Source organism: Actinomycetes bacterium, assembly GCA_024222295.1.
Classification (GTDB): domain Bacteria; phylum Actinomycetota; class Acidimicrobiia; order Acidimicrobiales; family Microtrichaceae; genus JAAEPF01.
Map to the genome: position 1 here is coordinate 230,686 of JAAEPF010000023.1, position 57,671 is coordinate 288,356.

At 67.4% G+C, this 57,671-nt stretch carries 52 protein-coding genes and 1 tRNA gene (2 of these 53 only partly in view); 32 read left to right on the forward strand and 21 right to left on the reverse strand.

What is annotated here, in order from left to right; all coding sequences use genetic code 11:
* The 3 genes from GY812_06915 to GY812_06925 form a co-directional block, all read right to left on the reverse strand.
* Positions 1-172 carry the 5' end (the start) of an acetyl-CoA C-acetyltransferase gene (locus tag GY812_06915; protein MCP4435214.1) on the reverse strand. Its footprint begins 1,010 nt before the window's first position, so only the first 172 of its 1,182 coding nucleotides appear in the window; it begins with the start codon at positions 170-172; its stop codon lies off the left edge, out of view.
* 75 nt (positions 173-247) lie between these two features.
* Positions 248-427 (reverse strand): hypothetical protein, encoded by a 180-nt coding sequence (locus GY812_06920; GenBank protein ID MCP4435215.1) that lies wholly within the window; start codon positions 425-427, stop codon positions 248-250.
* 10 nt (positions 428-437) lie between these two features.
* On the reverse strand, positions 438-1,031 hold the full coding sequence (locus GY812_06925) for a GNAT family N-acetyltransferase (protein MCP4435216.1): 594 nt from the start codon (positions 1,029-1,031) through the stop codon (positions 438-440).
* Positions 1,032-1,158: 127 nt separating this feature from the next.
* On the opposite strand from GY812_06925, the gene argF reads away from it, so the two are divergent.
* Entirely contained in the window at positions 1,159-2,163 is a 1,005-nt protein-coding gene (argF, locus tag GY812_06930; GenBank protein ID MCP4435217.1) for an ornithine carbamoyltransferase, read from the forward strand.
* Between the two features lie 24 nt (positions 2,164-2,187).
* On the opposite strand, the gene GY812_06935 is transcribed toward argF, so the two are convergent.
* Both GY812_06935 and GY812_06940 read right to left on the reverse strand, forming a co-directional pair.
* Complete coding sequence (locus GY812_06935; protein MCP4435218.1) at positions 2,188-3,291, reverse strand: DUF3048 domain-containing protein; 1,104 nt, start codon at positions 3,289-3,291, stop codon at positions 2,188-2,190.
* Positions 3,288-5,381, reverse strand: coding sequence for a glycosyltransferase (locus GY812_06940; protein ID MCP4435219.1), 2,094 nt, complete (start codon positions 5,379-5,381; stop codon positions 3,288-3,290). The genes GY812_06935 and GY812_06940 overlap by 4 nt, the downstream gene beginning before the upstream one ends.
* Before the next feature lie 447 nt (positions 5,382-5,828).
* On the opposite strand from GY812_06940, the gene ccrA reads away from it, so the two are divergent.
* From ccrA to GY812_06965, 5 genes are all read left to right on the forward strand, one after another.
* A complete protein-coding gene (gene ccrA, locus GY812_06945; GenBank protein MCP4435220.1) occupies positions 5,829-7,166 on the forward strand; it encodes a crotonyl-CoA carboxylase/reductase in 1,338 nt (445 codons plus the stop codon).
* A gap of 88 nt (positions 7,167-7,254) precedes the next feature.
* Positions 7,255-7,644 carry an NYN domain-containing protein gene (locus tag GY812_06950; GenBank protein ID MCP4435221.1) on the forward strand — a complete coding sequence of 130 codons (390 nt, stop codon included), beginning with the start codon at positions 7,255-7,257 and terminating at the stop codon, positions 7,642-7,644.
* A gap of 48 nt (positions 7,645-7,692) precedes the next feature.
* Positions 7,693-8,091, forward strand: coding sequence for a methylmalonyl-CoA epimerase (mce, locus tag GY812_06955; protein MCP4435222.1), 399 nt, complete (start codon positions 7,693-7,695; stop codon positions 8,089-8,091).
* Between the two features lie 280 nt (positions 8,092-8,371).
* The gene (locus GY812_06960; GenBank protein ID MCP4435223.1) at positions 8,372-9,442 is read left to right on the forward strand and encodes an alpha/beta hydrolase fold domain-containing protein; all 1,071 of its coding nucleotides are present in this window, start codon (positions 8,372-8,374) and stop codon (positions 9,440-9,442) included.
* Positions 9,443-9,567: 125 nt separating this feature from the next.
* The gene (locus GY812_06965) at positions 9,568-11,556 is read left to right on the forward strand and encodes an acyltransferase (GenBank protein MCP4435224.1); all 1,989 of its coding nucleotides are present in this window, start codon (positions 9,568-9,570) and stop codon (positions 11,554-11,556) included.
* A 107-nt stretch (positions 11,557-11,663) separates the two neighbouring features.
* Here GY812_06965 and GY812_06970 read toward each other — a convergent pair whose 3' ends face one another.
* Positions 11,664-12,131: an SRPBCC family protein gene (locus GY812_06970; protein MCP4435225.1), complete on the reverse strand. Its 468-nt coding sequence runs from the start codon at positions 12,129-12,131 to the stop codon at positions 11,664-11,666.
* A 93-nt stretch (positions 12,132-12,224) separates the two neighbouring features.
* Between GY812_06970 and GY812_06975 the strand changes: the two genes are divergently transcribed.
* From GY812_06975 to GY812_06985, 3 genes are all read left to right on the forward strand, one after another.
* Positions 12,225-12,626, forward strand: a complete 402-nt coding sequence (locus GY812_06975; GenBank protein MCP4435226.1) for a DoxX family protein — start codon at positions 12,225-12,227, stop codon at positions 12,624-12,626.
* 70 nt (positions 12,627-12,696) lie between these two features.
* Positions 12,697-14,211, forward strand: a complete 1,515-nt coding sequence (locus GY812_06980; GenBank protein MCP4435227.1) for a cryptochrome/photolyase family protein — start codon at positions 12,697-12,699, stop codon at positions 14,209-14,211.
* A gap of 102 nt (positions 14,212-14,313) precedes the next feature.
* Complete coding sequence (locus GY812_06985) at positions 14,314-15,189, forward strand: flap endonuclease (GenBank protein MCP4435228.1); 876 nt, start codon at positions 14,314-14,316, stop codon at positions 15,187-15,189.
* 38 nt (positions 15,190-15,227) lie between these two features.
* Here GY812_06985 and GY812_06990 read toward each other — a convergent pair whose 3' ends face one another.
* The 4 genes from GY812_06990 to GY812_07005 all read right to left on the reverse strand — a co-directional run bounded on the left by GY812_06990 (position 15,228) and on the right by GY812_07005 (position 20,505).
* Positions 15,228-17,147 (reverse strand): ABC transporter permease, encoded by a 1,920-nt coding sequence (locus tag GY812_06990; GenBank protein MCP4435229.1) that lies wholly within the window; start codon positions 17,145-17,147, stop codon positions 15,228-15,230.
* A 99-nt stretch (positions 17,148-17,246) separates the two neighbouring features.
* On the reverse strand, positions 17,247-18,626 hold the full coding sequence (locus tag GY812_06995) for an ABC transporter substrate-binding protein (GenBank protein MCP4435230.1): 1,380 nt from the start codon (positions 18,624-18,626) through the stop codon (positions 17,247-17,249).
* Between the two features lie 122 nt (positions 18,627-18,748).
* Entirely contained in the window at positions 18,749-19,834 is a 1,086-nt protein-coding gene (locus GY812_07000; GenBank protein MCP4435231.1) for an ATP-dependent DNA ligase, read from the reverse strand.
* The gene (locus GY812_07005) at positions 19,834-20,505 is read right to left on the reverse strand and encodes a TIGR00730 family Rossman fold protein (GenBank protein ID MCP4435232.1); all 672 of its coding nucleotides are present in this window, start codon (positions 20,503-20,505) and stop codon (positions 19,834-19,836) included. The genes GY812_07000 and GY812_07005 overlap by 1 nt, the downstream gene beginning before the upstream one ends.
* On the opposite strand from GY812_07005, the gene GY812_07010 reads away from it, so the two are divergent.
* Genes GY812_07010 through GY812_07025 form a run of 4 tightly spaced genes read left to right on the forward strand, consistent with a single transcriptional unit; the run spans position 20,504 to position 23,990 of the window.
* A complete protein-coding gene (locus GY812_07010; protein MCP4435233.1) occupies positions 20,504-22,054 on the forward strand; it encodes an acyl-CoA carboxylase subunit beta in 1,551 nt (516 codons plus the stop codon). The two genes, GY812_07005 and GY812_07010, sit on opposite strands and share 2 nt — an antisense overlap.
* Complete coding sequence (locus GY812_07015) at positions 22,051-22,248, forward strand: hypothetical protein (GenBank protein MCP4435234.1); 198 nt, start codon at positions 22,051-22,053, stop codon at positions 22,246-22,248. Before GY812_07010 ends, GY812_07015 begins: the two co-directional genes overlap by 4 nt.
* Before the next feature lie 53 nt (positions 22,249-22,301).
* Positions 22,302-23,312 (forward strand): hypothetical protein, encoded by a 1,011-nt coding sequence (locus GY812_07020; protein ID MCP4435235.1) that lies wholly within the window; start codon positions 22,302-22,304, stop codon positions 23,310-23,312.
* A 48-nt stretch (positions 23,313-23,360) separates the two neighbouring features.
* Complete coding sequence (locus GY812_07025; GenBank protein ID MCP4435236.1) at positions 23,361-23,990, forward strand: hypothetical protein; 630 nt, start codon at positions 23,361-23,363, stop codon at positions 23,988-23,990.
* A gap of 29 nt (positions 23,991-24,019) precedes the next feature.
* Here the strand turns inward: GY812_07025 and GY812_07030 are convergent, their stop codons facing one another.
* On the reverse strand, positions 24,020-24,997 hold the full coding sequence (locus GY812_07030; GenBank protein MCP4435237.1) for a hypothetical protein: 978 nt from the start codon (positions 24,995-24,997) through the stop codon (positions 24,020-24,022).
* A 278-nt stretch (positions 24,998-25,275) separates the two neighbouring features.
* On the opposite strand from GY812_07030, the gene GY812_07035 reads away from it, so the two are divergent.
* Positions 25,276-26,427 (forward strand): CoA transferase, encoded by a 1,152-nt coding sequence (locus GY812_07035; protein MCP4435238.1) that lies wholly within the window; start codon positions 25,276-25,278, stop codon positions 26,425-26,427.
* 179 nt (positions 26,428-26,606) lie between these two features.
* Here the strand turns inward: GY812_07035 and GY812_07040 are convergent, their stop codons facing one another.
* The 3 genes from GY812_07040 to GY812_07050 all read right to left on the reverse strand — a co-directional run bounded on the left by GY812_07040 (position 26,607) and on the right by GY812_07050 (position 30,536).
* Entirely contained in the window at positions 26,607-27,410 is an 804-nt protein-coding gene (locus GY812_07040; protein ID MCP4435239.1) for a diguanylate cyclase, read from the reverse strand.
* A gap of 89 nt (positions 27,411-27,499) precedes the next feature.
* Positions 27,500-28,537: a low specificity L-threonine aldolase gene (locus GY812_07045; GenBank protein ID MCP4435240.1), complete on the reverse strand. Its 1,038-nt coding sequence runs from the start codon at positions 28,535-28,537 to the stop codon at positions 27,500-27,502.
* Positions 28,538-28,556: 19 nt separating this feature from the next.
* On the reverse strand, positions 28,557-30,536 hold the full coding sequence (locus GY812_07050) for a protein meaA (protein MCP4435241.1): 1,980 nt from the start codon (positions 30,534-30,536) through the stop codon (positions 28,557-28,559).
* Positions 30,537-30,908: 372 nt separating this feature from the next.
* Between GY812_07050 and GY812_07055 the strand changes: the two genes are divergently transcribed.
* The 4 genes from GY812_07055 to GY812_07070 all read left to right on the forward strand — a co-directional run bounded on the left by GY812_07055 (position 30,909) and on the right by GY812_07070 (position 33,417).
* Positions 30,909-31,220 (forward strand): hypothetical protein, encoded by a 312-nt coding sequence (locus GY812_07055; protein ID MCP4435242.1) that lies wholly within the window; start codon positions 30,909-30,911, stop codon positions 31,218-31,220.
* Positions 31,221-31,255: 35 nt separating this feature from the next.
* Positions 31,256-32,113: an ABC transporter ATP-binding protein gene (locus GY812_07060; protein ID MCP4435243.1), complete on the forward strand. Its 858-nt coding sequence runs from the start codon at positions 31,256-31,258 to the stop codon at positions 32,111-32,113.
* 20 nt (positions 32,114-32,133) lie between these two features.
* Positions 32,134-32,811, forward strand: coding sequence for an ABC transporter ATP-binding protein (locus GY812_07065; GenBank protein ID MCP4435244.1), 678 nt, complete (start codon positions 32,134-32,136; stop codon positions 32,809-32,811).
* Between the two features lie 108 nt (positions 32,812-32,919).
* On the forward strand, positions 32,920-33,417 hold the full coding sequence (locus GY812_07070) for a DUF1269 domain-containing protein (protein MCP4435245.1): 498 nt from the start codon (positions 32,920-32,922) through the stop codon (positions 33,415-33,417).
* A 126-nt stretch (positions 33,418-33,543) separates the two neighbouring features.
* Here the strand turns inward: GY812_07070 and GY812_07075 are convergent, their stop codons facing one another.
* On the reverse strand, positions 33,544-35,331 hold the full coding sequence (locus tag GY812_07075; protein ID MCP4435246.1) for an alpha/beta hydrolase: 1,788 nt from the start codon (positions 35,329-35,331) through the stop codon (positions 33,544-33,546).
* Positions 35,332-35,473: 142 nt separating this feature from the next.
* On the opposite strand from GY812_07075, the gene GY812_07080 reads away from it, so the two are divergent.
* The 3 genes from GY812_07080 to GY812_07090 all read left to right on the forward strand — a co-directional run bounded on the left by GY812_07080 (position 35,474) and on the right by GY812_07090 (position 38,982).
* Positions 35,474-37,012: a carbohydrate kinase gene (locus GY812_07080; protein ID MCP4435247.1), complete on the forward strand. Its 1,539-nt coding sequence runs from the start codon at positions 35,474-35,476 to the stop codon at positions 37,010-37,012.
* 21 nt (positions 37,013-37,033) lie between these two features.
* Positions 37,034-38,422 carry an aspartate aminotransferase family protein gene (locus GY812_07085; GenBank protein ID MCP4435248.1) on the forward strand — a complete coding sequence of 463 codons (1,389 nt, stop codon included), beginning with the start codon at positions 37,034-37,036 and terminating at the stop codon, positions 38,420-38,422.
* Positions 38,423-38,583: 161 nt separating this feature from the next.
* Entirely contained in the window at positions 38,584-38,982 is a 399-nt protein-coding gene (locus tag GY812_07090; GenBank protein ID MCP4435249.1) for an MmcQ/YjbR family DNA-binding protein, read from the forward strand.
* Between the two features lie 167 nt (positions 38,983-39,149).
* Here GY812_07090 and GY812_07095 read toward each other — a convergent pair whose 3' ends face one another.
* Positions 39,150-40,217, reverse strand: coding sequence for an antibiotic biosynthesis monooxygenase (locus GY812_07095; GenBank protein ID MCP4435250.1), 1,068 nt, complete (start codon positions 40,215-40,217; stop codon positions 39,150-39,152).
* A 402-nt stretch (positions 40,218-40,619) separates the two neighbouring features.
* Positions 40,620-40,898: a 2TM domain-containing protein gene (locus GY812_07100; protein MCP4435251.1), complete on the reverse strand. Its 279-nt coding sequence runs from the start codon at positions 40,896-40,898 to the stop codon at positions 40,620-40,622.
* Positions 40,899-41,313: 415 nt separating this feature from the next.
* On the opposite strand from GY812_07100, the gene GY812_07105 reads away from it, so the two are divergent.
* Positions 41,314-42,138, forward strand: a complete 825-nt coding sequence (locus GY812_07105; protein MCP4435252.1) for an SDR family oxidoreductase — start codon at positions 41,314-41,316, stop codon at positions 42,136-42,138.
* Between the two features lie 149 nt (positions 42,139-42,287).
* Here the strand turns inward: GY812_07105 and GY812_07110 are convergent.
* Positions 42,288-42,358, reverse strand: a tRNA-Gly gene (locus tag GY812_07110).
* 349 nt (positions 42,359-42,707) lie between these two features.
* Here GY812_07110 and GY812_07115 point away from each other — a divergent pair.
* Complete coding sequence (locus tag GY812_07115) at positions 42,708-43,274, forward strand: dCTP deaminase (protein ID MCP4435253.1); 567 nt, start codon at positions 42,708-42,710, stop codon at positions 43,272-43,274.
* 13 nt (positions 43,275-43,287) lie between these two features.
* Here the strand turns inward: GY812_07115 and GY812_07120 are convergent, their stop codons facing one another.
* Complete coding sequence (locus tag GY812_07120) at positions 43,288-43,740, reverse strand: hypothetical protein (protein MCP4435254.1); 453 nt, start codon at positions 43,738-43,740, stop codon at positions 43,288-43,290.
* Between the two features lie 27 nt (positions 43,741-43,767).
* Positions 43,768-46,053, reverse strand: coding sequence for a 4Fe-4S dicluster domain-containing protein (locus tag GY812_07125; GenBank protein MCP4435255.1), 2,286 nt, complete (start codon positions 46,051-46,053; stop codon positions 43,768-43,770).
* Positions 46,054-46,209: 156 nt separating this feature from the next.
* Here GY812_07125 and GY812_07130 point away from each other — a divergent pair, with 156 nt between their 5' ends.
* The gene (locus tag GY812_07130) at positions 46,210-46,953 is read left to right on the forward strand and encodes a ParA family protein (GenBank protein MCP4435256.1); all 744 of its coding nucleotides are present in this window, start codon (positions 46,210-46,212) and stop codon (positions 46,951-46,953) included.
* A gap of 1 nt (position 46,954) precedes the next feature.
* Here the strand turns inward: GY812_07130 and GY812_07135 are convergent, their stop codons facing one another.
* Positions 46,955-47,716 carry a phosphoglyceromutase gene (locus GY812_07135; protein ID MCP4435257.1) on the reverse strand — a complete coding sequence of 254 codons (762 nt, stop codon included), beginning with the start codon at positions 47,714-47,716 and terminating at the stop codon, positions 46,955-46,957.
* Between the two features lie 106 nt (positions 47,717-47,822).
* On the opposite strand from GY812_07135, the gene GY812_07140 reads away from it, so the two are divergent.
* The 8 genes from GY812_07140 to GY812_07175 form a co-directional block, all read left to right on the forward strand.
* Positions 47,823-48,821, forward strand: a complete 999-nt coding sequence (locus GY812_07140) for a glycosyltransferase (GenBank protein ID MCP4435258.1) — start codon at positions 47,823-47,825, stop codon at positions 48,819-48,821.
* 224 nt (positions 48,822-49,045) lie between these two features.
* Positions 49,046-50,920, forward strand: a complete 1,875-nt coding sequence (dnaK, locus tag GY812_07145; GenBank protein ID MCP4435259.1) for a molecular chaperone DnaK — start codon at positions 49,046-49,048, stop codon at positions 50,918-50,920.
* Positions 50,917-51,477, forward strand: coding sequence for a nucleotide exchange factor GrpE (locus tag GY812_07150; protein ID MCP4435260.1), 561 nt, complete (start codon positions 50,917-50,919; stop codon positions 51,475-51,477). The genes dnaK and GY812_07150 overlap by 4 nt, the downstream gene beginning before the upstream one ends.
* A 9-nt stretch (positions 51,478-51,486) precedes the next feature.
* Positions 51,487-52,596: a molecular chaperone DnaJ gene (gene dnaJ / locus GY812_07155; protein MCP4435261.1), complete on the forward strand. Its 1,110-nt coding sequence runs from the start codon at positions 51,487-51,489 to the stop codon at positions 52,594-52,596.
* Between the two features lie 61 nt (positions 52,597-52,657).
* Positions 52,658-53,038 carry a helix-turn-helix transcriptional regulator gene (locus GY812_07160; GenBank protein MCP4435262.1) on the forward strand — a complete coding sequence of 127 codons (381 nt, stop codon included), beginning with the start codon at positions 52,658-52,660 and terminating at the stop codon, positions 53,036-53,038.
* 21 nt (positions 53,039-53,059) lie between these two features.
* A complete protein-coding gene (locus tag GY812_07165) occupies positions 53,060-53,941 on the forward strand; it encodes a hypothetical protein (GenBank protein MCP4435263.1) in 882 nt (293 codons plus the stop codon).
* Between the two features lie 100 nt (positions 53,942-54,041).
* On the forward strand, positions 54,042-56,558 hold the full coding sequence (locus tag GY812_07170) for an AAA domain-containing protein (GenBank protein ID MCP4435264.1): 2,517 nt from the start codon (positions 54,042-54,044) through the stop codon (positions 56,556-56,558).
* 137 nt (positions 56,559-56,695) lie between these two features.
* Positions 56,696-57,671 carry the 5' portion of a hypothetical protein gene (locus GY812_07175; protein MCP4435265.1) on the forward strand. The gene runs 260 nt beyond the window's last position, so 976 of the gene's 1,236 nt are visible here — the first part of the coding sequence; the start codon lies at positions 56,696-56,698; the stop codon falls past the right edge of the window.

A 57,671-nucleotide genomic window follows, 5' to 3' on the forward strand; every position in this document is an offset into this window, starting at 1 on the left:
GCAGCACATGGCCCATGAACACGTAGTCGACGTCGTCGGCCGAGATGCCCGCGCGGTCGAGAGCACCCTTGATGGCGAAGCCGCCGAGGTCGGTGGCCGCGAAGCCGGCGAGGCTGCCGGAGAGCTTGCCGATTGGGGTACGTGCGCCCCCGATGATCACTGAGCCAGCCATTTGATTCCCCTTGTTCGATTGGGTTCAGGCGTGCCCGTGGCCCGCCTGCGGTTCGTCGACGTTACCGCGACCCCGTCAGGAGCCACCAGTGCGAGGGTCACCGGAGTCGTCGTCGTCGGCCTCGGCCAGCAGCTGGGGTTTGGGGGTGGAGGACCAGTGCTCGGTGGGGTCGGCCTTGTGCCCGAAGACGGAGCCGACACCCAGCGCCACAGCGGCGGCCAGGCGTTTGGCGAGCTCCCAGGAGCGTTCCAGCATCGGCCGAAGGCTAGGGCTCCCCAGGGGTACGAGCACTGTGCGACTGGCCGAGCATGATCCACTCGCGACGCGTCAGTCCGTGGAAGAGGTGGTGCACCAGGTGTGCGCACTCCTGCGCGTCGACGTTGGGGTGATCGAAGTCGCGTGCGGGCTGGCGGCGCAGGCCGATCTTCTCCATCACACGCTGCGAGGCGGTGTTGCCTCGGCTGGTGAAGGACACGACCTCGGGCATCGAGAACTGCTCGAAGCCGAAGCGCAGCGCCATGGTGGCCGCCTCGGGGGCATAGCCGCGACCCCATGAGCCAGCCGCCAGCCGCCAGCCGACTTCGACCGTGCCCGGCTGGAGGAAGTCGGCGGGCCACAGACCGACGAAGCCGATGAACCCCTGTCCATCTGTAACGTCCACCGCCCACAGCCCCCAACCGGCCTCGTCGAACTGCTCAGTGATGCGCTTCACGAATGCATTCGACTCGGCCCTGCTGAGCGTGCGCGGGAAGTACTTCATCACTTGGGGATCCGCGTTGAGCGCGGCGAACGGATCCAGGTCGGCGTCGCGCCAGGGGCGCAACAGCAGCCGCTCGGTGCGGAGGGTGGGTGCGGTCATCCTGTCCACCCGGCCGGTGATCGGCGGCCGGGTCCCGCGATCGTACCGCCGGTTGATTCCGCCGGCTTGTGGCAATCGCAGCGCAAATGGGAGGCGTGTGGGCCTTTCGGGGGATGATGATTGCGTGATGGGTTCCATGCTCAACCGCCACTTCCTCAAGGAGATCGACTTCGAGCCGGCAGAGCTGCGCGCGCTGCTCGACCTCGCCGGCGAGCTGAAGGCCGCCAAGGCCGCCGGCACCGAAGTGCAGCAGCTCGTGGGTCGCAACGTGGCCCTCATCTTCGAGAAGACCTCCACACGAACCAGGGCGGCATTCGAGGTGGCAGTCCACGACCAGGGCGGGCATGTCACCTACATGGACCCTTCCGGATCACAGGTCGGCCACAAGGAGTCGATAGCCGACACGGCCCGGGTGCTCGGTCGGATGTACGACGCCATCCAGTATCGCGGTGAGCGCCAGGCCGACATCGAGGAGCTGGCCCGCCACGCCGGAGTGCCGGTCTACAACGGGCTGACCGACGAGTGGCACCCCACCCAGATGCTGGCTGACTTCCTCACCATGCATGAGCACGGCGGCAAGCCTTACGACGAACTGTCGTATGCGTTCGTGGGTGACTGCCGATTCAACATGGGGCGGTCGTTGCTCGTCATGGGAGCGCTCATGGGCTCCGATGTGCGGCTGTGTGGGCCCGCTGCGCTGTCCCCACCCGATGACGTGGTCGCGATTGCCACCGAGATCGCAGGCCGCACCGGAGCGACCGTCACGGTCACCGATGACCCCGAAGCAGCAGTCGCCGGAGTCGACTTCGTGCACGCCGACGTGTGGGTCTCGATGGGGGAGGACAAGTCGGTGTGGGTCGACCGCGTCGAGACGCTGCGCCCTTACCAGGTCAATGCCGCGCTGCTCGCCAGCTCCGGCAACGCCGATGTCCGCTTCATGCACTGCCTGCCCGCCTACCACGACTCCAACACAGTCGTCGGAGCAGAGACCATGGCCGCCACCGACATGACCGGTGGCCTCGAGGTGACCGATGAAGTGTTCGAGTCGCCGGCGAGCATCGTGTTCGACCAGGCGGAGAACCGGCTGCACACGGTCAAGGCGATTCTGGTCGCCACTCTCGGCGACCGCTGACAGGCGCCTGTCGAAGGTGGACGCTCAGCGGCTCGGCTCGAGCTCCACCAGGGTGCGACCGGGAGGAATGTTCACCTCGGCTCCGTCGATCCCCGTCAGCTCGTAGGGCGACGTCGGTGCCGGCCGCGACCAGTTGAACGGCGTTGCGGTACCTCCGTGCAGCAGCAGCCCGGTTCCCTGACCGACGGACTGCACTTCGGGAGACCGGTGGTCATATGGGCTGCGGCCGTAGACGGTGCGCAGGATCAACACGTTGGTCCAACCGAGCGGCAGCCCGGCCGGGTCGGTGAGAAGCCCGCGGCGGTCGTGGCGGATCCACTCACCGCGCTCTGGGTCCCATCGCATCGTCAGCGAGGTCATGTTGCTGAACGGGATGTCGACGGCGTCGACCGGCACACCGGCTGCGGTCAGCGGTCCACGGGCGAACGGCGACTGCGCCGGCTCCTCGATCGTGGATGCTTCGCTCAGCCCGGCCAGCTGGACCTCGAGGTCGTGGGGAGCGCGTCGCTTCGAGGATCGGCTGTAGTAGCGCGCCGCCCAGCCAACCGGCGGTGCGGGGACCAGGTCGGTCGCATAGAGCGCCTGGAGTGTGAGGTCGTTGCCGCCGGAGAACCCGACCAGCGGGCGTCCCAGATTGGCGAGCAGGTTGAAGTCGCTCGTGCGGATCGACCTGACCGGCCCAGCCCGCTCGGGCACCGAGGAGTGGAACACCCCCACGAATCGGGTGAGGCCACCCTCGACGAGTTCCTCGAACACGAGATCGGCCCGCTCGACACCGTCGTAGGAGCGCACCGAGGGGTGGGCGTCGAACTTCACGGCCACTGCATGGTTGTGGATCGGGTCGACGTCGGTCGCCGTGAGTGCGGTCAGCGGCCAGGCGGGCCTTGGCGGGGTCGTCGTCGTGGTGGAGGTGGTCGATGTGCTTGAGGTGGTGCTTGTCGTGATGGCACGGCGCGCCGGCTGAGGTTCGGCGGTCGTTGTGGTCTCCAGCGCGGAAAGGGAGGTGCCGCCGCCTCCGAGCACACCACCGAGCAGCGACCAGACCAGCGCTGCGGCCAATGCCACACCACACAGCAGCCCGAGGTCCAGGAACCGGACCCGTCTCGGCTCGTTCACTCCCGGGCTCATCGCGCCGCCTTTGCAGCACCCGCGAGCCCTACCGACGGTGGGCGGGCCCTCGATTGCGGAGACCATCTGAACCGATCGCGCACCGCAAGCATCATCAGGCTCCGCACGACCACGAGGTACAGCAGCGGGCGGTACAGCAACCAGTAGAGCGGCGCCAGCAACAGGTGGCGACGGTGCAGGTCGTCTGCCGACATCGCGACGGCCAGCAACACCAACTGGCAGGCGACCGCCACCAGCACCAGCGGGTGGGCGAGGTTGCTGAACCCGAAGACGATCCCCGCCAGCAACATGATGTCGGCCGGCATGGAGAAGGCGGCAACCATCGCGAAGTGGGCCATCAGCGCTGTGGCCAGTGAGGCGCGCGGACGTGGGGTGGCCTCGGTGCGCAGGGCGAGCCCGTTGGCCACCTGAAGGACCCCACCGCTCCAGCGGATGCGCTGGTGCCAGAACTGGCGGAGGTTGGCCGGCCCGACGGTCAACGCCCGTGCCCCGGGCTCGAAACCGACCTTCCAGCCGGCCCGCTGGATCGCCACGGTGGCGTCGGTGTCCTCCGCCACGGTGCGGTCACTGAACCCGCCGATGTCGGACAGCGCAGTGCGCCGAAACACGCCGAACGCCCCGGGCACACAGACCTGTGCGCCCACCGATGACAGTGACCGTCTGAACACGCCGTTGGCGACCGCGAACTCCATGGCCTGGAAGCGCCCGATGAGGCCCCGGGGCCGCACCATCTGGATGGCTCCCGACACGGCGCCAACCGTCGGGTCCTGCATGGCTTCGGTGATCATGTCGATCGCGGCCGGCTGCGGGAGCGTGTCCGCATCGATGGTGACGATCAGGCCATGTCGCGCCTGCCGCACGCCGGTGTTGAGCGCGGCCGCCTTGCCTGCGGGAAGGGTGCTGATGACCTCGACGCCGGGTCCTCCCGCCTGGCGGGCCACCTCGGCAGTGGCATCGGTGGAGCCGTCGTCGACAACGATCACCTGCGGTTTGGTGCGTGCTGCGGCGGCGACTGCAGCGAGCGTGGAGGCAATCGTGGCCTCTTCGTTGCGGCAAGGTATGACCACCGAAACCGCATCGGGCTCGTGTGCCCATTGCGTTGGGTTCCGGCGGCGAATGAAGTGCCACACGCCGAACAGCGCAACGGCGGTCAGCGCGAGTGTGGTCACTCCCAGGATCACCGACATGTTGGACACGAGCCACTCGGTGTGCGAGCCGGCCGAAGCCAGCGTGCCGAGCACCTGCCCGGCCCGCACAGTGGCGCCCGGCGCCGGCACCGTCACCGCCGGCACGACTTCGTCGTCGATGAAGTCGGCCAGTGGCACCACCGTCCACTCGTGCTGGGCCAACCAGGGCAGGAAGATCCTCAGGGCACCGACCGACTGTTCGACGGACTCGGCCCTCGAGTCGGCGGGGGCGCTGAACTCGATGACGGCCCCGGGCCCTCCGGGCGGCTGGGCGTCGAGGATGAGGTCGGCAGTGCGAGATGCGAATGAGGGAGCGCGACTGGACCTGTCGGCCGATACCACCACCATCGAGTCACCGATGGCCTCAGCGACGGCCTGCTCCTCCTCGTCGGCGACGTCGGTGGTCAGCAATCCCAGCGGTCGCACCAGTCGGGTGCGAAATCCGGTGACGCCCGCGAGAAGCGTGTTGGCTCGGTCCACCCGCTGGCCGATGGCGGCGCTGTCTCCGCGTACCAGGTCCTCTCCCTGCAAGCCGGTGAGGCCCACGGTGTGGCCGTCGGCAACTGCCCGCTGGACAAGATCCGGGTGTTGGGAGACAGCGGTTGCCTCGAAGAAGAACGAGCCGGAGGCCCCCGACTCTGCCAGCACGTCGAGGATCCGCGGCGTCCATCCAGCAGTGGGCCCGCCTGTGAAGACGAGAGCGGCATTGCCCGGCTCGCGGACGTCGGCTGCGTCGATGTCCGCGTGTACGACCGCTGCCGTTGTGATCGGAACGCCTGATGCCTCGGAGTTGAGCGGGGCGGTGGGCTCTCGCGGCATGGCGGTGTGCGCCCACCACGACAGCGCTCCAAGTACGCCCACCACAGCGATGACCACCCCAGCCGCCGCCGCCAGGGCGCGCATCAAGAAGCGCTTGCCCCGGTCTCGGCGCCTCGTCCGAGGCGTTGATGGTTCGTTCAGTAATTCAGCGCGGCGCCGAAGCCCGTCGCGCCACGACGTCTCCACAGCCCCTTGCTCCCCAGTGCAACACGTGGGGCAAACTACCACTGGCCTGCGACTGGCGGACAGCCGGTGGGAGCAGGGGGTGCGGCCCAACTGAAGAGCCGCCGTGTTTCGCCAGCGACTGTCCGACCTCGTTCACGCGGCCGTCGGCCACGGCCGCTTCCGCCGGCTGTGGTGGGGCCCTGCCATCCACCACGGCCCCGCCACGAATCACGAGGTCGTACGCCGGCAACTCCCGGAGTTGACCCCGGTTCGGCGCCCGACGTACTGGGCATCTGCGGCGCCGTCGGCCGGATCCGGGCCTTGTCGAGTGGAGTCGCGTGGTTACCCGGCGGTAGCTTGCCGCCCATGCAGGAGATCCTCGACGCCATCAACGCCGGTGCGACCGGTGACGACATCGCCAACATCGAGCTGCCCGAGGCCTACCGGGCCGCGCACGTGCTGCGCTCCGAACAGGAGATGTGGGAGGGATACGAGTCCGCCGACAAGGACCCCCGCAAGAGCCTCCATGTGGGCGAGGTGCCGATGCCGGAGTTGGCACCCGACGAGGTCGTGATCGCCAACATGGCGAGCTCGATCAACTTCAACACCGTGTGGACCTCGATCTTCGAGCCGCTTCCAACCTTCGGTTTCCTCGATCGCCTCGGCCGCGAGTCGATCTGGGGAGCACGCCACGCCCAGGACTTCCACGTGGTCGGCTCCGATTCCGCAGGCGTGGTGCTGCGCTGCGGCTCGGCAGTGCGCAACTGGTCCCCCGGCGACCGGGTCACCGTGCACTGCAACCATGTCGACGACCAGGACCCATCGGCCCACAACGACTCGATGCTCGCCGCCAACCAGCGGATCTGGGGATTCGAGACCAACTACGGCGGCCTCGCCGACCTGTCGATCGTGAAGGCCAACCAGCTGATGCCCAAGCCCAGCCACCTGAGCTGGGAGGAGTCGGCGGTCAACGCGCTGTGCGCCTCCACCTCGTACCGCATGCTCGTGGGTGACCACGCGGCGCGCATGAAGCAGGGCGACAACGTGTTCGTGTGGGGTGCCACCGGCGGCATCGGCGCCTACGCCATCCAGCTCGTGCTCAACGGCGGCGGCAATCCGATCGGCGTCGTGTCGAGCGAGAAGCGCGCCGAGCTGCTGCGGGCGATGGGCTGTGAGAACGTGATCGACCGCCGTGCCGAGGGCTACCAGTTCTGGTCCGATGAGCACACCCAGGACGAGGGCGAATGGCGCCGCCTCGGCAAGAAGGTTCGCGAGCTCACCGGAGAGGATCCGGACATCGTGTTCGAGCACCCGGGTCGCTCCACCATGGGCGCCTCGGTGTTCATCGCGAAGAAGGGCGGCAAGATCGTCACTTGCGCGGCGACCTCCGGCTACATGATCGAGTACGACAACCGCCACCTCTGGATGAAGCTCAAGAGCATCATCAGTTCGCACTTCGCGAACTACCAGGAGGCGTGGGAGATGAACCGCCTCATCGACCAAGGCGCGATCCAGCCTGTGATGAGCGACGTGTTCGACCTCGAGCACGTGGGCGACGCCACCTTGGCGATGCACCGCAACGAGGCCGAGGGCAAGCTCGGCGTGCTCTGTCTCGCCCCCGAGGAGGGCCAGGGCATCTCCGATCCCGAAAAGCGCGAGCGCATCGGGGAGGACAAGATCACCCTGTTCCGCCGCATGGCCTGAGTACCGCCCAGCGCCGTCGGGCCGCCGCTTGTGCTCAACACCGGCGTGCCGTTGAGCCGGAAACCGCCGAGTAGGCCAAGATCGCAGCGTGCTCTGGGTGATCGACGGCAACAACGTGATGGGTGCCGGCGCGGATGGCTGGTGGAATGACCCGCCGGCGGCCGCCACCCGACTCGCCCAGCAGGTGGCCCAATGGTGCCGCGCCCACGACGACAGCGTGATCCTCACCTTCGACGGCAAGCCCGTGGACTCGGTCGAGGTACTGGCCGGTGGCAACCTCGAGGTGCGTTTCGCCCCTCGCCGCAAGCCTGACGCCGCCGACGATCTGATCGTCGAGATCGTCGAGGACGTCTACGCCTCGGAGCCCGAGATCCATGTCGTCACCAGCGACAAGGGCCTGCTCGCCCGGCTGCCACCAGGTGTGGACACCAGCGCGGCCGGCTGGTTCCGCCGAGGCCCGCTGGGCCTGGCCCGCTGAGCCCGAATTCGAGCCGAGGTCAACGGTGCGGGCAGAATCATGGCCATGATTCTCACCGAGATCGACCATGTGGCAATCGCAGTCAACGACCTCGACGCTGCGGTGGACTTCTACGCAGAGGCGTTCGGCGCCGAGGTCGCCCACCGCGAGGTCGTGGAGAGCGACGGCGTGGAAGAGGCGCTGGTGAAGGTCGCCGACAGCTACATCCAGCTGACCACCGGCACCCGCGAGGACTCGCCGATCACCAAGTTTCTGGAGCGCAAGGGCGAGGGCATGCACCACATCGGCTACCGCGTGGACGACTGCGCCGCCGCGCTCGCGGCGATGGTCGCCGCCGGCGCAACTCCCCTCGACAAGGAGCCCCGCCCCGGCAGTCGTGGCACGACCGTCGCGTTCGTGCATCCGAAGGGTGCTTTCGGCACCTTGATCGAACTCGTCCAGGAATGACAGCGCAGCGCCGGGCGGGGCGCACCGCTGACCGCTTGCGGATGTGACGCAGGTCAACTCGATTAGGCGCGTATAGATCTCAAGCAGCGATGCACTTGCGTCGTTGATCGGTACAGGCACCACAGATCGTGGAGCCGTACGGATTGGCAAGGACAGCAGCGTGCTTCGACCCCTGGCCGTGTTGGCGGCCTGCTCACTGTCATTGACTTCATGTCTGGTCGGCGATCCCGTGCCAGGGAGTTTCGGACCTCGGCTATCCGGACCACCGTCGCTCACCGACGTGGCCTATGGCCCGCACGAGGGGTGTACCGACCGGATCGTCGACGTCGAGTGCGGCGGATCGCAACTGCTGGACATCTATCCGGCTACAGCTGGGGGTAGCCGGGGAACCATCGTGTGGGTGCACGGTGGTGGCCTGTTCCACGGTGACAAGAGTGTGTTCCACAGTGCTGGTCCAGTGCTGGCGCAACTCGAGCGCGGCTGGTCGGTCGTCTCGGTGAACTACCGGCTGCTGCGCCCGAAGGATCTGCCACCGCCGGCTCCCACGACCACGACCACGACGACCACGACTGAGCCGACGACGACCACGACTGAGCCGACCACGACCACGACTGAGCCGACCACGACCACGACTGAGCCAGCCACGACCACGTCCGCGGCTGTTTCCACCACCACCGAAGCGGACTCGGACAGTGCGGCGAAGAAGTTCCGCATTCGTCGCGGTGGTCCCGATCCGGGCCAGACTCCGACGTCGGAGCTGGGTCTCGACAACATGTACCCGGCCGCCGTCGAAGACGTCACTGCAGCAATGCGCTGGGTGTCTGACAACGGCGAGTCATACGGCGTCGACACCTCCCGAATCGTGCTTGCCGGGCATTCCGCAGGTGGCATGCTCGCCGCAATGATCGGCCTCGGCTGGAACTCCGGCGAGCCGTTGCTCGAGTCGGCTGGTCGCCCGGACGCCTGGGTGACGATGGCAGCTCCAATGGACCTCGCGGCGTTGGATGTGGCCGTGATGATGAACGCCTGGCTCGGCCCGAATGCCCCCGAACTGGTCAGCCGTCTTGCACCGCTCGGGCTGATCGACCCCTCCGATCCACCCGGCTACCTGGCGCACGGCGACATGGACAACGTGGTGTTCCCGTACCACGCGGTCGCGACCGAGTTCGTGTTCGGTGCTGTCGGACTGGCGACCAAGGTCAGGGTCGATGTGGTCGACCGCGACGCGTTCGGCCAGCCCCTGTCTGCCACGGCGCGATGGCACCTGCCGGGCGACGGGGTGGGGTCCGGGGCGTTCGACCTCTTCATGGATGAGGTACCGGCCTTCATGGATGAGGTACCGGCCGCCTGACCGGGCGGGGTGATACCGCCCTGGGGCTTTCTCACGTTGCCTTCTGGCGCCCGACGCGCTGTCATTGATGTATGGGGGCCTTGGCCACAACGGCTGCTGCACGGGTCAAGCGTCGACCCAGGAGAGTGGACTCGCTCGATGGCATGCGGGCGCTCGCCGTCGCAGCAGTCGTCGTCTACCACATCGACTCGAGCCTGCTTCCGGGCGGGTTCCTTGGTGTGGACGTCTTCTTCGTCCTTTCCGGCTACCTGATCACCACCCTCCTGGTCGCCGAACACCGCCGTAGCGGGGCCATCGCCCTGCGGAGTTTCTGGAAGCGCCGCGCACGTCGGCTCTGGGCCGCGGCGTGGGTGGTTCTCGGTCTGATCGCACTGGCCGGCCTCTGGAACCTCTGGGGCGCCGACCGCCAGGCAGAGCTGCCCGGCGAGATCTTCGCCGCGGTTGCACACATCGAGAACTACTGGCTTCTCGCCCAAGGGGGCTACCTCGAGCAGTTCGTAGCACCGTCGCCCGTGAGGCACTTCTGGTCGCTGGCGGTGGAGGAGCAGTTCTACCTCGTATGGCCGCTCGTGATGATCGGTGGCTTGCGGGCGGTCAGCCGCCACGGTCGCCAGGCCATGTGGAGCCTGTTGGTCGTGCTGGGTGCTGCAAGCATCACGGTCGGGTTGCTGGTGAGCCCGGAGCGGGCATATCTCGGCACCGTCCCGAGGTCGATCGCGCTGATCGTCGGCGCGCTACTCGCCTGGTGGTGGTCCTCCACTCCGCTGGCCGCGCCGCAGAACCGGGCGCTGCGACGCACTGTGGCCGTGTGGGCAGCCGCGGGCACCGCGGTGTTGCTCGTCGGCCTCTTCGTGCTGCATCCGCACGACGCCGTGATGGCGAGGGGCGGATTCCTGACCGTCGCGGTTGCAGCCGCGGGCATCACGGGGCTCGCGGTGATCCCGGGCAGGGTTTCGGCCCTGCTCTCGGTGGCTCCGCTGGTGTGGCTCGGCCGCCGTTCCTACGGCGTCTACCTGCTGCACTGGCCCCTCATCGTTGCGATGGGTCCCGGTCGTGCCACCTGGGTGGTGGCTCTCCTGGTCATTCCCACGACGTTGCTTGGCGCCGCAGCGCTTCACGCCCTCGTGGAGCAGCCGCTGATCCTGCGCCGTTGGCGACCGGTCGCCCAGCTGTCCGGCACCTGCGTGCTTGCCGTGCTGATCATCGGTTCGCTCTGGGCGGCGGCCCCGCGCCAGACCCCCACCCAGGAGGTTGCCGAGGGGCTGGGCGAGCTCGCCGACCCGGTTCCGGCGGCTGCGATCTCGAACAAGGCAACGCCTGAGGACCCACCGGCGGACCCCACGCCCGAGCAGCCGCCGGGCACGACCACCACGACAACGATCTGCATTCCGACCGCCGTGCTTGGTGCGGTGACACCGGAGGCGGCGGCCACACACGGCTTCGACCCGAACACCGTCAACGACATCGCCGACCCAACAGCCGACGGGTGCGATGACCAGATCGATGTGTTGGTGGTGGGGGACTCCACCGGCCGCGGATTCTCAAACGGTCTCGCCGCCCTGGGCGACCCCGGCCTGCGCATCTGGGACCGCACCAACCTCGGCTGCTCGCTCGGCGACGAGGACTGCCCGGACTGGCGCAACGAGTGGAACGCCAACGTGCAGATGCTGCGGCCGGACGTGGTTGTCGCCTACTTCAATCCCGTGATGGACCTGAAGGGCGTGGACGACGAGGCGTTCCTGTCACCAGAAGGTGAGGCACAGCGCGAGGCGGTGCTGAACGAGGCGGCGGACGTGCTGACCGCCACCGGCGCGGCGGTCGTCTTCATCGCGCCGCCCACGCCACGCCCACCCAACGGCCTGTTCTTCTGCGACGGCCGCAAGCGCGGCACACAGTGCGACCCCACCGTTGTTGCGGCGTGGGCCGATTCGGTCCGCAAGGTGGCCGAGCCGCGCAACGCCACGGTTATGAACGTGCCCGGATTCCTCGCGGACATCGGCGACGACTCCACCACCCGCCCCGATGGGATGCACTTCTCGGCCCCGGCGCTGCGCGAACTGGGAGCGTGGACCCGACCCGCGCTGTCGCTGGCGATCCTCAACCAGCGCCCGTAGCGGCCCGCTCGTACGTGAGGTTCCCGCCGTGGGGTGTGCCGCTGCAGTCGCCCTGCGCCAACCGCTTGTCGACGACGAGCGAACTGCCAAGTGTCGGACCGGCCGCGCTACTCAGCGGCCTCTGCAGCAGCAGCGAGCGACTCCAGCGTCGCTCGCATGGTGTCGCGATTGTGCGATGCGCGGTCCCTGACTCCGGTACCGATGACCCCCGCGGCGGCGAACCAGCGCGACCGACGGTCGGTCCATGTCTCGGTCACACGGCACCGGTGATCGATCGGCTCGATCTCGAAGCGCCAGTTTGCGGCCCGGATGCCCATGAAGGTCACGTCGAACGCAAAGACCCTGGGGGCGTCCATCTCCGTGATCGTTGCCGTGGTGCTCCACCGGTGGATGCCGTTGCGGTTGGTGCCCGAGAATCTGGCCCCCACCGCGGGTCCCCCTGCTCCGTCCTTCCAGCGTCCACCGGTGGCCTCTGGTGACCACTCACCCATGCGCGGGAGATCGCTGACCAGGGCGAAAATGGTGGCAGGCTGTGCCGCCATCTCAGCGGAAACACTCACTGTCACGAACGTCATGATAGGCCGCAACCTGGCGTCGAACTGGCTTGTTGCCGGGCCGGATTCCGGAGCCGTGCATCTGCCCCCGCTCTGCGAGCGAATACCTGAGACATGAAGACATTCGGACGCATTGCTCAAGTGCTGGCTGCCCTCGGCATCCTCAACGTGTGGATCGTCAGGTTCAACCGCGAGACCGAGTTCCGGGGCGGTTCTGCGAAGAACCTTCCCGAGGAGTTCGAGGTCTACGGCCTGCCGAAGTGGATGGTCTACGCCACCGGAGTAACCAAGATCTCGCTCGCGCTCACATTGCTGGCGGGGCTGCGGGTCCGGGGTGTCACGAGACCGGCCGCCACCATGCTGGCCCTGCTCATGTCAGGTGCGATGTCGATGCACGCAGTAGCGGGCGACACCCCCAAGAAGTACGTACCCGCTGCCACGATCTTCACCCTCTCGACCGTTGCAGCTATCGCAGCTTCCGACGAGGGTTCCGACGACGCCGAGCAGTGCGGCTGACCGCTCCCCCCGTGTCCAGCTCACCGGCAACTGCTGCCAGCGACCCTTCCCCTGTGCGTCAGACCTGACCGTGGCCCGACGCGACCTACCCACTGTTTGGGTGCTTGGCGACCAACTCGATCGCCGCCGCGGAGCTCTAGGCGGGTTCGGCGCCGGCGAGTGTCGGGTGCTGCTCGTAGAAAGCCGGGCCCAGCTGGGCCGGAGGAGGTGGCATCGCCAGCGGCTCCACGTCGTCCTGTCCGCAATGGCCCATTTCGCTGCAGAGCTCCGACGCGAGGGATTCGAGGTCGATGAGCGCAATGCCGAGACACTTGCAGCGGGCCTGCAGGCCCATGTGGAGCAGTTCTGTCCGGAACGGGTTGTCGCCTCCGAGCCGATGAGCTGGGCGACCGTTGACTTGTTCGACCGGCTTGGTGTCGAGATCGTGGCGAGCGGAAGGTTCCTGTGCAGCCACCAGGAGTTCGCTGCGTGGGCGGAAGGCCGAAAGCAGCTCCGGATGGAGGACTTCTACCGTTGGCAGCGCTCGAGGCTCGATGTCTTGGTCGACCACACGCCCGAAGGGCTCGCGCCGGTCGGCGGCAAGTGGAACCACGACGCCGACAACAGGGAGCGGCCGCCCACCGACGGACGTGGGTGGCCGATGGCCAAGACCTTCGAGCTCGACGAGATAGATCGGGAGGTACTTGCCCGAATGCCCGACAACACCTTCGGGTCCGATCCATCAGGCCTGTGGCCGGTAACGCGCGAGCAGGCGCTCGTGCGCCTGGCCAACTTCGTTGATGCCGGCCTTGCGGGGTTCGGCCCGCATGAGGACGCCATGCTGGCCGGCGAATGGAAGCTGGCTCATTCGACCCTGTCCTCCTCAATGAACCTTGGGCTTCTCCACCCCTCCGAGGTGGTGGCCGTCGTCCTCGCAGCCCACGAGGACGGTGATCTGCCGATCAACTCGGTCGAGGGTTTCGTGCGACAGGTCATCGGATGGAGAGAGTTCGTCTGGGGTATCTACTGGCTCTGGATGCCGGGCTACGGAGACAGCAACGAACTCCGGGCTGATCGGCCCTTACCCGCCGCGTTCACCGGCGATTCGGGCACGGAGATGCGGTGCGTGAACGAAGTGCTCGGTCATGTCGAACAACGGGCATACGCACACCACATCGAGCGCCTGATGGTGCTGGGAAACCTTGCGCTAACCGCTGGGGTCGACCCCCGGGCGATGACCGAATGGATGACAGGGGCTTTCATCGACGGGGCTGAGTGGGTGATGCTCCCCAACGTGATCGGAATGGCGCTGTTCGCCGATGGCGGAAGGATGGCCACGAAGCCCTACGCGTCCGGTGGGGCGTATATCCAACGGATGAGCGACTTCTGCCGCGATTGCCGATTCGACCCCCGCAAGCGTACGGGTCCCGATGCTTGTCCGTACACCTCGCTCTATTGGGACTTCCTCGCCCGAAATCGCAAGGAGTTGGCCGGCAACCACCGGATGAGTCGTCAGCTGGCAGCGATGGGGAAGCTCTCGGACCTCGAGGCCGTGCGCGACCGCGCGGCCGAAGTGGTCATCCGGCTCGGAGCCGGAACGCTGTAGCGGAGGCTTGGCACCGGAACCTCAGAGCGCCACTGGTACTACTGGTCGACATCGGCTCGGTGGGTCGAGGCTGCCAGGGCTTGTTCGTGGCAGGATCCTGCAATGGAGGTACACCTCGTCGACGGCACCTATGAGCTGTTCCGGAACTTCTATTCACCGCGCGGCGGTCACACCAACGCCGCCGGTGAAGAGGTCGGTGCGGTGCGAGGCGTGTTGCGGGGCACCGTGGCCATGCTCGATGACGGAATCACCCACATCGGAGTGGCCACCGACCATGTGATCGAGTCGTTTCGCAACGACCTGTGGGAGGGCTACAAGGACGGCTCTGGCATCGATCCGGACCTGTGGGCCCAGTTCCCGTGGCTCGAGGACTCCCTCGAGGCGTTGGGTGTGACGGTGTGGCCGATGGTTGACGTGGAGGCCGACGATGCGCTCGCCGCTGCCGCGAAGGTGGCGGACGAGGACGAGCGGGTCCAACGAGTCGTGATCGCCACGCCCGACAAGGACCTGGCCCAGTGCGTCGTCGGTGACCGTGTCGTGCAGTACGACCGCCGCGCCCAGCAGTACCGCGACGCCGAGGCGGTGGTCGAGAAGTACGGCGTGCCGCCCGAGTCGATTCCCGACTGGCTCGGCCTCGTGGGTGACTCGGCCGACGGCTTCCCCGGCCTGCCCGGGTGGGGGGCCAAGAGCGCCGCGAAAGTGCTCACGCGCTACGGCCACATAGACCAGATCCCACACGCCCCGGGCCAGTGGGACGTTCCCGGGGTGCGTGGCGCCGCGAAGCTCGCAGCCACGCTGGCCGACGAATACGAGAACGCGCTCCTGTTCCGTCGCCTCGCTGTACTCGAGACCGACGTCGATGTAGGCACCGTCGACGAGTGGGAATGGACCGGCCCCACCGACGATCTCGCCCAGTGGTGCGACCGTCTCGACGCCCCTGATGTGCTGCGCAAGGTCGAGCGCCTCGGAGCCGGTTGACGGCCGGTCTGACTCACGCCGCTGCGGCGGCCTCGTGGTCAGGAACTGGCGGCCAGGGTGTCGACGTCGCTCTGCTTGCCCGGCGGTTCTGCCGGCCGCCGCAGCCGCCTGTAGATCGCACGGATGAAGCCCGTGACCCCGTCGGGATAGAGCACGGCCATGACTATGAGCAACAGGCCGGAGATGGCGAACTGGTACTCCGATGGGTTGCCGACGTCCTGGCCCATGGCGATCGCGAGCAGGCCCACTGGAGCGAACAACCCGGCGGTGAGCGACCCCGACATGGCGGCGATGCCGGCCAGGTAGGTGAGCGCCACCAGTGACAGCGAACTGAACACGCCGAAACTCTCGGCGGACAGCGTGAGCCGCTGGTAGGCGAGGAGGCAGCCCCCGAGGCCGGCGAGCATTGCCGAGAGTGCGAACCCCGACAGCTTGGCGCCGCGCACGTTGACTCCGGCGGCGGCCGCGGCCTGTTCGTTGGCCCGCACCGCCAGCCACGAAAGTCCCGTGGATCCGCGTCGCAGGTTGGCTATCGCTATGGCGCAGACCGCGAGCACGCCCACACACAGCAGGCCGAACGCGACCCGCGGGTAGGCGTCGCCTGCCGCCTTGATCGTGAAGTCGATCGGGCCCACCTTGGGCTCGGGGATCTCCGTGCGGCCGATGTCGCCGACGAACCAGTCCCACTTGAATAGGAGCTCCTGGATCGCCACCGCAGCGCCGAGGGTCACGATCGCGAGGTTGAGGCCGCGCACCTTCACCGCCGGCAGTCCGACAAGCACACCGAGCAGGCCGGTCACCACCACAGCGGCCAGCGGTGCGAGCGGGAACGGGAGCCCGCCGCTCTCGAAACGCACCATTGCGAACGCCGCGAACCCGGCGAACGCATATGGCGCGAAGGAGATCTGGCCCACGAAGCCGGTGACCACCACGACCGACAGGGCCAGCAGCGCGAAGATGCTGGATGTGATGAGTGCGAACCGCCAGCTCGATGATCCGAACTCGAGCAGGAGCACCGCACCGACCACGAGCACACCGGCGATGAGCAGCGGGCGCTTCGGTTCGGGCGCGTCGGGGTAGCGGCCTTCGCGCAGCGCTCCGCGTGTGGGCAGGCTCTCACCCCGCACGGCCATGACCACGAGGATGATCAGGAACGGCAGGCCCTGCTGCAGCCCGACGTCGGGCAGCCAGTCCACGTCACTCTGGAGGTTGAGCAACCACGACTGCGCCATACCGATGCCGACTGCTGCCGCGGCGGTGATCGGATACGACTTGAACCCGGCGATCAGCGCTGCGGCAAGCGCGGGCACGATCAGCAGGCCGTTGTTGAGCGGGTCGAGAGCCACGATCTGGGCCGAGAAGATCATCGCCAGGCCGGCCAGTGACGTGGCGACCATCCAGTTGATCGCAGCGATGCGCTCGGGATTGAGTCCGGCCAGCAGCGCACCCTTTTCGTTTTCGGACGCCGCAGTAGTGATCAACCCGAAGCGCGTGTAGCGACTGATCGCCCACAGCACGAGCGCGAGCACCACCACCATCGCGCCGAGGAGCAGGCGGTCCTGGCCGACGAGCTTGCCGAACACGAGCACGCCCGAGCGCGGCAGGACGGGTCGCACCAGGGGCAGCTGCTGCCACTCGAGGCCGATCACGGCCCAGAAGTACAGGAACAGGCCCACCGACGCGACCACTCTCGCCAGGCCAGGAGCGTGTCGGAGCGGCCTGAAGACCAACGTGTGGATCAGCAGCCCGATCAGCGCTCCGTAGACCACGAACACGATCAGTGCAGCGGCGACCGTGGGCCGCGGGAACAGCGGTATTCGGTGAGGGATGGCGAACAGGGGCAGCACCAGGTCGCCGGACTCGCGGAACTCGAAGAACGCAAAGGCGATGAACGTGCCGGTTGCGGCGTGCGCGAAGTTGACGACCCCGGAGGACCGGTAGGTCATCACCACGCCCAACGCGAGCGCGGCAACGACCGCGCCCCCGCCGAGGCCGAGGATCAGGTATGCGATCTGGGTGGTGATGTCGACAGTCCCTCGAGGTTCGATCGCGCCGGATCAGGCGTTGATCGTGTCCTCGAGTATCGTCGGCACGTCGATCCACCCGTCGGACGCTTCGACCAGCACGTTGGATGAGGTGAGCTCGGCGAGCACCTGCTGTGGTGCGCACATGGCCGGGAAGCCCGGGATCTGCTCCACCGAGCACGTGTACGGATGGCCGTCGAAGCTCGGCACGTCGGTCGACTCGCGGAACGCTTCCATGATCTCATCCGGTGCGGCGTCCGGGCCCAGATCGCTGAGTACCGCCCACAGGTTCATCGCACCACGGAACGCCACCGTCGCCGCCGACTCGGCTGTGGTGTCGGGGGCGTACTGGCCCATGACCTGGCTGTAGAGCTCGGTGTCCACGACCGGGGAGTCGGCCTGGTTGAGGCGGTTCTCGATGTTGAACCGGGTGCCGGCCACGTTCTCCGAGCCGACCTGGTCGATGACCCGTTGGTCGGCGCAACTGCCGACCATGTACACCTGGGCCTCGGTGCCGAGGTCGCTGAGAGCCTGCATGATCGGGGCACACGAGAGGTCTGCGGCCGACACGAGGATGGCATCGGGGTTGGCGTCAACCGCCTTTTGCACCGGAGCGGTGTAGTCCTGGCTGACGAGCGGATACTCGACCTCGGTGACCTCGGCTCCAAGGGCCTCGGACACGCCGACGCCATAGTCGACCGCAGCGGACTTGACCGACGGGAAGTCGCCGTAGATGACTGCGACCTTCTCTGCACCATCGACGGTCACGGCCTGGTGGGCCATCGCGGTGAATGCGCCGGGGCTACCACCCGAGAACTGGAACGAGATCGGGCTGCTCATCTCCTCTGCGTTGACGGGGATGCCACCGATCCAGGGGATGTCGTTCTCGGCGAGCACGGACAGTGCGGCGCCGGTGGAGAGGCCGATACCGCCGAGCACGGCGACCACGCCTGCTTCGACCATCTTGCGTGCACAGCCCGCAGCTTCCTCGGGTGACATCGCATTGCCGAGCGGACAAGCCACGACCTCGACGGGGTGGCCGTCGATTCCGCCGAGCTCCTTGTTGACGAACTCGACCCAGCCGTCGACCGCTCCGTGCAGTTCGGGCATGGCGGCCACCGGTGCTGAATCGACGTTGATGAAGCCGACCTTCACCGGCTCGAGCGACTCGTCTGCAGCAGCAGCGGTGGGGACCGGGCCATCGAACCACTCGGCGCCCTCGAACTTGGAGATCACGGTGACGCCGTCGCCCTCGCCGGGCACGAACTCTCCTTCGACCGGCGTCGAGGACGTGGTGGAGGTGTCCGAACTGGTCTCCGCTTCACTGCATGCTGCCGCCAGCAAGGAGGCTGCGGCGAAGATCGCCACGGCAGTGAGCAGTGTCTTCCCGCGCCCGTTGCGGTGTTGCAGCATCGATTCCCCCTGTGATGAACCGTTGGCACCGATTGACGGCGCCGGGACGCCATCTTTGCACTTAACGCCGTAAAGGGGCCAGTGGAGCGCGTGGGCGAGGTCGAGGATCCTCAGGTGCGGGCTCACCCGGTGCCGAACAGCTCGAGGAACTCCGCTGGAACGGGTGAATCGAGCTGGTCCATCGTGCACGTCGCCGGCTCGCGGTCCGGGCGCCAGGCCACGAAGCGGGCGGGGTGGCGGAATCTGCCGTTGGACATGTTCTCGCAGGTCACCTCGACCACGCGCTCCGGCCTGAGCGGGATCCATGGCGCGCTGTTCTTCCCACCGGACCACCTGTTGGGGGCACCGGGCACCCGCGTGCCGGCCTGCGCCGCTTCGGCTGCACCTTCGGGCGGTCCCCACGGATGGTTGATCGTCGCGCCTTCGGTCAGCGGCGCCAGTTCCCCTTCGAGCGCCTTGCGCCGCGCCGCGGAGAACGCACTGCACACGCCCACATGGTGCAGCCGCTGTGTGCCGTCGGGGCCCGGCCCGAACAGGCCCAGCTTGATTGACCCCACGCCACCGTTGCGGTGCTCTGCGTACCCGGCGACGACACACTCGACGCTGCGGTGGTGTTTCACCTTCACCTGAGCGCGTTTGTCCTCCTGGTACGTGCCGTCCAGGCGTTTGGCCATTACGCCGTCGAAGCCGCCGCCGTCGAAACGCTCGAACCAGTCCCGTGCGAGGTCCGCGTCCCGCGTGGCGGGGGTCAGGTGCAGCGGGGCGGCGACGTGTTCCAACAGCGACTCGAGGGTCGTTCTGCGGTTATCCAGCGGCAATGGCCGCAGGTCGAGGTCATCGAGGGCCAGGATGTCGAACACCACCAGCTCGGCGGGGGTCTCCGCTGCGAGGCGCTGCACGCGCGACTCCGCTGGGTGGATCCGCTGGCTGAGCAGGTCGAAGTCGAGGCTTGTCGCTGCGGGCACCACGAGCTCGGCATCGAGCACACAGCGATCGGGCACCTGTTCGCGCAGGGGATCCAACAGCTCGGGGAAGTAGCGCGTGAACGACTTCGTGTTGCGCGATGTGAGCTCGACTTCCTCACCGTCGCGGAACACGAGGCATCGGAACCCGTCCCACTTGGGCTCGTAGAGGAAGTCGCCCCCGGGCACCTCGGTGGCAGCCTTGGCCAGCATCGGCTTCACCGGAGGCATCACGGGCAGTTCCATCAGCGCGCCGATCGGTCCGCATCGGAGCGCACTGCCGCCAGCAACTGCCCGACCACCGTGGCGTCCTCGCCGACGACCAGGAGTTCGCGCACAACCGGGCGGCACAGGCCCTGCTCAACGGCCTGGTCGAGGAACCGGAGCAGGGGGTCGTAGTAGCTGGACACGTTCACCAGTGCCATCGGCTTCGGGTGCAGGCCCAGGTAGCCCCAGGTGAGGACCTCGAAGAACTCCTCCATGGTGCCGATCCCGCCCGGAAGCGTGCAGAACGCGTCGGCCTCCGCGTACATCTGCTGCTTGCGCGCCGGCATGTCGGCCACGACCCGCAACTCTGTCGAGTCGAAGTGGGCGATCTCCTTGTCGCGGAGCTGTTCGGTGATCACGCCGATCACATGGCTGCCGCCTTCGAGGGCGGCGTCGGCCACCAGGCCCATCAAACCGATGCTTCCGCCGCCGAACACGAGGTCTGCCCCGCCGTCGGCGATGGCAGCACCGACCTGCGTGGCAACGCTGGCGTAAGCGGGATCCTCGCCCCGGTGAGAGGCGCAGTACACGGCGATGCGCGGGCGCCCGCCCGCCTGAGTGTCGGTCACCTGCGCAGGGTAGGTGAGGCTGCGGGCGAACCCCAGTGCCTTTGGGCAGGAGGGGGGACCACAGGTAGTTTCGGTGCCCATGGAACACCCCATCCGCGAACGCGTGGAAGACCTCGCGAACCGCGTCGAGCAAGCCATGACCCCTGGATCGGAGCGTTCGATCCAGCGCCAGCACGAGCGCGGCAAGATGCTCGCCCGCGAGCGGATCGAGTACCTGCTCGACGACGGGTCGTTCCACGAACTCGACATGCTGGCCCGCACCCGCTCGGGCGACGCACTTCCCGAACAGCCCTACGGCGACGGTGTGATCACGGGCTGGGGCACCATCGATGGCCGCAAGGTGTTCGTGTTCTCCCAGGACTTCACCGTGTTCGGCGGGGCCCTCGGTGAGGTGTTCGCGGAGAAGATCCACAAGCTGATGGACCTCGGCCTCAAGGTCGGAGCCCCGGTCATCGGTCTCAACGACGGCGCCGGTGCCCGCATCCAGGAAGGCGTGGTCTCGCTCGCGTCCTACGGAGGCATCTTCTACCGCAACGTGAAGGCGTCGGGTGTCACGCCGCAGATCTCGGTGATCATGGGCCCATGCGCCGGCGGCGCCGTGTACAGCCCGGTGATGACCGACTTCATCTTCATGGTCGATGAGACCTCCTACATGTTCATCACCGGCCCGGACGTGGTGAAGCAGGTGACCGGTGAAGAGGTCAGCCAGCAGGACCTGGGTGGCGCGCGCGTCCACACCGGCACCTCCGGTGTGGCCCAGTTCATCAGCTCCAACGACGAGAGCTGCCTCGACGACGTCAAGTACCTGCTTTCGTTCCTGCCGTCGAACAACCTCGAGGAAGCGCCCATCGAGCCCACTGCGGACCCGATCGACCGCCGGTGCGAGGAGATCTACGACCTGATCCCCGATTCGCCCAACCAGCCCTACGACATGCGCGAGATCATCAAGGCTGTTGCCGATGACGGCGACTTCTTCGAGTACGCCCCCAACTGGGCCGGTTCGATCACGTGTGGCTTCATCCGCCTCAATGGCCAGAGCATCGGCGTGGTCGGCAACCAGCCCGCCATGTACGCCGGAGTGCTTGACATCGAGTCGTCCGCCAAGGGCGCCCGCTTCGTTCGTACGTGCGACTCATTCAACATCCCACTGGTCACCTTCGTGGACGTGCCGGGGTTCCTGCCCGGCGTCGACCAGGAACACGGCGGCATCATCCGCCACGGCGCCAAGCTGCTCTACGCCTACTGCGAGGCCACGGTGCCCCGCATCTCGGTGATCACGCGCAAGGCATACGGCGGCGCCTACGTGGTCATGGACTCCAAGTCGATCGGCTCCGACCTCGCCTACGCGTTCCCTTCCGCCGAGTTGGCCGTGATGGGCGCCCAGGGCGCAGTCGAGATCGTGCACCGACGCGCGCTCCAGGATGCCGAGGACCCCGAGGCGCTGCGCGCCGAGTTCGTCGAGGAGTACGAAGAGGAGCACCTCAACCCGTGGGAGGCCACCAACCGTGGCTACATCGATGCGGTGATCGACCCCGCCGAGCTGCGCCACAAGCTGGTGGCCGGCATGGATCTGTTGCGCACGAAGCGCGAGGAACTCCCCAACCGCAAGCACGGGAACATCCCGCTGTGAGCGACAGCTCCGACCGGCCGGCCATGGGTGTTTCGCCGGAGCCGACCGCCGAGGAGGCCGCGGCCATCACCGCCGCCGTCACGGTGGCGATGTCAGGTGGAGCAGCGGAGTCCGAAGAGCCACGCGTTCCGCGTTGGAGGTTCTCCGGTCGCTGGTGGTCCGCTCCGGTCGCCAGCCGCAGGGCCCGTCCCTGAGTACCCGGGCTGTCGGGGGTCGGCCGCTCCGCGCGCACCCATAGGCTGAGGTTGTGACACAGCGGGGCGAACTCCTCACCTTTGCCGACGACGAGGTCATCGTCTGGCGCGGAGCCGATCAAACCCGCGCGGTCGACCTGCCGCCCGACAGCGAGGTGGTCGTCGACGGTGTCGAGGCCGTCACGCTTCCCCGCCGCGGGGAACTGTTGTCCCGCATCGCCACCGTGAACGACGTCCACTTCGGCGAGACCGTTGCGGGCCACATCGATGGGGCGGACGAGTTCGAGACGTTCGGCGTGCCCGAAGGTGCGGAGCCCTACCCCGAGGTGATGAGCCGGGGTGCCGTGCACGACATCTCGCAGTGGGACCCCGACCTCGTGGTTGCCAAGGGCGACCTCACGTCCAACGGCACCATGGAGGAGTACGAGCGCTTCAGCGAGGTGTGGGACGGTGCGTTCGGTGACCGGCTCATGACCGTGCGCGGAAACCATGAGAGCTACAACCACCTCGCCGTGGACGACACGCCCTGTCGTGAGCGCAAGCTTCCCGGAGTGACGGTTGCCCTGCTCGACACTTCCCGCAACGGACACGCCAACGGGACGCTCACAACGCACCAACTCGAGTGGCTTGATGAACTCGGGTCGCGCACGGACCGCCCGGTGCTCGTGTTCGGCCACCATCCGGTGTGGGACGCCGCCCACGACGAGCGCAGCGAGCACACCTTCGGGCTGTTGCCGGACGCCACCGAAGGGCTCATGGAGGTGTGCGCCCGGCGCCCGCAGCTGCGCGGGTACTTCGCGGGACACACCCACCGCAACAAGGTGGTGCGGGTGCCGGAACTGCCTGAAGTCCCCTTCGCCGAAGTGGCCTGCGTGAAGGACTACCCGGGGTCATGGGCCGAGTACAGGGTGTTTGAGGGAGGCATCCTGCAGGTGCACAGACGCATCTCGACGCCAGATGCCTTGGCGTGGACCGAGACGACCCGGCAGATGTACGCGGGCACCTACCCCTCCTATGCGCGGGGAAGGCGCGCGGACCGGTGCTTCGAGGTGTGTCGCATCTGACTGCCGCGGCAGTCCTCGCGTGCAGCGCGCCTGCGTAGGATCGCCGGCATGGAACAGTCATCGATGCGGGTCCGCGAGGCATTCGGAGAGGCGGCTGGGTTCCTGGTGTCTGCTGTCGACAGCGTGCCGCCGGACCGATGGGCCGGCCCCGGGGTGGGCGAATGGACCATCGCCGAGCTGGCGGTGCACGCCTCCCGCGCCGCCTCAACCCTCGTCACCTATGTCGACGGCGAAACGGACCTGTCCATCGAGTCAGCCGCTGACTACTACGCGGCAGCGCTCAAGATGCCCGATATCAGCAGCCGGGTAGCGGCGAGGGCACGGGAGCAGGCCGCTGCGATCGACGTCTCGATCCCCGACTACGTGAAGGCTGCCGTGGCCGAGGCCGAACTGGTTCTGTGCCGCACCCCTGCCAACGCCATCGTCGCCACACCTGTCGGCGGCATGCGCCTGATCGACTACCTGCCGACCCGGATCGTCGAGATGGTCGTGCACGGGATCGACCTCTCCGACGCAGTTGATGTGGAGCCCGGGGTGCCCGCCACGGCCATGGCCGTGACGCTCGAGACACTTGCCGACCTCGCGGTTGTTCGCCCCGAGGGGATCGACCCCGCTTCGATAGTCCGGGCCCTCACGGGTAGGGGCCGACTTCCGGAGTCCGCCAACCTGCTCGGCTGATCCGCCATTTGGCCGCGGTCGGGCTGGTGTCAGTCCTCGCGCTCCAGCAGTGCAAGTGGCTGACCTTCCTCCGCTCCGGGCGACAGCAGCGGCGACCACGAGTCGTCTGCGTAGAGCGTTTCGAGGAGGAAGGCGGTGACCAGGCGGTTCGTGATCCGCTGCGCCTCGTCGATCACGATCAGTTCGGGCGCACACCCCTCGAGGGCGTATTCCTGCAGAGCCTCGACCAGCGCTGCCGGAAGGTCGGGTTGGGACTCCGCGATGCCGAGGTAGTCACAGACGTCGGTGAAGCTCTGGTGTCCGGCGCCGTCTATGTCCGCCCTCACCAGCGGTCGCCCCGACACGAGCTCGGCTGGCCGCAGCGTGTCCTCTTCGATCGGAGTCGTTTCGTCGAGGGTGCCTGAGATGAGCAGCGTGGGTACGCCGACCGCCTCGAGAGTGGTGTCGTCGACGCCGCTGGACGCCGGTGCCAGGCCCACGATCGCGTCCAGGGAGTCGTCGCCCTCGGCCTGCCGGGATGCCAGCGCCAGCGCGGTGTAGCCACCGAAGCTGTGGCCGATCACCGCCACCTCCTCGCCGTCGACCACCGGGCTCACCTCCTCGAGGCCGGGCTGGCCGCTGGTGGCGGCATCGATCACCGCCTGCACATCGACCGGTCGGTCCTCGGCGACCTGGTCCGTCTCGTCGCGGCTGCCGAGAAACGTGTCGAGCGCCGTGTTGCCCACGTGGTCAGGTGCCATCACCACGAAGCCGTGCGAAGCCATGTGCTCGGCGAGAAACGACGACACGTAGCGCAGGCCGCCGTTGCCGTGGGAGTAGATCACCAGTGGGAATGGGCCGGGTGCCGGCGATGCTCCGGTCACGGCCCCGGCGGGCACCTCGATCCCCGGGAAGTCATACGTGGCTGGCTCGGCTGTGGCAGCAACGGCCGTGTCTACCGGGTACCAGACCTGCACGGGGAGCTGGCGGTCGCGGGCGCCCGTCGTCTCGACGGTCGTGGTGCCCACAGCCCATGGCCCCGGCTCCTCGACCTCGGCCGCGAGCGCAGCAAGGTCGGCTTTCGACTCCTCGCCGGACTCCTTGCCCGACTCCTCCGTGCCACCCTCTTAGGTGGCGCTCCCTTCCGCTCCGTCTGCACCATCGGTGTCAGCGTTGTCAGTGCATCCGCAGAGGCCGACGGCCATGGTTGCGGTGATCACCAGGGACATGCGCACGCGCCTCATCGGGCCGAGGCTATGGCAGATCGCAATGTGGCCGCCTTTCGTCGGTCGGTGCACCATGGGGCATGGCGACAGACACACAGCCCACCGCCGGACCGCTGGCGGACCTGCGGGTGATCGACCTCGCGACCGTCTTCGCCGGCCCGGGCGCAGCCCGCTACATGGCTGACTTCGGCGCCGACGTGATCAAGGTCGAGCGCCCCGGTGACGGTGATACCGCCCGGTCGATCGGTTGGCGTCACGTCGATGGCGAAACTCTCTGGTGGAAACTGGTGGGACGCAACAAGCGCACGATCGCGCTCGACCTGAAGGATCGGGCCGACCTGGCCCTCATGCAGGACCTGTGTGCCGAGGCGGATGTGCTCGTGGAGAACTTCCGCCCCGGCACTCTCGAACGGCTGGGCCTCGTGCCCGAGGAGCTCTGGAAACGGAATCCCCGACTGGTGATTACCCGCGTCACGGGGTTCGGCCAGGACGGGCCCTATTCACACAAGCCGGGATTCGCAACCCAGGCCGAGGCGCTGTCGGGATACGCAGCGATCTCCGGCGAGCCCGACGGCCGGCCGCTCCTTCCGCCGGTCGCGCTGACCGACGAGGTGGCCGCCCTTGCCGCCGCGTTCGCCACGATGGTTGCTGTCCACTCGGGTGTGGGCCAGGAGGTCGACGTGAGCCTCATCGAGTCGATGCTGCAGATGATGGGCCCGCTCGTGGCGCTCTACGGACTCACCGGCGAGACCCAGCCGAGGCTGGGTGCAGGCATTCCGTACACAGTGCCGCGCAATACCTACCGCACCTCCGACGGGCACTGGGTGGCCATCTCCACGAGCGCCGCCAGTGTGGCTGCGCGGCTGCTGGAACTGGTGGGTCTCGGCGATGACCCCGAGCTGGCCACCTTCGAGGGCCGCGCAGCCCAGCGGAAGCGCATCGATGCCGCCGTTTCGCAATGGATGGCAGCGCGGACTCGTGACGAGGCGCTGGCCGAACTCGACGAGGCACACGCCGCGGCGGCGCCGGTACACGACATGGCGGCGATCTATGCCGACGAGCACTTCGCCGCCAGGGGAGCCATCGCCGAGGTCGACGGCGTACCCATGCAGCAGCTGATCGCCAGGTTGTCGGCCACACCTGGCTCGGTTCGCTGGGCAGGACGCCCCGTCGACGCGGACGGCGAGTCGATCCGAGCCACCCACTGGACCCCCACCGCACACGATCACTGAGCCCCGTCCCCCGCGGGCTGTGCACGGTCACTCAGCCTCGCCCGGGGCGTGTGCAGGAACACTCAGCCTTGAATCCCGAGTAGCTCAGCGTCGTATCGACGCTGAGCTACTCAGGAAAGGAACTCGAGTGGCTCAGCACGCGGTGATGGCGGGTCGCTCCGCCGGGTGGTCGCCGACGCCTATTCGGCGACGGCGACCTCGATGCGGTCCTGGTTCCAAGCCTTGGCGGACTCGAGCGCCTGGTTGGCTGCGTCGAGTAGCTCGGGGCCATCGAACGCGTGGGCGGGGTAGCAGGCCACTCCCGCCCAGAGCGTGTGATGACCTGATGCACTCACGAGGTTGCGGCGGATCCGCTCGACGGTCCACACCGCACCGTTTTCGGGTGTGTCCTCGAGGATCACCGCAAACGTGCCATCGCGGAGACGGCAGGCGATGTCGGAGTCGCGCAGGGTGTCGTTGACCGCCTCGGCGACCGTGGCCGGCTCCGCCTGCAATGGCCCGTCGTCGGGCATCCCCTCTGAAACCTCGAGCACTGCGACCGCGACCGGTCGCAGGTGCCGGCGGGCCGATGCGAGCCTCGAGTCGAGTGCGACCTTCAGGTAGTCCTCGCTGAACAGGTCGGTCTCGGGGTCGTTCAACGCTGCGCCGTTGAGGCTCGGCCGCGTGTCGGATCCGTCTGCCGCTGCAGGGTCTAGGAAGGTCATGGGATCGGCCTCGTCGGTGGGACCCGCCGGGGCAGGGTGGCCGCCCCCGCTGCTGCCTGTGGAGAGGTCGACCTCGTCCAACTCGTGAACCGCAGTTGATGCGGGCTGCATGACGCCGTTGGTGCCGGTCTCGGTGGGAAGCAGGGCCATCAGACCCGCCACGAATCCCACCGCACCTGCGGCCATTCCCATGGAAGCGGTATCGCCGATCACCGCCCAGAGCCCGAGCGCCAGGCTCAGGGCGCCGACTATCACCGCCAAGGTCTTCGTGTTCAGCACGCAACTCCCATCGGCAGAAATGGCCCTCGTCTGAGTGGATTCATGACACAAGGCCGATCCGTATCACCGGCCGGTCCACCAAACCACGCTCACAGCGGGCGCGCAACCGCCGCCACGAACCTGTCGACTTCGTCGGCTGTGGTCGACCAGCTGGTGACCAGCCGGGCCTCCTTGCGATCGTCGCCGGGCGGTGATGACTCGATGTAGTACCCGGCCCCGGCCTCTCGGGCCGCGACATCGGTCTCGTGGTCGATCAGCGCGAACACGATGTTGGCCTCGACCGGGTACACGATCTCGACGCCGGCTCCGGTCAGGCCGTGTGCGAGCCTCGATGCGCACTGGTTGGCGTGGTCCGCGTGTGAAAGCCACGCCCCGTCGTGGAGCCAGGCATTGAACTGTGCAGAAGCGAAGCGCTGCTTGGAAAGCAGGTGGCCGGTGCGTTTGCGTAGGCGCTCGATGTCGTCACGCAGCTCGTCGGAGAACACCACGACGGCCTCGGCTCCCAGTGCACCGCCCTTGGTGGCGCCGAAGGACATGATGTCGACGCCTGCGCGCCACGTGAGTTCGGAGGGGCTCGCACCGGCTGCCGCGACCGCGTTGGCGAACCGTGCGCCGTCGAGGTGCACCTTCAGCCCATGGGCGTGTGCTGTGTCGCAGAGCGCGCCCACCTCGGCCGGGGAGTAGCGGGTGCCGGCTTCGGTGGCCTGGGTGATGGACAGCCCGCTCACCGCCGCGGTGTGCACGCCGCTGTCGCGACGGTGCTCGATGTGGTGCTCGATAGTGGCTGGTTCGAGCTTGCCGTGGTGGCCGGGAAGGGGGGTCACGGTCAGGCCCGAGCCGATCACGGTCGGTGCCGAGCACTCGTCGACCGCGATGTGCGCGAGTTCGTGGCACAGCACGGTGCCCCACACAGGGTTCGTCGCCGCGAGCGCCAGCGAGTTGGCGGCCGTTCCGGTGGGCACCGGGTAGACGGCGACGGGCCGCTCGAACACCTCGGCCATCGACTCCTCGAGGCGAGCCGAGGCTTCGTCCATGCCGTAGGCGGCGTCGAACCGCTCGGCCTCGACCGAGATGGCAGCGAGAACTTCGGGGCAGACGCCCGAGTTGTTGTCAGAGGTGAGGTTCACTTCGGCGGCCCGACCCAGCTCAGCTTCGCTCGGCGAGGGCAAGATCTGCGATCGTGCCCATGATGCGCGTGAGCTCGTAGTCCTTGGGTGTGAACACCTCGGCCACCCCCAACTCCAACAGCTCCGGGCGGTCCTCCTCGGGGATGATGCCGCCTGCGAACACCGGCGCCTGCACTCCCTCGGCGCGCAACACCCGCAGCACCTCGGGGATGAGCTCCATGTGCGAGCCGGAGAGGATCGACACGCCGATCACGTCGACGTCTTCGTCGCGCGCCGCTGCCGCGATCTGCTCGGGCGTCAGCCGGATGCCCTGGTAGATGACCTCGAAGCCGGCGTCTCTTGCTGCCACGGCGACCTGCTCCGCGCCGTTGCTGTGGCCGTCGAGGCCGGGCTTGGCTATGAGCAGTCGGGGTGGGCCGCCGGGCGATTCCCTGAGTCGCTTCGCGATGCCGGAGAGTCCGTCGTCGGCACCGCGCACGCCGACAGCGGCTGCGACGCCTGTGGGTGCGCGGTACTCACCGAAGACCTCACGCAGCAGCCCCGCCCATTCACCGGTGGTGCCGCCCGCGCGGGCGAGTTCGATGGTGGCGGGCATGATGTTCTCGTCGGTGCGGGCGACCCGCTCGAGTTCGCCGAGTGCAGCCTTCACGGCCTCGCTGTCACGATCGGCGCGCCACTGCTCCAGCTCGGCAATGGTGTCGGCCTCGACCTGGGGGTCCACCCGCAGGATGTTGTCCTCGCCGCCGAGGGGCGATTCGGCCGTCTCGGTGAACGCGTTGACGCCGATCACCTGCTGCTCGCCGGTCTCGATGCGGCGCATCCTCTCGGTGTGGGAGCGCACGAGGCGTCCCTTCAGTTCGTCGATGGCCTGGAAAGCACCGCCGAGAGCCAGCACCTCGTCAAGTTCGGCCTGCACCGACTCCTCGAGCTCGTCGCACAGCGACTCCATCACGACCGACCCCTCGAACAGGTCGGGGTATTCGAGAAGGTCGGTCTCGTTGGCGAGCACCTGCTGGATGCGCAGCGACCACTGCTGGTCCCAGGGGCGTGGGAGCCCGAGTGCCTCGTTCCAGGCGGGAAGCTGGATCGAGCGGGCCCGGGCGTCGCGCGAGAGCGTGACTCCGAGGGCTTCGAGAACGATGCGCTGGATGTTGTTCTCGGGCTGGGCTTCGGTCAGCCCGAGGCTGTTGACCTGCACGCCGTAGCGGAAGCGGCGGGCCTTGGGGTCGGTCACCCCGTAGCGCTCCTCGGTGATGCGATCCCACATGCGGGTGAACACGCGCATCTTGGCGGTCTCCTCCACGAACCGCATGCCGGAGTTCACGAAGAAGCTGACGGACGCCACGACGCCGGCCATGTTGTCGGGGTCGACCTGGCCGGAGTCCCGCACGGCGTCGAGCACGCCGATCGCGTTGGCGAGCGAGTAGGCGATCTCCTGGGTGGGGGTCGCGCCGGCTTCCTGCAGGTGGTAGGAGCACACGTTCATCGGGTTCCACCGGGGAACGTGCTCGTTGCAGAACGCGAACATGTCGACGATGAGCCGCCGTGACGCCTCGGGCGGGAAGATGTAGGTGCCGCGGCTCAGGTACTCCTTGACGATGTCGTTCTGGGTGGTGCCGCGCAGTTCGGTGGACTCGACGCCCTGCTCGGCGGCGTTGGCGACGTAGAGCCCGAGCAGCCACGCGGCCGGGGCGTTGATCGTCATAGACGTGTTCATCTCGCCGGGCGGGATCCCGTCCAGGAGTGTGCGCATGTGGCCCAGGTGGGCGACGGGTACCCCGACCTTGCCGACCTCGCCGCGCGCGAGCACGTGGTCGGGGTCGTATCCGGTCTGGGTGGGTAGGTCGAAGGCGATGGAGAGACCGGTCTGCCCCTTGGCCAGGTTGGTGCGGTACAGCTCGTTGGAGGCCTTGGCCGTGGAATGCCCCGAGTAGGTGCGCATCATCCAGGGCCGGTCTCGCTGCTCGAGGTGTGCGGGCGACTCGGCGGTGTCCGTCATGGGCACATTCTGCCTGCTTGGGCGGGCTGAAAACGAAAGAGGCCCCGGCCGGTGGCCGGGGCGATCACAGCAGCGGGGCGGAGCGAGGGTCACAAGGCGCCAGCACCTGGAGGGCGCTGGTGGCGATGCGTTTGGAGGGAGATTACGTGTCCCTCGCTCCATTGCCCCGGCTGTGTTTCGGTGGGGGCGAATCCACCGATGACCTGATTATGGCTACTTACGGTGCAAATGCCAACACCCATGGCGCCAAATTTTGTTATTTCATTGCGCCTGCCACTTTCAGTGACCTGACACGGCCGTCAAGTCTGAGTCGCTCACACTAAGTGACGAGTCGGGTTCAGCTGATGCAACGGGCCCGACCACAATGGAGCCATGATCACAGCCGCAACAGGCGCAGGACTGCTCGCCCAGGACGACTTCGAGTTCTTCCTGGGCGAGGACTTCTGGCCCTGGATGATCCTCGCACTCGGCGCGGCGCTCGTTGTGGGCAACGTGCTTGCACTGGTGCGCCCACCGGCCGATGTACGCGGCGGCTCGGCCGGCAATGCCCGCAAGGCCGGTGACAAGGGGTCAAGGGGTGGCGGATCGGTGGCCGCCGAGCGCCCACCGCTGGCCCGGAGCGTGGTGCTGATCGTGCTCGGCCTCGCAGCATCCGCCTGGGGTCTTGCCTCGCTGCTCGCCTGAAGGCCCGGCGTGACCGTCGCCTAGAGTCTCGTGCCGTGTTCGACGCGCTTCTCGAGACCCTGGACCTGAGTGTCCACTACGGCGGTGTCGTCGCCGTGGACCACACGAGCCTGCGAATAGGCGAGGGCGAGCTGGTTGGGCTGATCGGCCCCAACGGTGCAGGCAAGACCACCACGGTTGACGCCATGACCGGGTTCACCGCCCACACCGGTCGCGTGATCCTCGCCGGTGCCGACGTGTCGGAGGCGCAGCCCCACGAGCGGGCGCGGGCGGGCATGGCGCGCACATGGCAGTCCGTGGAACTGTTCGAGGACCTCAGCGTGCGTCAGCACTGTGAGGTGGCTGCGCACCGCGCCGGCTGGCGCGAGTTGTTCGTAGACGCTCTCGCTCCCTCCCGCACCCGTGACGGCGTGGCGGTGGAAGCGGCCCTTGATGCGATGGACCTCTGCGACGTCGCGTCGGAGAAGCCAACCGAGCTCCCACATGGCACCCAGAAGCTCGTGGGGGTCGCCCGCGCGCTCGCCTCGGAGCCGTCGGTGGTGCTGCTCGACGAGCCGGCAGCCGGCCTCGACTCCGCGGAGAGCCAGGAGTTCGGGCAGAAGCTGCGGAACATCGTTGACTCGGGTACCGCAGGCTTGCTGATCGACCACGACACGCAGTTGGTGCTCAGCGTGTGTGATCGGGTGTACGTGCTCGACTTCGGCTCCGTGATCGCCGAGGGCACTCCCGATGAGATCCGCAACGACCCGAAGGTGATCGAGGCATACCTCGGTGTTGGCGCCGAGCGAAAGGCCGAGTCGGCAAGCGAGGATCCCGCCCGGCCGCCGACCGTTGGCCGGTTCGCCGAAGCGGACGCCGACGCCGACCCCGATGGAGCAGGGGCAGAGTCGTGAAGGTGCTCGACGTGTCCGGGCTGGACGCCGGCTACGAAGGACTCGCCGTCGTGCGAGGTCTCGACCTGTCGGTGTCAGAGGGCGAGGTCGTAGCCCTCCTCGGCCCCAACGGAGCGGGTAAGACCACCACGCTGCTCACGATCTCGGGTCTGCTGTCGCCGATGGCCGGCACGATCGAGTACCTCGGCGAGTCGGTCGCCGGGCGCAAGCCGTACCGGCTCGCCCGCGAGGGCCTGGCCCAGGTGCCCGACGACCGGGGGCTGTTCCCGGGCCTCACGGTCGAGGAACACCTCGACGTCGGAGTGTCCCGCAAGATGCGCGAAGAGGCCAAGGGTCGGGTACTCGGTTGGTTCCCTGCGCTGCGGCCGCTCATGGACCGCCGCGCCGGCCTGCTCTCGGGCGGCGAGCAGCAGATGCTCGCCCTCGCCCAGGTGCTCCTGCGCGAACCCAAGCTGTTGATGATCGACGAGATGAGCCTCGGGCTGGCCCCGATCGTGGTCGAGAGCCTGCTTCCCACCGTGCGGTCGATCGCCGAGCAGTCCGGGTGCGGAATCCTGCTGGTGGAGCAGCACGCTCCGATGGCCCTCGAGGTCGCCGACAGAGCCGTGATGCTCAACCACGGTGACGTGGTGGCCTCGGGCAGCGCTTCGGAAATAGCGGCGGACTGGGAGACCCTGCTGCAGGGCTACCTCGGCTGAGCCGGGTCCGACCGTGCGATCCACTCTTCACAGGGCCGCCGGTACAATTCCCGTCCGGCTCGAGACGCGGGCCACGACCGCTACGGCGGAGAAGAAGGGACCCCCCACATGGCTGACCTGATCGCCATCGGATATGACGACATGACCACTGCCGAGCAGGCGCTCGACAAGGCCGAGGAGCTCGCGAAGGACCTCATCATCCAGCCCGACGCGCTGGCCGCGATCGTGCGCAAGGAAGACGGCAAGTTCCGCACGATCACCAACCAGCACGAGGTCGGCGCGGGTGCCACCTGGGGCCTTTTCTGGGGTCTGCTGTTTGGCGTGCTGTTCTTCATCCCCTTCTTCGGGATGGCGCTCGGAGCAGCGTTCGGCGCCCTCGGCGGCAAGCTCGCCAAGGACTCGATCGACAAGAACTTCCAGGAGCAGGTGCGCGAGGCCCTTCAGCCCGGCACTTCGGCGTTGTTCATGATCGTTGAGCAGATGACGGGCGACAAGGCCCTCGAGGGCTTGGCACCGTTCGGCGGCACGGTCATCAAGACCTCCCTCTCCAACGAGGTCGAGGAAGAGCTCCAGCGTGAGCTCACCGGTGGCAGCGCCGACGCCTGAGTCACTGGCTCGGCTGACGCCCACCTCATCGATGTTCCGTTGGTGCTGGACCACGCCAGGCGTGGCCCAGCACCAACAGATCGGTGGCCTGAAGCGGTCGCCGGTCGGTCCCCGACGGCGGACGTGTCAGGAGCCGCCGGTCATGCAGCCGAGGGTGGCCCGCGAGACCGACTCGGTGAGGGCGTCGATGTCGTCGCCGAGCAGCAGCTCGTCGAGGCCCGAAGCGCCGAATTCGTTCTCCAGGGAGTCGACGATGCAGTTGGCCACATCCGCGGGAAGTCCGGCTGCGGTGATCTCGTCTATGAGCTGTTGGCGAATCCCCGCGAACGAGCCGCCGTCACCCGCGTCTGCTGCGGCACATCTCGTGCCGGCAGCGGGCAACGTGAGGTCGACCAGGTACGCGACCACGGCGTCGTTGATGCAGGGGCCGGCCCGGAGGAAGGCCGTGTGGCCATCGCCCTCGTAGGTGAGCAGCACCGACTCGATCAGCGCGTCGTCCATTTGCTCTGACCATTCGTAAGGAGTGGCGGGGTCGCCAATCGTGCCGATCACGAGGATCGGCGGAGCGCCTGCGGCGGTCCACTCGGGCACGGGATTGGCGGCCAGCGGCCAGTCCAGGCAACCGATCGATCCGGTACGGAAGATGTCCCCGAAGGTCGGCGAGGCGGCTGCCAGCGTGTCGCCGTCCTCGACGGCCTGCTCGAGGCTGGGGCGGTAGCCGGAGTCGGCACAACCGACCATGGTCTGTGCGTCAGAGGAGTTGTCCCACGTGCCGTCGGGGTTGCGGCCGAGCTGCCGGTCGGCCAGCGACAGCAGGAACTCGCCGCCGCCATCCTCGAGGTCCCGGATCGAGCGCGCGAGCGGGCCCCAGGTGGTTGTGTCATACAGCGCCGTGGCGAGGCCAAGGTCGAACAGGTCCCGTGTCAGCTCGCGTTCTCCGCTGGGTGTGTCCACCGCCAGCGGCTCGGCGTCGAGCGCGGCCCTGGAAGAGTCAACCGTCGCGGCGGTGCTGCCGGAGAGGGCGCACTCGGGGTCGGAGTCGCAAGCCGACACGAAGTTCAGGTACGTCCGCTCGAACCCCTGGGCCTGCGCCACGCCCTGCTCAACATCCGTTGCCGAGGGTGACACGGACCCGTCGAGCACCATTGCGCGCACCTTGTCGGGGAACATGGTTGCGTAGGTGGCGCCGATCGCGGTGCCATAGGAGAAGCCGACGTAGTTGAGTTGGTCGTCGCCGAGTGCCTGGCGGATCAGGTCCATGTCGGCGGCTACATCGGCAGTCGACATGTGTTCGATCATGTCGGGGTGGTTGGCCTCGCAGCCCTGCAGGAACTCCTCCTGGTCCTCGACCGCCTGCTCCAGCTCGGCCTCGGTGTCGGGGCTCAGGTCGCCCTCGATCTGCTCGTCCTTCGCCGAGTCGGACAGGCATCGCACCGGCGTGCTCTCGGCAACGCCCCGCGGGTCCCAGCTCACCAGGTCGAACCGGGCCTGGACCTCGTCGGGCATGATCGCCGAGGCGTTGGCGAGGAACTCGATTCCGGAACCGCCGGGCCCACCGGGGTTGAACAGAAGTGAACCGATGCGCTCACTGTCGGACCCGGTCGCCTCCTGGCGCACGAGTTCGAGGTCGATCGATTCGCCGTTCGGGTCGCTGTGGTCCAGCGGCACGGCAAGGGTGCTGCATTCGAGCGGCGGAAGCAGCCCCGCCATGTCGCTGTCGCTGCGCAGCTGCGCCATCTCGCTCGCGCACCCACCCCACTGCAGGTCACCCGATGATGCGCTCGCTCCAGTGGACTCGCCGCGCTCGTTGCTGGCCTCGGCATCGAGTACCGAGTTGCGGTCCGAACAGGCGGAGGCCACCAGGGCCAGCGTGAACACGATCGCTGCTGCCAGCCGCACGGGCTTGCGGCGCATTCGGGGGCGTGTATTCGTCGGCACCATCCCGATGGTAACTAGGCAAGGGTGCGGTTCCTTCGGCGCGATGTGGTCGATCTGAGAGCCCTCGAAGCCCGCGTTGGCAGTGCCGGTGGGTGTCGCAGTCGGCAATGATGTGGCGGTGAACCGAAGCGCAGCCCTGGGTGTGGACGTCGGCACGACCAACGTGAAGGTCGTGCTGGTCGACGGATCGGGCGCGATCGCCTCGTCGGCGCGCCGTTCACTGACCACTCACACCGACGGTCACATCGGTGAGCAGGACGCCGGCGAGACCTGGCTGGCGACCTGCGATGCGATCGCCGAGGCCTGCGCCGGCGCTCCGCCCGTGGCGGCGGAGGTCGGAGCCATCGGCGTGTGCAGCCAGTATTCGTCGATCGTACCGGTGGGCGCGGCCGGCGATCCGGTGGCACCGATGGTGATGTGGACCGACAAGCGTGGCACGGACCTGAGCTGGGAGCTCCTCGCCGCCGACGGCGCCATGGACACCTGGGTGGACCATCACGGCATTCCACCGGTTGGCAACGGCCTCGCCCTGGCTCACATGCTTCACCTCCAGCACGAGCGCCCGGAGGTCCACGCCGCCACTGCTACATGGCTCGAGCCGATGGACTTCATCACCATGAAGCTCACCGGGGAGGTCGCGGCCAACCAGGGCACGATGTTCATGAGCCAGCTGTGCGACAACCGCACGCTCGGTGTCACCGAGTACGACCCCGAGCTGGTGACCCTCAGTGGTATCGACGCCGACCGCCTGCCGAGGCTCGCCGCATTCGATGAGCCCGTGGGCACGCTGCGCGCCGATGTGGCCGAGCAGGTCGGGTTGCCGGCCGAGGCGATCGTGTACGGCGGGGTAAACGACACCGTTGCAGCAGCTGTCGCAACCGGTGCGTTCGAGCCGGGGCGGGGCGGCCTGTCGATCGGCACCACGAGCGTGCTGATCGACACTCTCGACTCGAAGCGCGTCGACCTCGACCACGAGCTGCTGTCGATGCCGAGCCCGTTCGATGACACCTACGTGCTGTGGGCGGAGAACGGCATCGGTGGGCGTGCCCTCGAGCACATCCTCGTTCATGTGGTGCACGCGGTGGATGCCCTCGCCGACCACCAGACCGACGACGAGTTCGCGATGCTCGACGCGGCGCTCGGGTCGGTGGATGCGGGTAGCGGCGGCGTGCTGTTCCTGCCGTGGCTCAACGGCTCGCTGTCACCGTCGAGCTCGGCGACCATGCGGGGCGGTTTCATCAACATGTCGCTGGAGTCAACGCGCGCGTCGCTCGTTAGGTCGGTCACCGAGGGAGTCGCCCACAACCTCCGGTGGCTGTTGCCGTTCGCAGAGGACTTCACCGGCTCCCGGATGGACGAGATCGCCTTTCTGGGAGGCACGGCGCGGTCACACGAGTGGTGCCAGATCCTGGCCGACATACTTGACCGGCCGATCGGGTCGCTCCAGAACGCCGACTGGGCGGTAGCCGGCGGCGTGGCCGCGCTGGCCCGCAAACGCCACGGTGTGATCGACCGCGCGGATCTCGACACGCGACCCGAGCTAGCTGCACGCTTTGAGCCGCAGCCGGCCAACCGGCAGCTCTACGACGAGATGCACGAACAGTTCGAAGCGGCGTACACCGCGCTGCTGCCCATTCATGAAGCACTGAACGGCTGACGACAGCCGCGAGGAGACCAGATGACCGCTCATCCATACGCCGACCGCTTCGAAGTCATGCGGGCCATTCCCGCCGAGGGGCGAGACGAGTCTGCGATCCTCGCCGAGCTGGCCGAGATGGCGACCGAAGAGGACGCCTTCTGGGAGACCGGCAAGTGTTCCGGCACCATGTACTGCGGCGACCACGACCACTACGACTTCATGCAGCAGGCGTTCGGCAAGTTCGCCCACATGAACACGCTGCAGCGCGACATGTGCCCGAGCGCGACGCGATTCGAGGGCGAGATCATCGCCATGACCCTCGCTCTGATGCACGGCGAGGCCGTCCGGGGCACCGAGCCGGTCGGCCTGGTCACCAGCGGTGGCTCCGGCTCGATTGCTCATGCCGTGCTCGCCTACCGCGACCGGGCCCAGCAGGAGAGCGGCGTCATGGAGCCCAACTTCGTGAAGCCGGAGACGGGGCACCCGGCGTTCGACAAGGCGTGCCACCTGTTCGGCGTGGAGTTGCGCACTGTGCCGGTGGACCCGGACACGACCAAGGTCGACCCCGACGTGATGGCCGAGGCGATCGACGACAACACCGTCGCGATCATGGGTTCCGCCTGCAACTACGGCTACGGCACCATCGATCCGATCGGCGAGCTGAGCGACCTGGCGCTCGAGCGCGGCGTTGGCCTGCACGTGGACGGCTGCCTCGGCGGGTTCATCCTGCCGTGGGGCGAGAAGCTCGGCTTCGACATCCCGGCGTTCGACTTCCGCCACCCCGGAGTCACCACGATCAGTGCGGACACCCACAAGTACGCCTACGGCTTCAAGGGCACCTCTGTGCTGTTGTTCCGCGACAAGGCGCTGCGCAACTCGCAGTACTTCTACCTCGAGGACTGGACGGGCGGTAAGTACTGCTCGCCGGGCATGGACGGATCGCGCTCCAACGGCCTCATCGCCGCCACTTGGGCCGGCATGGTGCGCCTCGGTGAGAAGGGTTACCTCGACTACGCCAAGGCGATCTTCGAGACCGCATACGCGATGCAGGCCATCGTTCGGAGCTATCCGGAGCTACACGTGATCGGCGATCCGAGCTTCTGCTTCAGCTTCACTTCCGACGAGTTCGACATCTACCACGTGAACGATTTCATGCGTCAGCGTGGTTGGCGCTTCAACGGCCAGCAGTACCCCAACGCGATCCACATGGCCGTCACTCGTCCGCAGACCCAGCCCGGGGTGGTGGACACCTTTGCGGCGGACCTCGCAGAGGCAGTGCCGTATGCGAAGCAGCACGCTGATGAGCAACCCGCGAGCGGCGCCATCTACGGCGGGGTCGAAGGCGGCATGAACGAGGAAGCGGGCGTGTTCATCCGCTCGATCATGGAGGACCTCATGGACTCCCAGCAGGAGCTGCCCGATGGCTGACCTCAAGACCTAGAAGAACACGGCCAGCGTCTCCGACTTCATCGAGGCCGTCGAGCACGACGGTCGCCGAGAGGACGCGCACATGATGGTCGCAATGCTCGAGGAGGTGGGCAAGCACAAGGTCGGCCTGTCGGCATCCGACGGGCTCTACCCTCGCTGCCGTGGCCCATCCGCAGATGTTCGATGACGACGACCCCGTGCTGGTGCAGGTTCGCGAGACCGCCCTCGCCATGCCCGGCGCCGATGAGAAGGTCTCCCATGGTCGTCCGGCCTTCTTCACGAAGAAGGTGTTCGCCTACTACGGCGGATCGGTGAAGGTGGACGGTGAGTACGAACAGCACCCACATTGCATCGTTGTGCTGGCCGAGGCCGATGAGCGGCGTGCGCTGCTGGAACTCGACGCCGTCTACGAGCCGGCGTATCTCGCTCCGTCGGGTTGGATCGGCTTCGACATCGACGACTCGACCGACTGGTCAGAGGTCGCCGAGCTGCTGGATGCTTCCTACCGCCTGACCGCTCCGAGGAAGCTCGTGGCCGAGTTGGACGACGGTCCTGATTGAGACCCACGACCGGGTGACCCCATCAGGGTCACTGCTGTTGAGCGGGTGGCGGGAATGGAACCCGCGTCGTCAGCTTGGCAAGCCGAAGGTTGTGCAACGGCGATGTCGAGTGCCGTGCCGGTCGTGTTGGGCCAGGCGGCAGGGCTCGGTGAACGGGTTTGTCGTCGTCATGGCAGCGTCCAGATGACCGTGGTGACCAGCCAACCCAGAGTGGCGACACACGCCACGACCCCGACGATGAGGGCCCACCCTCGCAGGTACAGGGCCCGTTCTTCGCGCCGGTCGCAGCGGGTCCATTTCCCGAGCTGGGGATTCACGACATACGGCATCGTGAGGAACGTCATCACGACGACTGCGGACACGTTTGTCAACAGCAGGCGTTCCCAAAGGGCAAGGTCCGCGGGGAGCACCACGCCGAGCACCACCGACAGCACCAGCACGGTCGGGTACAACCCGAGCACGATCGACGCCGCAGTGCGTGTCCGGCTCGGTCGCGCCTCGGACGCGTCGTCGGATTGGTCGCTGTCGGACCCCTCGAACCAGGAGCCGAACGAGCTGTCGATTCGTCGTACGACGGGCGTGCCGAATCGGCGTCCATCGGCTCGTAGGTCGGCCCATGCCGAGGACTGCAACCAGGCCTCCATGGCAGTGGCACTCCCGTAACGGAACACGGCAGTCCATTCGAGCTGCACGCCGGGTACAGGCCGGAACAGCTCCGAGCCGCGGAACTCATCGTCGTCTCGTTGCGCCTGAAGGACTCTGTCGTACCAGGCGAGGAAGTCATCGGTGAGGGCAGCTTCCACGGGGTAGTCGATCACGAGGGTCGCGAGCGGAGCCGGATGCTCGGCCCCCGGGGCGGTGATCACCCTCTGGCTCGCAGGGCCGGCCGCCATTGCCGAGACGTCCTCCAGCATGGTCTGGCGCCGGGGCGAATCCATCCAGGCCCGCAGGTTCGCGATGGTGTCGAAGCGGAACAGGCCGGTCCATTCGCCACCCTCCTCAGATGGGGGAATGCTCCGTGCCTCGCGGCAGCCCGACGCGTTGGCAGCGTCTGCCACGAGTCCCTCCGCCCACCCTGCGAAGTCCTTCTCGCTGCCGGCTCGGACCGGGCGGCCGGCGATGAGTGTCACCTCGGACACAGCCGCGTCCGGTCCCGCGTCGCCTTGGGTCGTGCCGTCTGGCATAGAGGACATCGATGCACCGACCTCCTGGATCCGGGTGGCTCGCGTGGTCAACCAACTGTATGACGACGACGTTGTGATTCCGACGCCCCGGAGCCTCCCGCCGGTCGACGAACCGGCCCATGGCGGCGAGACAGTCGAACTGACGCTCGCGTGCCAAGAGGTCCACCTCGTTCGCGTCCACACCTGGAGGAGCCCGCAGGCGGTGATGTAGTTCGCGCCGCTCACGAACCCCTGAATCCCGAGGATCTTCTGACGACCACAACACCGCAACCGAGTTCTCGTCCAGCCGTCAGATTGCCAGACTTCTGACTACCAGCCGCCAGTCACTGCCGCCGCTTGCCCGCATGACTTGCGAAGCAGTTTCCTACTGCGACACCCCTCGCGAACAGCGGTGTCTGAGAGAGCGGGTGACGGGAATCGAACCCGCGATATCAGCTTGGGAATCCCCCGGGGTCAGACGGGCCCCTCCCGGCCCTCGCTGCGGTTCATCTCGGCCTGCACGTCGGCCTCGGTGATCGGCTTCGAGCCGTACGTGTTCCACGCCATGAAGGCCATTCCGATTCCCCACCCGAGGGTCACCCAGACCGGCCACGGATAGCCGGCGCCGGTGACGGCCCAGATGATCCAGAGGAACGCGTTGATGATGACGTAGGAGACTGCGACGGTCTTGAACGCCCGCTTGGCCTTGAGGCTCTCGAGGGCCTGGTCCCGCGATGTGATTGGTCCGCTCATGGATCCGACGGTATTCGAGTTCGGTTCGACTCACAACTAGTTCTGAGGTCGACCGGTTGCGCCGTCCACAAGACTCACAGCCGTGGCACCGACCCACTTGCCTTCCCAGCTCAACTCCCCGACCGAAACGGGCGTCTGGGCAGACTTGGCTACCAAGAGCTGAGATCCCGTTACTGGCCGGGATCTGATCGAGCGGGTGACGGGAATCGAACCCGCGTTATCAGCTTGGGAAGCTGATGGTGCGAAGCCGTCCTGTTCGGCCGGGAGGTCGTCGACCCTGTGGTGCCTGGTCTCTGGCCGGTGCCGCTGACGAATGTGCACTTCTGGTGTTACGGGGGACTGCGGGCCGATCGGAGCGGGCGCGTTGACGTCCGTGCGGCCAGCTGCGAGGGTCGCCCAGACCACGGAGGCACACATGACCACTTCCCGCACGATCGATGGACTGACCGTCTGCGTCACCGGCGCCTCTAGCGGCATCGGGCGCAGCATCGCAAGACACCTCGGGTCACTCGGCGCCCATGTGTTCCTGATGGGCCGAACCGCCGAGCCGATGGAGCAGACCGCGGAGGAGATCGCCGCCGCAGGCGGCCGGGCGGACGTGTCCGTGTTCGACGTCACCGACTCGGCGGCATTGCAGGAGTGGATCTCCGGCGCGGCCGATGCGACGGGTCGTCTGGACGTGATGGTGAACAACGCCGGGTTCGGTGACGTGGGTTCCACGATTGCCGATGGAGACGTCGAGATGTGGCGCTCGATGCTCGAGGTGAACGTGCTCGCCCTCGCCGTCGGCTGCCAGGCCGCGATCCGGACCATGCGCGACGGGGGAGGCGAGGGGAACATCATCAACATCTCCTCGGTGGCTGCGCTGCGCCGCGAGTCGGGCTTCTACGGCGCCACCAAGCACGCCGTGAACTGCATCAACTCGTCGCTGCGCCTCGAGCTCCAGGAGGAACCCATCCGGGTGACCTCGATCCTTCCCGGCGTGTTCGCCACGAACTTCACCCGCAACGTGGACCGCAGTCTTGTCGAGGGGATGGCCGCAATGGCCGGGGTCGAGGAGATCGAGTTCGACGACGAGGGCCGGGTCCCCGAGGACCAGATCGACGACCTCCAGAAGGGCATGAAGGCCATGGTCGGCAATGTCGAGTACATCGCGCAGGCCGTCGAGTACGTGATCTCCCAGCCGATCGAGCTCAACATCGAGGAGCTCGTGATCCGCCCGCAGAAGACCATGTTCTAGGGATGCGCATCGAGCCGACCCGTTCGATGGAGCCGATCCACGGCAACGTGGAGCAGGCTCCACGCTTCCCGCGGACCGCCCGTAACGCGATCAGGGCCAGCTGAGGGCCCTCGGAGGCCGCATCCCGCGCCAGTGTTGGGATCTGAGAGAGCGGGTGACGGGAATCGAACCCGCGTTATCAGCTTGGGAAGCTGAAGTTCTGCCATTGAACTACACCCGCGAGATCGCCAAAAATCCAGTGCTCCGTTGGATTGTGGGCGATTTGTGACCTATTGGAGTGTTCCCCGGAATACTAGGTGATTCTGGGGGTGTGCCTGCCGGGAGTCACGGCCGACGAAATTAGCAGACGGGCGTCAGGCCCCGGCATGGAACCCCTCGATGTGGGCGCAGGTGTGGGGCCACAAGCGCGTTCCCTATATCGCCGGTCCGCCTGCAAGCCGGTCCATCAGACCCAGTGCGGCTCCATTCTGGGCACACACACGCACCGGCTGACCCGTCCGTCTGTCCGTGTGACATGGGAATCCTCGTCTCGTCCTCACCCGTCTGCCGGGACAGCTACGGTGCTCGGCGTGATCCTGAGCGATGCCACCATCCGAACCGAGATCGGCGAAGGCCGAATCGTCGTCGACCCTTTCGACGACGCCATGGTGCAGCCCAGTTCGATCGACGTCCGCCTCGATCCGCGGTTCCTGGTGTTCCGCAACCACACCCGGGCGATCATCGACGTCAAGGAAGACCTCAGTGACCTCACCGAGCCGGTGGAGGCCAACGAGAAGGAGCCTTTCATCCTCCACCCGGGTGAATTCGTGCTCGGCGCCACCGCCGAGCGTTTCGCCCTGCCCGATGACATTGTCGGCCGCGTCGAGGGCAAGAGCTCGCTCGGTCGGTTGGGACTGCTGATCCACACGACAGCCGGGTTCGTCGACGCGGGCTTCGAGGGCCAGCTCACACTCGAGCTCTCCAATGTGGCGACCCTGCCGATCACCCTCTACCCGGGGATGAAGATCGGCCAGCTCAGCTTCCTGCGGATGGACCGCCCCGCCGAAGTCCCCTACGGCGCCGACTCACTCGGCTCCAAGTACCGCGGCCAGGTCGGACCGACACCCAGCCAGTACTGGAAGAACTTCGACCAGTAGTGCGCCTGGTGGGTCAGTCGGGAGCCGGGTCCTGCGTGAGCGTGTCCGACGGGCTGCGCCACGACCGCCAAGCGCCGGTCGACCACAGCGCCCACGCGATCAGCACCGGCTGGAAGAACAGCCGAGTGAGCCGGGCGGAGTCCGAATCGAGGCCGAAGGCGTCAGTGCCCTCCATGTACTGCGCGATGTTGCCGGGGAAGATCACCAAGAAGAACGCAGCTGTGACCCAGCCGACCTGAACGCGGCGCGACCGCCACCCGATCAGCGAGGTTCCCAGCGCTATCTCGACCACGCCCGATCCGAGCACGACCAGGTCCGCGTCCAGCGGGAACCATCCCGGCACCTGGGCCTGGAACTCCTCGCGCTGGAAGGTCATGTGACCCACGCCGGCGAACACGAGGAACGCGCCGAGCAGGAGCCTCGCGGCGGTGCGCACCCGCCCCGATGAGGTCGGCGTGTCGTTCATCGCAGTCCGTACCTCCTGTGGCGGGTCCTACGAGTCGTGGGTGTCGCCGGCGTCGATGGCGTCACCGGCACTGACTGCCGCAGCGATCGGCTCGGCGTTCTCGAGGGCTTCGAGCAGGTGCATGGCGAGGTCGCCGACCCTCACATCGTCTTCCTCGACGCCTTGGGCCTTCACGCCGTCGTCGATCATCACGTAGCAGAAGGGACACGCAGTGGCGATACGTTCGGCGCCCGTCGCAAGCAGCTCCTGGGAGCGCTCCACGTTGACCTGCTTGCCGATGTGCTCCTCCATCCACATGCGCGCACCGCCGGCGCCACAGCACATGCCCTTGGTGCCGTTGCGGTCGGCCTCCACGATGTCGATGCCCTCGAGCGAACCGATCACCTTGCGGGGCGCCATGTACACGTCGTTGTGGCGGCCGAGGTAGCAGGAGTCGTGGTACACGATGCGCTCGTCGAGCTTCGCGCCGGACAGGTCGAGGCGGCCCGAGTCGATGAGCTCCTCGAGGAACTGGCTGTGGTGCACGACCTCGTAGTGGCCGCCCAGCTGCGGGTACTCGTTGCCGAGGGTGTTGAAGCAGTGCGGGCACTGGGTGACGATCTTGCGCACGCCCATCTCGTTGAGCATCTCGATGTTCTGCATGGCGAGCATCTGGAAGATGTACTCGTTGCCCGAACGGCGGGCCGGATCACCCGTGCAGTTCTCCGACGGGCCGAGGATCGAGAAGCTCACCTCCGCTCGCTGGAGCAGCTTGGCCATCGATTGCGTGACCTTCTTGTTCTTGTCGTCGAATGCTCCCGCGCAGCCGACCCAGTAGAGGTACTCGGCTTCGAAGGGGTCGCCGCCGTCGATCACCTCGATTCCCTCGAGGTCCTTGGCCCAGTCGGCCCGTTCGGTCTGGGACATGCCCCACGGGTTGCCGGAGTTCTCCATGCCTCGGTAGGCGGCGCCGAGCTCCGTCGGGAAGTCGGACTCCATCAGCGACAGGTAGCGTCGCATGTCGAGGATCTTGTCGAGGATCTCGATGTTGACCGGGCAGTTCTCGTCGCAGGCCTTGCAGGTGGTGCAGGCCCAGACTTCGTCGGACGTGATCCGTTCGAACACCGAATCGGCGGATACCGTGATCTCGGCGTCGACGCCGATCGGGGGCGACACAACCGGATCGCCGGTGGCGTCCATGACCTCGCCGGTCTTGAGCACGATCTCGCGGGGATCCAGCGGCTTGCCGGTGGCGTGGGCGGGGCACACCGCCGTGCACCGGCCACACATCGTGCAGGCGTCGGTGTCGAGCAGCTGCTTCCAGGTGAAGTCCTCCACGGCGCTGGCGCCGAAGGACTCCATCTCGGTTTCCATGAGGTTGGGCATCGCCTTCATGGCGCCCTTCGGGCGGTCCTTGTCGCTCAGGTACATGTTGAGCGGCGAGGTGAAGATGTGGCGCAGCATCGTGACCGGCAGGATCAGCAGGAAGGCGATGAAGCTGAGCACGTGGATGATCCACAGCGTCTGGTGCAGCGTGGACAGGGCGCTCTCGCTCATGCCGTCGACGGCTTGGGCGAGCGGGTATCCGATGAAGGACCACTTCTCGATGTCCGGGGTGCCCTCCCATGCGATGCGGGCGCCCTCGGCGAGGAACCCGCTCACACCGATCAGCAGCAGCACGCCGAGAATCACTGCGTGCTCGGGCTTGGTCTTGATGCGGATGCGGTAGGGCTTCTGGATGTAGCGACGAACGATGGCCCACACGATGCCGGCGGTGAATACGACGCCGGCTGCGTCGCCCACGAATGAGTAGGCCTGGTAGGTGGTTCCGTGCAGGAACTTCGCGGACTCGGGCAGCTGGTGGTTGATTTCGAGCACGGTCGTGACGGCGAGGAGGATCAGGAAGCCGAAGTAGATGAGCGAGTGCATGATGCCGGCGGCTGGGTCCCTGAGCAGGGTCTGCATGTAGAGGCCCGCTCGCAGGTTCTCCAGGCGCTTCTTGGCGTTCTTCGGCGTGATGTCGCGGCGGTCGGGGCCGCCCCGGTTCCAGTTCTTCATCCGCTGAGCGAAGACGAACCCGCCGTAGACGATGACGATCGGCACCACCGTGTAGAAGGTGACCTTCAGCCAGGTGGGGATGTTGGCGAACACCTCGCGGGTCACTGGGCTGTCGTCGTGCCACTGGGTTATCGCGGCGAAGATGCCCGAACCCACGGTCACCAGCGCGACCAGCACACCGACCACGATGGCGATCTGGTAGGGCTGGAGGCGCTTGGGGCCTGGCACCTCGGGCTTCTCGGAGGACACGTCGGGGGCGGTCTCTGTTGCAGTCATAGCGACCAGAAACCTACCGCGGCGGTGACCCTGTACACATCCTCAGGCCGTGTGTCTTGTGGCGGCTCCCCACTCTGGGCCGGTTGGTGGGGTTGAATGGGCGAATCATCAGCGGGTGTCCGCAGGACATCCAGCGTGCCGAGACAGGGGAAACACATGCGGGTCATCGCCGTGGCAGGCGCCAAGGGAGGGGTGGGCAAGACCGCGGTGGCGGTCAACCTCGCCATGCTCTCTGCCCGCTCCGGGCGCCGGACGCTGCTGTGGGACCTCGACCCCCAGGCAGCCGCGACCCACTGTTACCGTCTCAAGGCAAAGGTCAAGGGCGGCGCCGGGCGGATGCTCGGCGGCAAGCGCGACCTCCAGGCGTTCGTCCGCCACACCGACTATGACGGCCTGGACGTCGTGCCGGCGGACAAGTCCTTCAGGGTGGTCGACACCGTGTTGTCGGCGCGACGCTGGCCCGACCGGGCCATACGCAAGCTGCTGCGGCCGGTGGCGGGCGACTACGACGTGGCGATCCTCGATTGCGCGCCGGGGCTCGGCGTGATGGCCGAGTCGGTGTTTGCGGCGGCCGACCTTGTGCTGGCCCCGATCGTGCCCGCACCCCTGGCGGTGCGCAGCCTCGACCAGATGTCGGACTTCATCGACGACAACAATGACGGACTGCCGCTGCTGGCCGTGCTGTCGATGGTCGATCGCCGAAAGGTTCTGCATCGCCAGATGCTTCAGAAGGTCGAGGATGACGAGCGCTTCTCCAGAGCCGCGGTGCCCCTGTCGTCCTCGGTTGAGCGGATGGGTCTGGAGCAGATCCCCGCTGTGATCGCGTCGCCGCGCAATCTGTCGGCCAAGGCGTTCCGCGAACTGTGGTCCGACGTCGAGGACCGCCTGGAGATGTCCTGAGCTACTTGCCGGCGGCCTGGGCGGCTACTGCGGCAGCGCGGGCCTTCACCTCTGCGGGGTCCATCAGGTAGCGCTGTTCGACTGGCATGTCAGCGGTCGGTGACATGTCGTCGCCGAGTTCGTAGCGCAGGGGCACACCCGTGGGGATGTTGAGCTCGGTTATCTCGTCGTCGGAGATGCCGTCCAGGTGCTTGACCAGAGCCCTCAGCGAGTTGCCGTGGGCGGCCACGAGCACCCGGTTGCCAGCCCGCAGGTCGGGCACGATCGCGTCGTACCAGTAGGGGAGCATCCGCTCCACCACGTCCTTCAGGCACTCGCCCACGGGAACGAGCTCGGGCGGCAGTGATGCGTAGCGCTCGTCGTCGTTGGGGTTGTACTCGTTGGTCGCTTCGATCGGCGGCGGCGGGGTGTCGTAGCTGCGGCGCCAGACCTTCACCTGGTCCGCGCCGTACTGCTCGGTGGTCTCTGCCTTGTTCTTGCCGGTCAGTTCACCGTAGTGGCGCTCGTTGAGTCGCCAGTTGCGGCGCACCGGGATCCACATCCGGCCCATGGAGTCGAGGGCGAGGTTGGCCGTGCGAATGGCGCGCACCTGCAGCGAGGTGTGCACCACGTCGGGATGGAAGCCGGCGTCGCGCATCATGTCACCGGAGGCCGCGGCCTCGGCGGCGCCGGCCTCGGTGAGGTCGCAGTCGTACCAGCCGGTGAAGAGGTTGAGCTTGTTCCACTCGCTCTGGCCGTGGCGGAGCAGTACGAGTTCTGGCATCGGGCCTCCCGGGGCCTGGCTCGCCACTTGCGGCGGCCTGTTTGTCGCCCTGTGATGCTGCCCCAGCGCGGCTGCCCGGGCCAACACCGGGCCTACACTCGCCGCGATGAGCGAGTCGAGCCCGCGCGTCACGGTCGTGATCCCGTGCCACAACTCACTGCGTTGGCTGCCCCGGACGCTCGACGCGGTCCTGGGGCAGGGCTTCGAGGACCTCGAGGTCGTGCTGGTCGACGACGGTGGCGATGACGACCTCGCCGGATGGGCCGCCCGGGTCGGTGATGACCGCGTGCGGGTGGTGCGCCAGGACAACGCGGGCGTCGCGGCCGCCCGCAACCGGGGCATCGACGAGGCCCGCGGTGAACTGGTTGCGTTCTGCGACTCAGATGACGTTTGGGTGCCCCATGCCCTCGAAGCCATGCTGCGCCGCTACGACGAGCTGTCCAGCGAGCCCAACGACCGCCCGGTGGGCCTCGTGTACGGCTGGTACCAGGTGGTGCTGGCCGACGGGTCGCCCACCGGCCGTGTGGAGGCCCATGAGGCCGAGGGCGACTGCTGGGAGTACTTCGTCACGGCCAATCCGGTCGGCATGTCGGCCACGCTCGTGCCCAGGGCGGTGTTGGACGAGCTCGGCGGATTCGAGGTCAACCGCGACGAGTTCCCAATCGACGTGGAGGACTGGGAGCTCTGGATCCGCATCGCGGCCGGCTACCGGGTCGGGCTGGTGCGCGACGTGCTGTACCACTACCGGCGCCACGACTCGAACTCCTCCACGGCGGTCGATTCGCTGGACCTGGCCTACCGTCGGTTGCTCACCAACGCCTTCGCGGGCGTATCCGCGAAGCGCCGCGAGCTGCGTCCCCGGGCCACTGCGCACATCGACAAGATCCTCGCCTGGCAGAGCCTGAACGACGAGCGTGACGCGACCAAGGCTCTGGCCTACCGCCGTTCTGCGCGCCGCCACGACCCGGCGGTGATGACGACCCCCGACTACTGGCGCCTGGGAGCGGCCGCCAGGGCCATGAGCCTGCTCGGCCAGGGCGGCTATGAAGCGTTGCGCTCGTCCGCCGGGAGCGCTCGCCGGCTGCTGGGCCTGCGCCGCGGCTGAGATTGCGGATTCCCCGTCTGCTTCTGTGAGGGCCGTTCTCTGTGGGCGCTCCCAGCCTCACTCACAAACCTGACAATTAGGCACTCAAGTTTGCTACGATGATCAGGCGCATCCGCCTTGTAATCCGGCGCAGATGCCCCTACAAATAGACGAACAACCCCCAAGAAGCCGGGCGCAGGACCACGCGACGCCGCCCGCGACAAGAAGAAACAGGAGCACCAGACATGCCCAAGGCCGTAGGAATCGATCTCGGCACGACCAACTCCGTCGTCAGCGCCCTCGAGGCCGGCGAGCCCGTCGTCGTGCCCAACGCAGAAGGCGCCCGCACGACCCCCTCGGTCGTCGCGTTCAAGGACGGCGAGGTACTCGTCGGCGAGGTTGCCAAGCGCCAGGCCGTCACCAACGCGGATCACACGATCCGCTCGGTGAAGCGCCACATGGGCACCAACTGGTCCACCGAGATCGACGGCAAGAAGTACACCTCGCAGGAGATCTCGGCACGCACCCTGCAGAAGCTGAAGCGCGACGCCGAGTCCTACCTCGGTGACACCGTCACACAGGCCGTGATCACCGTGCCGGCCTACTTCGACGACGCCCAGCGCACCGCTACCAAGGAAGCCGGCCAGATCGCCGGCCTCGAGGTGCTGCGAATCATCAACGAGCCCACCGCGGCGGCGCTCGCCTACGGCATGGATGCCGAGAGCGACGACCAGACGATCCTCGTTTTCGACCTGGGCGGCGGCACGTTCGACGTGTCGGTGCTCGAGATCGGCGACGGCGTGTTCGAGGTGAAGTCCACCCATGGCGACACCAGCCTCGGTGGCGACGACTGGGACGACCGCGTCATGGACTGGCTCGTTACCCAGTTCAAGAATGAGAACGGAGTCGACCTCTCCAAGGACAACATGGCGATGCAGCGCCTCAAGGAAGCTGCCGAGAAGGCCAAGATCGAGCTGAGCCAGGTGGCGCAGACCCAGATCAACCTCCCCTTCGTCACCGCCACCGACTCCGGGCCGCTGCACCTCGACATGACCCTCACGAGGGCCAAGTTCCAGGAGATGACCCAGGACCTGATCGACCGGTGCAAGAGCCCCTTCGAGCAGGCGCTCAAGGACGCCGGTGTGACCAAGGACGGCCTCGACCACGTGATCATGGTCGGCGGCTCCACCCGTATGCCTGCCGTGCAGGAACTCGTGCACGACCTCACCGGCAAGGAGCCTCACAAGGGCGTCAACCCCGACGAGGTCGTTGCCATGGGCGCCGCCATCCAGGCGGGCGTGCTCAAGGGCGACGTCAAGGACGTGCTGCTGCTCGATGTCACTCCGCTCTCGCTCGGCATCGAGACCAAGGGCGGCGTGATGACCAAGCTGATCGAGCGGAACACGACCATCCCCACCCGCAAGACCGAGGTGTTCACCACCGCTGAGGACAACCAGCCGTCGGTGGAGATCCACGTTCTTCAGGGTGAGCGCGAGATGGCCGACTTCAACAAGACGCTGGGCAAGTTCCAGCTGGTCGACCTCCCACCGGCCCCGCGCGGGATGCCGCAGATCGAGGTCACCTTCGACATCGACGCCAATGGCATCGTCAACGTGTCCGCCAAGGACCGTGCCACCGAAAAGGAGCAGTCGATCACCATCACCGGTCAGTCCTCGCTCTCGAAGGACCAGATCGACCAGATGGTGCGCGACGCCGAGTCCCACGCAGAGGAAGACGCTCGCCGCAAGGAAGAGGCCGACGCCCGCAACACCGGTGACTCGCTCGTGTACCAGACCGAGAAGCTGCTCTCCGAGCAGGGCGACAAGCTGCCCGACGACGACCGCTCCACGGTCGAGTCGGCCCTGGCCGAACTCAAGGAAGCCCTCGGCGGCACCGATGCCGACGCGATCAAGGGTGCGACCGAGCAACTCATGGAAGCCAGTCAGAAGGTCTCCCAGGTGCTCTATGAGCAGGCATCGGCCGAGTCCGCCGCCGGCGCCGAGGGTGCACCCGGGCAGGGTGACGCCTCGGGCGACGACGACGAGGTCGTCGATGCAGAGGTCGTCGACGCGGAGGTTGTCGACGACGCTGAGACCGAAGGTGACGAGGAAGCACAGTGAGCCCCTCCGACGGGCCGTCCCCGGAAGGGGCGGCACCGGATCCCGCCGAGGGGCCGACCGATGCCGACCCCTCCGACGGGCTGTCGGTGGAGGCCATGGAAGCCACCGAGCAGACCGCCGAGTCAGCCGTGGCAGAGGCCGTCGAGCTGGCGCGTCGTTTCGAGGGCGAGCGCGACGAGTACCTCGACCACCTGCGGCGGCTGCAGGCCGAGTTCGAGAACTACAAGCGTCGGACCGAGACGCAGGCCTCCGAGCAGCGGGCGAGGGCGGCGACTGACCTCGTGCGCGAGCTTCTGCCGGTGCTGGATGCCTGCGACGCCGCGCTGTCACATGGCGAGGACCAGGTCGAACCGGTCCGCGCCCAGTTGCTCGGGATCCTCGAGGCCCAGGGGCTCAAGCCCGTGGGTGAGTTGGGCGAGCCGTTCGACCCCAACATCCACGAGGCAGTGATGCACGAGGCCGGCGAAGGCGACGCGGTGGTCGCAGAAGTGATGCGCACCGGGTACCTGTGGAAGGACCTCGTTGTGCGTGCCGCGATGGTGAAGGTGCGCGGGTAGGAGCAGCCGATGGACGTTGACAGGGAGTGGTTCGACAAGGACTACTACGCGACGCTCGGCGTGGCGAAGGACGCGTCGGCCAAGGACATCACCAGCGCCTACCGCAAACTGGCGCGTCAGCTTCACCCCGACGCCAACCCGGGCGACACTGCCGCCGAGGAGCGTTTCAAGGAGGTCTCCGCCGCCTACGAGGTGGTTGGCGATCCCGACAAGCGCAGCCGCTACGACGAGGTGCGTGCCATGGGTCCGATGGCCGGTGGGTTCGCGCCCGGCGGTGGCCCCGGTCCCGGTGGCGGATTCGACGGGGTGGACCTCGGCGACCTGCTGGGTGGCATGTTCAGCCGCAACCGCAGCACGCGCCGTCCGCAGGGGCCCCAGCGGGGCCAGGACCTCGAGGCGGCGCTCACCATGCCGTTCGAGTCAGCCATAGCGGGTGCCACGACCACCGTGCAGGTCACCTCCGATGTGAGGTGTCCCGACTGTTCCGGCAGCGGAGCCGCGCCCGGCACGTCACCGCGACCTTGTGGCGTCTGTGACGGCCGCGGGGCGGTGGATGAGGACCAGGGCTTCTTCAGCTTCAGCCGCCCGTGCCAGGCATGCGGCGGCCGTGGTTCGGTCATCGAGACGCCTTGCCCCACCTGTGCGGGAGCCGGCGCCGTGCACCGCCCGCGCGAGATCAAGGTACGCATCCCGAGGGGCGTGCGCGACGGCCAGCGCATCCGCGTCAAGGGTCGTGGCGCAGCCGGGCTCAACGGCGGACCCGACGGCGACCTGTTCGTGCGGGTGCACGTACAGCCGCACGCGACGTTTGGCCGCAAGGGCGACCACCTGTCGATCACCGTTCCGATCACGATGGCCGAGGCAGCGCTCGGCGCGGATGTGTCCGTGCCCACCCTCGAGGGTGACCCGGTCACGATCCGGGTGCCTGCAGGAACCCAATCGGCAAAGACCTTCCGCGTGCGCGACCGCGGGGTGAAGACCTCGAAGTCCACCGGTGACCTGCTGGTCACCGTCGAGGTCGACGTCCCGGCCCAGCTCAACGACGCACAGCGCGAAGCACTCGAGGCGCTGGCCCTGGCGACTCCGTCCCCGCGGGCGACCACCGAGCCGGCGAGGTGAGCTGTGCACGACCCCCGCGCAGCACTTCGTTCCGTTCGCGACCCGAAAGCACGGTGTAGCGATGCCTGAGTTCCACCAAGCCGTCTATGTGATCTCGGTTGCCGCCGAGCTCGCTGGAGCCCACCCGCAGACCCTGCGCATCTACGAGCGCAAGGGCCTTGTAACGCCCGGGCGCACCAGCGGCGGCAGTCGCCGCTACAGCGAAGCCGACATCGAATTGCTCTGCCGCATCCAGGAGCTGACCAACGAGGGCCTCAACCTCGCCGGCGTGAAGCGCGTCATGAAACTGGAGGCCGAGCTCGCCGAAGCACGCGCCGACCTCGAGGCGTCCCGCGAGGCCCTCGCCAAAGAGGTGGAGTCAGTCCACCGCCAGTACAGGCGCGACCTCGTACCGTTGCGCCAGACCGTCGTGCCCTTCGGCCAGCGACGCCGACGGACCTGACCGGTGCACCACCCCCGGTCGGTGGCGACGGTGCTTGGCGTCGCCGCAACGCTCGCCGTCACTTGTGTGGCACTGGCCGCGCCGGCTTCGGCCACCCGCGCCGACGCGGCCACCCGCCAGGACCCGGGTGCTGCAGCTGAGGGCCAGGCCGCGCCCGCCGGCAGGGTGCTGCTGGTCGGTGACTCGATCATGCTCGGAGCTGCCCCCCAGCTCGAAGCGTCGTTCGCGCAGGCCGGCTACCAGGCCGTCGTTGATGCCGACGAATCGAGGTCCACTGCCGCCGGTGCCGTGACGGCGTCGCGTCGCCTCACCGAGGGCGCGGATGCGGTCGTGGTCATGCTCGGAGCCAATGACGCGGGCAACCCCGAGTCGTACCGACAGCGGGTCAAGGAAGTGGTGGCCGCCACCGCCTGGGTGCCCCACCTCTACTGGATGACCATTCCCGAGGTCCGCGGCTACTACCCGGCGGCCAATCAGGTCGTTCGCGAGGAGCTCGCCCTGCGCCCGGGCGCCGAGGTACTCGACTGGAACTCCGTCAGTGCCAGCGGCGGGATGACAGCAGGCGACGGGCTCCACCTGACCCCGGCGGGTGCCAACGCGATGGCGTGGTTCGTGACCGTAAACGTGCTGGAGGACCTGGCCGCGACCACGACCACCACGACCACCACGACCACGACGACCACCGAGCCGCCGGCGACGACCGCGGCGCCGAGCACGAGCCAGTCACCCTCCGCTGACATCCGCCAGACCGCCGAGCGGGCGGCGCAGACCGCTGCCGATTCCTCGGTGTGGGGCTTCGCAACCACCACCGCGTACGCATTTGCCGTAGTTCTCGCGGTGCTCGTGATCCTCGGTGCCAGCCTCGCAATCTGGGCCCTCTGGCGTACGCGGGGTTCGGCCTGACCGGTTCCTGAGACCCCTCGCAGACAGTTGGTCCCAGACAGGAACACGCCAAACTTGAGTGTCAAACACTCAAGTTTTCTGCTATCATGTACCCATGACGATTGACCCCAACACCTGGACCCTGAAGACCCAGGAAGCAGTGAATGCCGCCATGGGGGCGGCAAAGGAAGCCTCCAACGCCGAGGTTACGCCCGACCACGTCCTCGCCGCCCTGCTGCGCCAGGACGACGGCGTCGTGCTGCCGGTCATCCGCAAGCTCGACGCCGACCCCCTGGAGCTGCGCAACCGGGCGGACGAGGCCGTCTCGAAGCTCCCGACCGCCTACGGCACCGATACGCGCGTCGGGCGCGACTTCACGAAGCTGTTCGAAGCGGCCGACGCTTCGCGCGCGGAACTGACCGACGACTACCTGTCCACCGAGCACGTGCTGCTCGCCCTCGTGTCGGAGGACGCTGAGCGCAGCGACGCCGACAAGCGCCTGCCGGGCATCGGGCGCGAAGACCTCCTGTCGGCGCTGTCAGAGGTGCGCGGCTCACAGCGCGTCACCTCCCAGAACCCCGAGGACACCTACCAGGCGCTCGAGAAGTACGGCCAGGACCTCACCGAAGCGGCGCGTTCGGGCAGGCTCGACCCGGTGATCGGCCGCGACAGCGAGATCCGCCGTGTGGTGCAGGTGCTGAGCCGCCGTACCAAGAACAACCCGGTGCTCATCGGTGAGCCCGGCGTGGGCAAGACCGCCGTGGTGGAGGGCCTCGCCCAGCGCATCGTTGAGGGCGACGTGCCCGACTCCCTGCGCAACAAGCGTCTCGTCGCGCTGGACCTCACCTCGATGGTCGCCGGCGCCAAGTACCGCGGCGAGTTCGAGGAGCGCCTCCAGGCCGTGCTGTCGGAGATCAAGGAATCCGATGGCGAGGTCATCACCTTCATCGACGAGATGCACACCGTGGTGGGCGCCGGAGCCAGCGGCGAAGGAGCGATGGACGCCGGCAACATGCTCAAGCCGATGCTGGCGCGCGGTGAGCTGCGCCTGGTGGGTGCCACCACGCTGGACGAGTTCCGCAAGCACATCGAGAAGGACCCTGCGCTGGAGCGCCGCTTCCAGCAGGTGTTCGTGGGCGAGCCCTCGGTCGAGGCCTCGGTCGCAATCCTGCGCGGCCTCAAGGAGCGCTACGAAGTGCACCATGGCGTGCGCATCCAGGATCCGGCCCTCGTGGCGGCCGCCGTGCTGTCCGACCGCTACCTCACCGGCCGCTTCCTGCCCGACAAGGCGATCGACCTCGTCGACGAGGCGGCGTCCAGCCTGCGTATCGAGATCGACTCGGTGCCCACCGAGATCGATGTGGTGGAGCGCCGCATCCGTGGCCTCGAGATAGAGCGTGTCGCGCTGGAGAAGGAAACCGACGACACCTCGAAGGAACGGCTTTCCACGCTCGACGAGGAACTTGCCAACCTCCGCGAGGAGGCCGACTCGATGCGCGGCCACTGGCAGATGGAAAAGGACAGGATCGTCGCGATCCAGGAGATCAAGGAGCGTGCCGAGCAACTCCGCGCCGAAGCCGAGCGCTGCGAGCGTGAGGGCGACCTGAGCCGAGCTTCGGAGATCACCTACGGCCACCTTCCCGTGCTCGAGCGCGAGGTCGAGGTGGCGACCGCCGAGCTCGCCGAGCTCCAGTCCGACCGCAAGATGCTCAAGGAGGAGGTAGACGAGGAAGACATCGCCGAAGTCGTGTCCCGCTGGACCGGCGTGCCGGTCAGCCGCCTCATGGAAGGCGAGATGGCCAAGCTCGTTCGCCTCGAAGAGGTGCTGCACGAGCGAGTGGTCGGCCAGGACGACGCCGTGTCTGCGGTTGCCAACGCCATCCGGCGCAGCCGTGCCGGCCTGTCCGACCCCAACCGGCCGATCGGCAGCTTCCTGTTCCTCGGTCCCACGGGTGTGGGCAAGACCGAGCTGGCACGCAGCCTCGCCGACTACCTGTTCGACGACGAGCGGGCGATGGTGCGCATCGACATGTCCGAGTACATGGAGAAGCACGCCGTCAGCCGCCTCATCGGCGCCCCTCCCGGCTACGTCGGCTACGACGAAGGCGGCCAGCTGACCGAGGCCGTGCGTCGGCGCCCGTATGCCGTGGTGCTGCTCGACGAGGTCGAAAAGGCCCACGGCGACGTGTTCAACGTGCTGTTGCAGCTGCTCGACGACGGCCGCCTCACCGATGGCCAGGGCCGCACGGTCGATTTCACCAACACGGTGCTGATCATGACCTCCAACCTGCCGGGCGACCCGCGCGACTTCTTCCGGCCCGAGTTCATCAACCGCGTCGACGAGATGGTTCGATTCCGCGAGCTCGTCGAGAGCGACCTCGAGAAGATCGTGGGCATCCAGCTGGCACAGCTGCGCAAGCGGCTCGCCGACCGACGCATCGAGCTCACCGTGACCGACGAGGCCATGGCCAAGCTCGCACACGACGGCTACGACCCGGCGTTCGGTGCCCGGCCGCTCAAGAGGCTGATCCAGACCGAGGTGGGTGACCGTCTCGCCATGGGCATCCTCGAAGGCAAGCTCGCCGAAGGCGACTCGGTCACCCTCGGGGTGGCCGACGGCGACTTCACCGTCACCTGAAACCCGCCGGCGGGCCGCTGCGCACCCCTCGAATCCGTGGGACCTGCGACCTGGTAGAACGAATCGACGGGATGCCGGACGACGATTGGTGAGCACCGGGCTTGGCAGCGGCTGCCTGAAGCCTCCAAGCTTGGGTGGTGGAACCAGGGGGCGGTGCACACACGGCGGCCGGCAGCCGCGCCGAGGCCACCAAGGGGGGCGTGACCTCCGGCATGCTCGTGCGCCTCGGGCTGGTGCTCACGATCATCGTGTTGCTTCTCGCATCGGTGCGTTTCGCCCGTTACGACTGGGCACCAATACGCCTGGAGCTGATCCCGGATTCGGTGACCCGCGAGGTCTCCACCGACTGCACCGAGCAGATCGGCACCTACATCACCGACGACGGCCGGATCGTCGAGCCGGTCACGGTCGACGACGAGCAGTACATGTCGATGGTGGCGATGTACCGCGGCGTCGAGCGGGCCGATCTCCAGTCCGAGTGCATCTACCGGCCATACGTGTCCCGATTCGCCCAGCCGTGGGTGGCCTCGCTGCTTCCGTTCGGTGAGGCGACGTCGCTGGCGATCACCAATGTCGTGCTGATGGTCGCCGCCGTATGGGCGATGCTCGCCGCGCTGCGCGCCCAGCGGGTGTCCGCGCGCACGTTCGTGGTGGTGGGCACGCTGTTCGCCGTCGGGTGGAACACCCTCATGTCCTCGTCGGTGATCATGACCGACTCGGGAATCCTCGCTGCGATGACGTTCGCCTGGTGGCTGGTGGCCTCGCGCCGGCTCTGGTGGGCCCTCGCTTTCGTGGCGGTCGCCGTGCCGATCCGCGAGACCGTGCTGCTCATGGCGCCGGTCATCCTCGCGGCGGGCTTCGCGCAGGCCCGGGTGCGAGCCCGCAGCGACGGCTGGCCCGCCGCTGTGCGCTCCGGCTTCGGTGTTTTCGCCGTCGCCTGCGTGGTCATCCCGCTCGTCGCCCTGCTGGCCTGGGGTCAGTTCGCCCCGGAAGCCGACGCAAGCTGGGGGTCCAGCCCGCGCCTGTCGCTTCTCATCTCCAATGCGTTGTCGCCAAGTCTCGTGGCAGTGGTGATAGCCGGGTTCACCCTCTTCCTGCCGGCCTTGCTGTACC

Excerpts from the sequence above, each read along its gene's own strand:
- ccrA (MCP4435220.1), top strand. The coding sequence starts at position 5,829 with ATGCAGGAGATCCTCGACGCCATCAACGCCGGTGCGACCGGTGACGAC.
- GY812_07055 (MCP4435242.1), top strand. The coding sequence starts at position 30,909 with ATGATCACAGCCGCAACAGGCGCAGGACTGCTCGCCCAGGACGACTTC.
- GY812_06920 (MCP4435215.1), bottom strand. The coding sequence starts at position 427 with ATGCTGGAACGCTCCTGGGAGCTCGCCAAACGCCTGGCCGCCGCTGTG.
- dnaJ (MCP4435261.1), top strand. The coding sequence starts at position 51,487 with ATGGACGTTGACAGGGAGTGGTTCGACAAGGACTACTACGCGACGCTC.
- GY812_06975 (MCP4435226.1), top strand. The coding sequence starts at position 12,225 with ATGAAGACATTCGGACGCATTGCTCAAGTGCTGGCTGCCCTCGGCATC.
- GY812_06995 (MCP4435230.1), bottom strand. The coding sequence starts at position 18,626 with ATGCTGCAACACCGCAACGGGCGCGGGAAGACACTGCTCACTGCCGTG.
- GY812_07085 (MCP4435248.1), top strand. The coding sequence starts at position 37,034 with ATGACCGCTCATCCATACGCCGACCGCTTCGAAGTCATGCGGGCCATT.
- dnaK (MCP4435259.1), top strand. The coding sequence starts at position 49,046 with ATGCCCAAGGCCGTAGGAATCGATCTCGGCACGACCAACTCCGTCGTC.
- GY812_06940 (MCP4435219.1), bottom strand. The coding sequence starts at position 5,381 with ATGCGCGCCCTGGCGGCGGCGGCTGGGGTGGTCATCGCTGTGGTGGGC.
- GY812_07000 (MCP4435231.1), bottom strand. The coding sequence starts at position 19,834 with ATGGAACTGCCCGTGATGCCTCCGGTGAAGCCGATGCTGGCCAAGGCT.
- GY812_07075 (MCP4435246.1), bottom strand. The coding sequence starts at position 35,331 with ATGCGCCGCAAGCCCGTGCGGCTGGCAGCAGCGATCGTGTTCACGCTG.
- GY812_06985 (MCP4435228.1), top strand. The coding sequence starts at position 14,314 with ATGGAGGTACACCTCGTCGACGGCACCTATGAGCTGTTCCGGAACTTC.
- GY812_07160 (MCP4435262.1), top strand. The coding sequence starts at position 52,658 with ATGCCTGAGTTCCACCAAGCCGTCTATGTGATCTCGGTTGCCGCCGAG.
- GY812_07010 (MCP4435233.1), top strand. The coding sequence starts at position 20,504 with ATGGAACACCCCATCCGCGAACGCGTGGAAGACCTCGCGAACCGCGTC.
- GY812_06935 (MCP4435218.1), bottom strand. The coding sequence starts at position 3,291 with ATGAGCCCGGGAGTGAACGAGCCGAGACGGGTCCGGTTCCTGGACCTC.
- GY812_07120 (MCP4435254.1), bottom strand. The coding sequence starts at position 43,740 with ATGAACGACACGCCGACCTCATCGGGGCGGGTGCGCACCGCCGCGAGG.
- GY812_07050 (MCP4435241.1), bottom strand. The coding sequence starts at position 30,536 with ATGACGGACACCGCCGAGTCGCCCGCACACCTCGAGCAGCGAGACCGG.
- GY812_07130 (MCP4435256.1), top strand. The coding sequence starts at position 46,210 with ATGCGGGTCATCGCCGTGGCAGGCGCCAAGGGAGGGGTGGGCAAGACC.
- GY812_07070 (MCP4435245.1), top strand. The coding sequence starts at position 32,920 with ATGGCTGACCTGATCGCCATCGGATATGACGACATGACCACTGCCGAG.
- GY812_07005 (MCP4435232.1), bottom strand. The coding sequence starts at position 20,505 with ATGGGCACCGAAACTACCTGTGGTCCCCCCTCCTGCCCAAAGGCACTG.
- argF (MCP4435217.1), top strand. The coding sequence starts at position 1,159 with ATGGGTTCCATGCTCAACCGCCACTTCCTCAAGGAGATCGACTTCGAG.
- GY812_07125 (MCP4435255.1), bottom strand. The coding sequence starts at position 46,053 with ATGACTGCAACAGAGACCGCCCCCGACGTGTCCTCCGAGAAGCCCGAG.
- GY812_06925 (MCP4435216.1), bottom strand. The coding sequence starts at position 1,031 with ATGACCGCACCCACCCTCCGCACCGAGCGGCTGCTGTTGCGCCCCTGG.
- GY812_07025 (MCP4435236.1), top strand. The coding sequence starts at position 23,361 with ATGGAACAGTCATCGATGCGGGTCCGCGAGGCATTCGGAGAGGCGGCT.
- GY812_07105 (MCP4435252.1), top strand. The coding sequence starts at position 41,314 with ATGACCACTTCCCGCACGATCGATGGACTGACCGTCTGCGTCACCGGC.
- GY812_07035 (MCP4435238.1), top strand. The coding sequence starts at position 25,276 with ATGGCGACAGACACACAGCCCACCGCCGGACCGCTGGCGGACCTGCGG.
- GY812_07140 (MCP4435258.1), top strand. The coding sequence starts at position 47,823 with ATGAGCGAGTCGAGCCCGCGCGTCACGGTCGTGATCCCGTGCCACAAC.
- GY812_06970 (MCP4435225.1), bottom strand. The coding sequence starts at position 12,131 with ATGACGTTCGTGACAGTGAGTGTTTCCGCTGAGATGGCGGCACAGCCT.
- GY812_07100 (MCP4435251.1), bottom strand. The coding sequence starts at position 40,898 with ATGAGCGGACCAATCACATCGCGGGACCAGGCCCTCGAGAGCCTCAAG.
- GY812_07135 (MCP4435257.1), bottom strand. The coding sequence starts at position 47,716 with ATGCCAGAACTCGTACTGCTCCGCCACGGCCAGAGCGAGTGGAACAAG.